General features: G+C 67.9%; 56 protein-coding genes (2 of these 56 running past the window's edge). 23 read left to right on the top strand and 33 right to left on the bottom strand.

Annotated elements, in window-relative coordinates:
- Positions 1-878: the 5' portion of a hypothetical protein gene (locus tag EGH21_RS02075; protein ID WP_220616812.1), read on the bottom strand. The gene continues 415 nt to the left of window position 1, outside the view; 878 of the gene's 1,293 nt are visible here — the first part of the coding sequence; the start codon lies at positions 876-878; its stop codon lies off the left edge, out of view.
- Entirely contained in the window at positions 878-1,588 is a 711-nt protein-coding gene (locus tag EGH21_RS02070) for a hypothetical protein (protein ID WP_220616811.1), read from the bottom strand. Before EGH21_RS02070 ends, EGH21_RS02075 begins: the two co-directional genes overlap by 1 nt.
- 122 nt (positions 1,589-1,710) lie before the next feature.
- Here EGH21_RS02070 and EGH21_RS02065 point away from each other — a divergent pair, with 122 nt between their 5' ends.
- Entirely contained in the window at positions 1,711-2,193 is a 483-nt protein-coding gene (locus EGH21_RS02065) for a DUF7984 family protein (RefSeq protein WP_220616810.1), read from the top strand.
- Here EGH21_RS02065 and EGH21_RS02060 read toward each other — a convergent pair.
- From EGH21_RS02060 to EGH21_RS02045, 4 genes are all read right to left on the bottom strand, one after another.
- Positions 2,185-3,234: a DUF7350 domain-containing protein gene (locus EGH21_RS02060; RefSeq protein ID WP_220616809.1), complete on the bottom strand. Its 1,050-nt coding sequence runs from the start codon at positions 3,232-3,234 to the stop codon at positions 2,185-2,187. The genes EGH21_RS02065 and EGH21_RS02060 overlap by 9 nt on opposite strands.
- 51 nt (positions 3,235-3,285) lie before the next feature.
- Positions 3,286-4,551, bottom strand: a complete 1,266-nt coding sequence (locus EGH21_RS02055) for a DUF7405 family protein (RefSeq protein ID WP_220616808.1) — start codon at positions 4,549-4,551, stop codon at positions 3,286-3,288.
- Between the two features lie 93 nt (positions 4,552-4,644).
- Positions 4,645-5,163, bottom strand: coding sequence for a winged helix-turn-helix transcriptional regulator (locus EGH21_RS02050; RefSeq protein WP_220616807.1), 519 nt, complete (start codon positions 5,161-5,163; stop codon positions 4,645-4,647).
- Positions 5,160-5,498, bottom strand: a complete 339-nt coding sequence (locus tag EGH21_RS02045; protein ID WP_220616806.1) for a DUF7471 family protein — start codon at positions 5,496-5,498, stop codon at positions 5,160-5,162. The genes EGH21_RS02050 and EGH21_RS02045 overlap by 4 nt, the downstream gene beginning before the upstream one ends.
- A 79-nt stretch (positions 5,499-5,577) precedes the next feature.
- Here EGH21_RS02045 and EGH21_RS02040 point away from each other — a divergent pair, with 79 nt between their 5' ends.
- From EGH21_RS02040 to gltB, 5 genes are all read left to right on the top strand, one after another.
- Positions 5,578-6,303 (top strand): ATP-grasp domain-containing protein, encoded by a 726-nt coding sequence (locus EGH21_RS02040; RefSeq protein ID WP_220616805.1) that lies wholly within the window; start codon positions 5,578-5,580, stop codon positions 6,301-6,303.
- A 49-nt stretch (positions 6,304-6,352) separates the two neighbouring features.
- Positions 6,353-7,807 (top strand): proline--tRNA ligase, encoded by a 1,455-nt coding sequence (gene proS, locus EGH21_RS02035; protein WP_220616804.1) that lies wholly within the window; start codon positions 6,353-6,355, stop codon positions 7,805-7,807.
- A gap of 133 nt (positions 7,808-7,940) precedes the next feature.
- Positions 7,941-9,602 carry a sensor histidine kinase gene (locus EGH21_RS02030; protein WP_220616803.1) on the top strand — a complete coding sequence of 554 codons (1,662 nt, stop codon included), beginning with the start codon at positions 7,941-7,943 and terminating at the stop codon, positions 9,600-9,602.
- Between the two features lie 270 nt (positions 9,603-9,872).
- A complete protein-coding gene (locus tag EGH21_RS02025) occupies positions 9,873-10,289 on the top strand; it encodes a CBS domain-containing protein (protein WP_220616802.1) in 417 nt (138 codons plus the stop codon).
- A gap of 182 nt (positions 10,290-10,471) precedes the next feature.
- Positions 10,472-15,037, top strand: a complete 4,566-nt coding sequence (gene gltB, locus EGH21_RS02020; RefSeq protein WP_425433292.1) for a glutamate synthase large subunit — start codon at positions 10,472-10,474, stop codon at positions 15,035-15,037.
- Between the two features lie 166 nt (positions 15,038-15,203).
- Here the strand turns inward: gltB and glpR are convergent, their stop codons facing one another.
- The 6 genes from glpR to EGH21_RS01990 all read right to left on the bottom strand — a co-directional run bounded on the left by glpR (position 15,204) and on the right by EGH21_RS01990 (position 20,760).
- On the bottom strand, positions 15,204-15,983 hold the full coding sequence (gene glpR / locus EGH21_RS02015) for an HTH-type transcriptional regulator GlpR (RefSeq protein WP_220616801.1): 780 nt from the start codon (positions 15,981-15,983) through the stop codon (positions 15,204-15,206).
- A 222-nt stretch (positions 15,984-16,205) separates the two neighbouring features.
- Positions 16,206-16,379 carry a hypothetical protein gene (locus EGH21_RS02010; protein WP_220616800.1) on the bottom strand — a complete coding sequence of 58 codons (174 nt, stop codon included), beginning with the start codon at positions 16,377-16,379 and terminating at the stop codon, positions 16,206-16,208.
- A 2-nt stretch (positions 16,380-16,381) separates the two neighbouring features.
- Positions 16,382-17,512, bottom strand: coding sequence for an ABC transporter ATP-binding protein (locus EGH21_RS02005; RefSeq protein WP_220616799.1), 1,131 nt, complete (start codon positions 17,510-17,512; stop codon positions 16,382-16,384).
- A 6-nt stretch (positions 17,513-17,518) separates the two neighbouring features.
- Complete coding sequence (locus tag EGH21_RS02000; protein WP_220616798.1) at positions 17,519-18,439, bottom strand: carbohydrate ABC transporter permease; 921 nt, start codon at positions 18,437-18,439, stop codon at positions 17,519-17,521.
- 2 nt (positions 18,440-18,441) lie between these two features.
- Positions 18,442-19,371: a carbohydrate ABC transporter permease gene (locus tag EGH21_RS01995; protein WP_220616797.1), complete on the bottom strand. Its 930-nt coding sequence runs from the start codon at positions 19,369-19,371 to the stop codon at positions 18,442-18,444.
- Between the two features lie 48 nt (positions 19,372-19,419).
- A complete protein-coding gene (locus EGH21_RS01990) occupies positions 19,420-20,760 on the bottom strand; it encodes a sugar ABC transporter substrate-binding protein (protein WP_220616796.1) in 1,341 nt (446 codons plus the stop codon).
- 299 nt (positions 20,761-21,059) lie between these two features.
- Here EGH21_RS01990 and EGH21_RS01985 point away from each other — a divergent pair, with 299 nt between their 5' ends.
- A complete protein-coding gene (locus EGH21_RS01985; RefSeq protein ID WP_220616795.1) occupies positions 21,060-22,046 on the top strand; it encodes an NAD-dependent epimerase/dehydratase family protein in 987 nt (328 codons plus the stop codon).
- A 29-nt stretch (positions 22,047-22,075) separates the two neighbouring features.
- Here EGH21_RS01985 and EGH21_RS01980 read toward each other — a convergent pair whose 3' ends face one another.
- On the bottom strand, positions 22,076-23,140 hold the full coding sequence (locus EGH21_RS01980) for a DUF7973 family transport facilitator (RefSeq protein ID WP_220616794.1): 1,065 nt from the start codon (positions 23,138-23,140) through the stop codon (positions 22,076-22,078).
- A gap of 457 nt (positions 23,141-23,597) precedes the next feature.
- On the opposite strand from EGH21_RS01980, the gene EGH21_RS01975 reads away from it, so the two are divergent.
- Positions 23,598-24,656, top strand: a complete 1,059-nt coding sequence (locus EGH21_RS01975) for an NAD(P)-dependent glycerol-1-phosphate dehydrogenase (protein WP_220616793.1) — start codon at positions 23,598-23,600, stop codon at positions 24,654-24,656.
- Here EGH21_RS01975 and EGH21_RS01970 read toward each other — a convergent pair.
- Together EGH21_RS01970 and EGH21_RS01965 are read right to left on the bottom strand one after the other, a co-directional pair.
- Complete coding sequence (locus EGH21_RS01970; protein WP_220616792.1) at positions 24,653-25,138, bottom strand: NUDIX domain-containing protein; 486 nt, start codon at positions 25,136-25,138, stop codon at positions 24,653-24,655. The two genes, EGH21_RS01975 and EGH21_RS01970, sit on opposite strands and share 4 nt — an antisense overlap.
- A 160-nt stretch (positions 25,139-25,298) precedes the next feature.
- Complete coding sequence (locus tag EGH21_RS01965; protein ID WP_220616791.1) at positions 25,299-27,095, bottom strand: S9 family peptidase; 1,797 nt, start codon at positions 27,093-27,095, stop codon at positions 25,299-25,301.
- Positions 27,096-27,176: 81 nt separating this feature from the next.
- Here EGH21_RS01965 and EGH21_RS01960 point away from each other — a divergent pair, with 81 nt between their 5' ends.
- Positions 27,177-28,235 (top strand): glycosyltransferase family 4 protein, encoded by a 1,059-nt coding sequence (locus EGH21_RS01960; RefSeq protein ID WP_220616790.1) that lies wholly within the window; start codon positions 27,177-27,179, stop codon positions 28,233-28,235.
- A 57-nt stretch (positions 28,236-28,292) separates the two neighbouring features.
- Complete coding sequence (locus EGH21_RS01955; RefSeq protein ID WP_220616789.1) at positions 28,293-30,152, top strand: DEAD/DEAH box helicase; 1,860 nt, start codon at positions 28,293-28,295, stop codon at positions 30,150-30,152.
- On the opposite strand, the gene EGH21_RS01950 is transcribed toward EGH21_RS01955, so the two are convergent.
- Entirely contained in the window at positions 30,149-30,757 is a 609-nt protein-coding gene (locus tag EGH21_RS01950) for a class I SAM-dependent methyltransferase (RefSeq protein ID WP_220616788.1), read from the bottom strand. The genes EGH21_RS01955 and EGH21_RS01950 overlap by 4 nt on opposite strands.
- A gap of 136 nt (positions 30,758-30,893) precedes the next feature.
- Between EGH21_RS01950 and EGH21_RS01945 the strand changes: the two genes are divergently transcribed.
- Positions 30,894-31,076 carry a hypothetical protein gene (locus EGH21_RS01945; RefSeq protein ID WP_220616787.1) on the top strand — a complete coding sequence of 61 codons (183 nt, stop codon included), beginning with the start codon at positions 30,894-30,896 and terminating at the stop codon, positions 31,074-31,076.
- Here the strand turns inward: EGH21_RS01945 and folP are convergent.
- From folP to purH, 5 genes are all read right to left on the bottom strand, one after another.
- Positions 31,069-33,510: a dihydropteroate synthase gene (gene folP, locus EGH21_RS01940; protein ID WP_220616786.1), complete on the bottom strand. Its 2,442-nt coding sequence runs from the start codon at positions 33,508-33,510 to the stop codon at positions 31,069-31,071. The genes EGH21_RS01945 and folP overlap by 8 nt on opposite strands.
- 114 nt (positions 33,511-33,624) lie before the next feature.
- Positions 33,625-34,395 (bottom strand): hypothetical protein, encoded by a 771-nt coding sequence (locus tag EGH21_RS01935; RefSeq protein ID WP_220616785.1) that lies wholly within the window; start codon positions 34,393-34,395, stop codon positions 33,625-33,627.
- 80 nt (positions 34,396-34,475) lie between these two features.
- Entirely contained in the window at positions 34,476-35,012 is a 537-nt protein-coding gene (locus EGH21_RS01930) for a hypothetical protein (protein WP_220616784.1), read from the bottom strand.
- A gap of 37 nt (positions 35,013-35,049) precedes the next feature.
- Complete coding sequence (locus EGH21_RS01925; RefSeq protein ID WP_220616783.1) at positions 35,050-36,009, bottom strand: formate/nitrite transporter family protein; 960 nt, start codon at positions 36,007-36,009, stop codon at positions 35,050-35,052.
- Between the two features lie 105 nt (positions 36,010-36,114).
- The gene (gene purH, locus EGH21_RS01920) at positions 36,115-37,695 is read right to left on the bottom strand and encodes a bifunctional phosphoribosylaminoimidazolecarboxamide formyltransferase/IMP cyclohydrolase (RefSeq protein ID WP_220616782.1); all 1,581 of its coding nucleotides are present in this window, start codon (positions 37,693-37,695) and stop codon (positions 36,115-36,117) included.
- 141 nt (positions 37,696-37,836) lie between these two features.
- Here purH and EGH21_RS01915 point away from each other — a divergent pair, with 141 nt between their 5' ends.
- The 3 genes from EGH21_RS01915 to purB all read left to right on the top strand — a co-directional run bounded on the left by EGH21_RS01915 (position 37,837) and on the right by purB (position 41,017).
- Complete coding sequence (locus EGH21_RS01915; RefSeq protein ID WP_220616781.1) at positions 37,837-38,385, top strand: hypothetical protein; 549 nt, start codon at positions 37,837-37,839, stop codon at positions 38,383-38,385.
- A gap of 256 nt (positions 38,386-38,641) precedes the next feature.
- Positions 38,642-39,589, top strand: a complete 948-nt coding sequence (locus EGH21_RS01910; protein WP_220616780.1) for a PrsW family intramembrane metalloprotease — start codon at positions 38,642-38,644, stop codon at positions 39,587-39,589.
- Between the two features lie 45 nt (positions 39,590-39,634).
- Positions 39,635-41,017 (top strand): adenylosuccinate lyase, encoded by a 1,383-nt coding sequence (gene purB, locus EGH21_RS01905; protein ID WP_220616779.1) that lies wholly within the window; start codon positions 39,635-39,637, stop codon positions 41,015-41,017.
- Between the two features lie 24 nt (positions 41,018-41,041).
- Here purB and EGH21_RS01900 read toward each other — a convergent pair whose 3' ends face one another.
- On the bottom strand, positions 41,042-41,269 hold the full coding sequence (locus EGH21_RS01900) for a HalOD1 output domain-containing protein (protein ID WP_220616778.1): 228 nt from the start codon (positions 41,267-41,269) through the stop codon (positions 41,042-41,044).
- A 171-nt stretch (positions 41,270-41,440) separates the two neighbouring features.
- Here EGH21_RS01900 and EGH21_RS01895 point away from each other — a divergent pair, with 171 nt between their 5' ends.
- Positions 41,441-42,751, top strand: coding sequence for an MFS transporter (locus tag EGH21_RS01895; RefSeq protein ID WP_220616777.1), 1,311 nt, complete (start codon positions 41,441-41,443; stop codon positions 42,749-42,751).
- Positions 42,752-42,789: 38 nt separating this feature from the next.
- Positions 42,790-43,410 carry a phosphoribosyltransferase gene (locus EGH21_RS01890; RefSeq protein ID WP_220616776.1) on the top strand — a complete coding sequence of 207 codons (621 nt, stop codon included), beginning with the start codon at positions 42,790-42,792 and terminating at the stop codon, positions 43,408-43,410.
- On the opposite strand, the gene EGH21_RS01885 is transcribed toward EGH21_RS01890, so the two are convergent.
- The 7 genes from EGH21_RS01885 to dapA all read right to left on the bottom strand — a co-directional run bounded on the left by EGH21_RS01885 (position 43,402) and on the right by dapA (position 49,442).
- Positions 43,402-44,553, bottom strand: coding sequence for a M20 family metallopeptidase (locus EGH21_RS01885; protein ID WP_220616775.1), 1,152 nt, complete (start codon positions 44,551-44,553; stop codon positions 43,402-43,404). The two genes, EGH21_RS01890 and EGH21_RS01885, sit on opposite strands and share 9 nt — an antisense overlap.
- Positions 44,550-45,785 carry a diaminopimelate decarboxylase gene (gene lysA, locus EGH21_RS01880; RefSeq protein ID WP_220616774.1) on the bottom strand — a complete coding sequence of 412 codons (1,236 nt, stop codon included), beginning with the start codon at positions 45,783-45,785 and terminating at the stop codon, positions 44,550-44,552. Before lysA ends, EGH21_RS01885 begins: the two co-directional genes overlap by 4 nt.
- A gap of 51 nt (positions 45,786-45,836) precedes the next feature.
- The gene (locus tag EGH21_RS01875; RefSeq protein WP_236035357.1) at positions 45,837-46,370 is read right to left on the bottom strand and encodes a hypothetical protein; all 534 of its coding nucleotides are present in this window, start codon (positions 46,368-46,370) and stop codon (positions 45,837-45,839) included.
- A 243-nt stretch (positions 46,371-46,613) separates the two neighbouring features.
- Complete coding sequence (locus tag EGH21_RS01870; RefSeq protein ID WP_220616773.1) at positions 46,614-47,453, bottom strand: 2,3,4,5-tetrahydropyridine-2,6-dicarboxylate N-succinyltransferase; 840 nt, start codon at positions 47,451-47,453, stop codon at positions 46,614-46,616.
- A gap of 103 nt (positions 47,454-47,556) precedes the next feature.
- Positions 47,557-47,685: a hypothetical protein gene (locus tag EGH21_RS24355; protein ID WP_268899037.1), complete on the bottom strand. Its 129-nt coding sequence runs from the start codon at positions 47,683-47,685 to the stop codon at positions 47,557-47,559.
- A gap of 75 nt (positions 47,686-47,760) precedes the next feature.
- Positions 47,761-48,519 carry a 4-hydroxy-tetrahydrodipicolinate reductase gene (gene dapB / locus EGH21_RS01865; RefSeq protein ID WP_220616772.1) on the bottom strand — a complete coding sequence of 253 codons (759 nt, stop codon included), beginning with the start codon at positions 48,517-48,519 and terminating at the stop codon, positions 47,761-47,763.
- Positions 48,516-49,442 (bottom strand): 4-hydroxy-tetrahydrodipicolinate synthase, encoded by a 927-nt coding sequence (dapA, locus tag EGH21_RS01860; protein ID WP_220616771.1) that lies wholly within the window; start codon positions 49,440-49,442, stop codon positions 48,516-48,518. The genes dapB and dapA overlap by 4 nt, the downstream gene beginning before the upstream one ends.
- 272 nt (positions 49,443-49,714) lie before the next feature.
- Here dapA and EGH21_RS01855 point away from each other — a divergent pair, with 272 nt between their 5' ends.
- On the top strand, positions 49,715-50,212 hold the full coding sequence (locus EGH21_RS01855) for a LabA-like NYN domain-containing protein (protein ID WP_220616770.1): 498 nt from the start codon (positions 49,715-49,717) through the stop codon (positions 50,210-50,212).
- Between the two features lie 47 nt (positions 50,213-50,259).
- On the opposite strand, the gene EGH21_RS01850 is transcribed toward EGH21_RS01855, so the two are convergent.
- Positions 50,260-50,442 (bottom strand): DUF8178 family membrane protein, encoded by a 183-nt coding sequence (locus EGH21_RS01850; RefSeq protein WP_220616769.1) that lies wholly within the window; start codon positions 50,440-50,442, stop codon positions 50,260-50,262.
- Between the two features lie 174 nt (positions 50,443-50,616).
- Here EGH21_RS01850 and EGH21_RS01845 point away from each other — a divergent pair, with 174 nt between their 5' ends.
- From EGH21_RS01845 to EGH21_RS01820, 6 genes are all read left to right on the top strand, one after another.
- Positions 50,617-51,087: a PUA domain-containing protein gene (locus tag EGH21_RS01845; RefSeq protein ID WP_220616768.1), complete on the top strand. Its 471-nt coding sequence runs from the start codon at positions 50,617-50,619 to the stop codon at positions 51,085-51,087.
- A 36-nt stretch (positions 51,088-51,123) separates the two neighbouring features.
- Positions 51,124-51,576 carry an Ig-like domain-containing protein gene (locus EGH21_RS01840; RefSeq protein ID WP_220616767.1) on the top strand — a complete coding sequence of 151 codons (453 nt, stop codon included), beginning with the start codon at positions 51,124-51,126 and terminating at the stop codon, positions 51,574-51,576.
- 134 nt (positions 51,577-51,710) lie between these two features.
- Positions 51,711-52,109, top strand: a complete 399-nt coding sequence (locus EGH21_RS01835) for a nascent polypeptide-associated complex protein (protein ID WP_220616766.1) — start codon at positions 51,711-51,713, stop codon at positions 52,107-52,109.
- 1 nt (position 52,110) lies between these two features.
- Complete coding sequence (locus EGH21_RS01830) at positions 52,111-52,833, top strand: methyltransferase domain-containing protein (RefSeq protein ID WP_220616765.1); 723 nt, start codon at positions 52,111-52,113, stop codon at positions 52,831-52,833.
- 78 nt (positions 52,834-52,911) lie between these two features.
- Positions 52,912-53,121: a hypothetical protein gene (locus EGH21_RS01825; protein WP_166968814.1), complete on the top strand. Its 210-nt coding sequence runs from the start codon at positions 52,912-52,914 to the stop codon at positions 53,119-53,121.
- Positions 53,118-53,525 carry a hypothetical protein gene (locus EGH21_RS01820; RefSeq protein ID WP_328765071.1) on the top strand — a complete coding sequence of 136 codons (408 nt, stop codon included), beginning with the start codon at positions 53,118-53,120 and terminating at the stop codon, positions 53,523-53,525. The genes EGH21_RS01825 and EGH21_RS01820 overlap by 4 nt, the downstream gene beginning before the upstream one ends.
- Here EGH21_RS01820 and EGH21_RS01815 read toward each other — a convergent pair.
- The 3 genes in view from EGH21_RS01815 to EGH21_RS01805 are tightly spaced (at most 49 nt apart) and all read right to left on the bottom strand, a layout consistent with a single transcriptional unit that may run on beyond the window.
- Positions 53,506-54,117: a DUF6517 family protein gene (locus EGH21_RS01815; RefSeq protein WP_220616764.1), complete on the bottom strand. Its 612-nt coding sequence runs from the start codon at positions 54,115-54,117 to the stop codon at positions 53,506-53,508. The two genes, EGH21_RS01820 and EGH21_RS01815, sit on opposite strands and share 20 nt — an antisense overlap.
- A gap of 9 nt (positions 54,118-54,126) precedes the next feature.
- Positions 54,127-54,453, bottom strand: coding sequence for a transcription factor S (locus EGH21_RS01810; protein ID WP_220616763.1), 327 nt, complete (start codon positions 54,451-54,453; stop codon positions 54,127-54,129).
- 49 nt (positions 54,454-54,502) lie between these two features.
- Positions 54,503-55,475, bottom strand: the 3' portion of a protein-coding gene (locus EGH21_RS01805) for a cell division protein CdpA domain-containing protein (protein WP_220616762.1). 62 nt of this gene lie beyond the right edge of the window; only the last 973 of its 1,035 coding nucleotides appear in the window; its start codon lies off the right edge, out of view — the gene reads right to left on this strand; it ends in the stop codon at positions 54,503-54,505.

The following is a 55,475-nucleotide window of genomic DNA, read 5'->3' as shown; positions in this document are numbered from 1 at the left end:
TCGTATCGAAGGTCGCTGACGACGCGCTCGACGGTGCCCCAGTCGTCGGCAGTCGGTTCGGGTGGGAGCGTCGACAGGCGCGACTCGGCCGTCGAGAGGAGCGTCTCGGCGGTCCGGCGGAGGCGTGGCTCGACGGTCCCGGCGTCCGACGGGAGCGAGGCCCGGAACTGCGAGTCGAGGTGCCGCGCGTCCTCGAGGAGCGCCCGGGTCGACTCTGTTTCCTCGCCCCACTCGGCGACGGTCAGGAGCGCCGACCCGTCGTCGGGCGCACGGGGCTGCTCGCCGTCGGCCGCCCGCTCGAGCGCTCGCTCGACTCGGGCGTGGACCAGTGCCGCCCGGACGGGGTCGGCCCCGAGGTGGTCGTAGGCCGACCGCATAGACCGCGCCGCCGCTGTCGCCGTCTCGTGTTCCTCGCGAAGGCTGGCGACCGACTGGCCCGCGTCGACGAACCGCCACCCAGCGGCGGCGTACCGGGCGTGCTCACGGGCCCGGCGCAGTTCCTGCATCGAGGCGAACGCCGTCTCCGCGCGCCGGGCCTCGTCGAGGGCGTCGGAGGCGTTAGTCGAGGCGTCGAGCAGTCGCTCTCGGACGTATCCGTTGGGAATCTCGTCGGGGCCCAGCGGCGTCGGGAGGGCCGCGAGCAGGTCCGTGGTCCGGTCGCGGGCCGCCCCGAGGTACGCGCCGTCGATAGCGACGGGGACGGCGGGCGCGACCCGACGGCGCGGCCCCGCTTCGTGGTCGACGTCGGGGAGTTCGTGGCTCCGGATGGTCGTCCGCTCATCGCCGCCGAAATCCTCGATGGCACCACACCCGGCGAGCGCACTCGCACCGACGACTGCGAGGAACCTGCGTCGCGTCGTCCCGTCGGTCGGTACCATCACTGCCCACCCCCGGTCGTCCGCGTCGGCGTCTCGGTCTGGCCGGTGCCGTCGCCGCCCGCGGTCGACGCACTGCTTTCGGCCGCCGGCCCCCGTCGACACCCGCCGGTGCCGACAGAGGAGCCGAACCCGGTCACCGAGTCCGCGTCGAGGGCGGCCGGAATCCTGACGAGCCGCACCGCGAACACTTTTTCGTCGGCCCGGCAGGCTTCGTCGTAGGGACGGGTGACGCGCGTGTAGTCGGTCTGGACCTCGTCCGGCCGCCACGAGACACCGCAGAGTTCGAGGCGGAAGCACTCGCCTACCTGATGCGTCTCGACGTACACCGTCTCGCTGTCGAACGCGGTGGCGTCGAGGAACGCCCCGACGCGGTCCGCACCCGAGACGTCGGCGACGGAGACCCGTTCGGCACGTTCGGCGCCGTCGACGAGGGCGTTCGTCCGGAAGTAGGAGTGTTCCGACTCGGTCGGTCGCCCGCCGTCCTCCTGTTCGGGGTCCGCGAGCCAGACCGGCGGCCGGTCGGTGTCGGCACGGAGGGCGACGCTCTCGGGGTCGGACTCGGACCCGGCGAAGTCGTTCTGGCGGGCGGTCGCGGTCGGCGACGCGCGACTCGATTCGGCGCTCCCGTCGAGCAAGCCACCGCACCCGGCGAGTGCACTCGCGAGGCCGGCGACTCCGTGGAGGACGCGACGGCGTGTTGGAGGGACCATCGTCTGGAGAGCGTCGTGTCCCGACCGGAATAAGTCTCGTGTTCGGTATCACGCTCGCAGACCGAACGCGATGGGTCTGGCCCCGTCGTCACACCGAAGGCGACGGCGGACGTGGACGACACATGCACGTCACCCCCACCGTCGTCGCCGAGGAGTACGAGTGGACGCTCGAACGGGCCGACGTGGTCGTGCCGCTGGTCAACGAGACCCGGGACCACCTCGGCGGCCTGTTCGGCGTCGACGTCGCGTCCATCGACGAGCGAGCCTACCGCGAGACCGTCGAGACGGTGTTCGAGGACGGCGACCGGGCGGTCAACGTCGCGGCGCTGATTCGGTTGCTCCGGAACCTGGACGTCGAGGGAGACTATCCGGGGTTCGTCGTCGACGAACTGCTGGGGCGAGAACTCGCGGCCATGCTGGCGGGCGAGCAACCACTCCGACTGCTCGCCGAAGCCACGTTCCACGTCGCCGACGTACGGACCCACGGGGCCGAGGGCGACGCCGCCGGGGCGGACGACCTCGACGCGGCACTGGCGGCGGGCGTCCAGACGCGAGTACCGGGGTGGCCGTGGCAGGAGGACGAGAGCCCCTTCGAGTTAGAATGAGAACGAGGGCGTCCCCACGAACGCCGTCTCGTACCCCTCGTGGCGCGAGACCTGCGGCGGGGCGACGACGTCGACGCCGACCGAGGGGTCCGTTCCCGTCGTCTCGACCACGGCGCCGTAGTGATATCCGAGGTCCGGGTGGAGCGCGGCGGTCAGCGCGTCGTCGAACACCGTCTCGCCGCCGGCCTCGACGGACCCGTCAAGCGACATCATCGGTAGCGGAACGCGGTTGTACGGCGTCCGGGCCGAGACGGCCAGATACGACTCGCCGTCGGCGAGGAAGTCGGCCTCGGAGAGCCACGTCGCGGCGTACACCCCGTCGCTCCCCTTCTTCGTCCCGAGGAGCGTCCCGGGCAACTCGCCGGCGACCGGGGTCTGCGAGGTGGGCATCATCTCCATCGACATCAGGTCGACGGCGCCGCGTTCGCCCTGGGTCTCGGGGAACTCCTCGTAGGAGAGTTGGTCGAGGGCCGACTGGGCGAAGTCGAACTCGACGCTGGCCTCGGCGGCCTCACTGAACTTCTCGGCGAACGGCCCGAGTCGGCGCTCGTCCATCGCGTTGACGCGCGCCTTCAGCGTGTACAGACCGTCCCCGTCGAGTTCGTAGTTGTCGCCGTAGTGAAAGCCCATGTTCTGGGAGATCATCGGCCACGGCGACTTCTCGTCGACCGTCTCCCCGTCTCGCTCGATGGCGATGGAGACGCCGGCGGAGATTGGCAACACCATCTCCGTCTCGGGGTCCCACACCGTCGCCATCAGGTGGACGCTGTCCGCGTCCCGTATGTCGACGCGTTCGGCGTCGGTCCCGGTGACCGTCCAGAAGCGGTGCGGGAACGAGTAGCCGAAGCCGACCATGTAATCGCCCGCTTCGGCCATCCCGGCCATCCCCATCCCCTCGACGTGCGTCGGGCGATAGGTGCCGTCGGGACGGTTCTCTACGAGCGGTGGCGCGCGCGTCGACTGACTCTGGAAGGAGCCACAACCAGCGACGAGGGACGCGCCGGCGAGGCCGGCGCTGGCGAGAAAGCGTCGTCGGTCCATACGGTCGGGTAGCCGCCGTCTCTCAAAGACGGTTCTGGTACGGTGGGCGAATCAGGCCGGGTCGGCCGGCGGGAGCGCCCGCAGGGAACGCGGGGGCAGGAGGTAGTTCCCCCGTCGCTCGACGGTCATGTACTGGAGGATGCCGTTGTTGGTCCGCTGGCCGACCGCGGAGTTCTCGGAGACGTCCGTCCCGTTCATCGCCTCCTTGGTCGCGACGAAGTCGGCGATGGACTGCTGGAGCGAGAGGAAGTGCAGGCCCGCCTCGCCGCCGTCCGTCGAGTCGAAGTCCCGGCGGAGAATGGTCGGACTGTCGTCCTCTCGGGCGCGAGAGAGTTTCTGCGAGTGGCCGACGACGCCCTCCCGTCGCCCGCTCTCGACGACGTCTTCGGGGCACTCGTCGATGGCGCTGTCCGTACCGAGGTTCTCGCCGACCCCTTCGACTTTCCCCTCGTCGGCGTGGGCCGGGCAGAACATCTTCGAGACCCGTTGCTCGCGAGAGTCCTGTTCGTACCACTGCTGGAGGTGCAGGCGGATGAACGAGAGGTGCTGTGTCGCGCCGCCGGCGAAGGGGCCGGAGTCGACCGTTACGCGGTCCTCGGTGGCCTGATTCCCCTCGAATCCGGACTTGAACCCCATGAACAGGGGTGCGTCCTCCGGGACGGGTTCGGAGTCGGGGATACCGTCGACGTCCTGATTCTCGGCCGGGAGGCCGCCCCCGACGAACCCGGTGCGACGGTCGGCCACGCCGAACACGCCCTCGAACGTCGCCGCCATCTCGTGGTCGTTGACCGATTCTTTGGTGCCCTTCAACGCCTCTTCTGCGGCCAGTACCACGCTCTCGTGGTCGCTGGCGAGGTGGAGGAGCGCGTCGGGCGTGTCGAAGGCGGGGTCCTCGAACGGCGCCAGCGCCTCCGGTTCCGGTACCTCGACGCCCGCCGGACCCGCCTCGAACCGGTCGAAGTACGCCGGACTGTAGCCGAGCGTGAACAGGAGTCCGTCGCTGCTCCACTCGTAGGCCCGTTCGAGCGACCTGAGCGCGTCCTCTACCTGTCCCCGGTCGGCGTCGGTCGGCGTCCCGTCGCCCTCGTAGTCGAGCAACAGGAGGACGTGGTGGTGTGCCATCCGGGGGTTGCCCGCGTCGTCGGTGGCCAGCGCGTCGTTCCACGCGTGCTGGCGGGCCGGCAGACTGGCGGGGTCGTCGGCCCCCTCGGGAACGTCGGGTGCGCCACGGTCGAGACAGGCGGCGAGCGCGGCCGTCCCACCGATGGCGACGGCGCTCTTCGCGAACTCGCGTCGTGAGATACCGCGGTCTGTCATCGTCACGGGCTAGGGGACCGACCCATTACTCGATTCTGGTACACCAGCCGAACGCGGGGGCGACGCCGCGCACACACCCGTCCAGCGACCGTGTCAGTCCCGGCCGTCCGGGCTCTCGAGCAGGTTGTCGACCAACCGCTCGAACCGGTCGGTGAGCCGTGCCGGGAGACTCGGCTCCAGTTCCCGGACCAGTCTGGCCGTCTCCGCGGGGTCGACGAGTTCGAGGGTGACGCGGCCGCCGTCGCGGCGCTTCTCGACGACGCCGTGTTCGACCAGTCCGTCGAGGTGGTGTTCGAGCGTGCTCCGGGCGATGCCGAGGTGGTCGGCCACGGCGTCGGGTCGGGCGCCGTCCGCCTTGAACAGCGTCGCGACGACGTCGCGGGCCGTCTCGCGCCGGAGCAGGGCGAGGGCGCGTCGCTCCCACCCGTCGTACTCCGGCGGGTAGTAGTGCGTGCGGCCGTTCACCGTCTCCGTCGTGACGTCGTCGAGTCGCCGGATGTGGTACTGGACCTGTCCCGTCGCGAGGTCCAGCACCCGCGTCAACTCACGGAAGTGGACGCCCGGGTCGCGGTCGATGTGGTCCCGAATCGACTGTCGCGTCTCGTTCGTCATGTGTCTCTGTTATCGAGTCGTTTCTCGACCTGTCTGGAATAATAGACGGCACCTAAGACCAGTGCGACGACCAGCGCGTCGGCGGCGTGTTCGAGGGTGTGGTGGCTGGTCGGGCTGATGGCCCCGACCATCGACAACCCCGCCAGCAGTGGCCGGGCGACGAGTGCACCGAGTGCCAGCGCGACGAGCAGGTACGCCCGCGACCCGCGCCGACGGTAGGCGGCCAGTCCGAGCGCACAGAGGGCCGCCGTCGCCACCCCGGAGACGAGGAGGACGGCGCCGAAGTCCACGTGGAACTCGCCCAGATGGAACCCCATGTGACCCGGCCATGTCATGCCTGCACCTAGACGGCGAAGCCACCTGACTCTCTCGGTTCTGGCTGACTTTTTTACGCCGTCCGCGAGAGCCGACGGTATGGACAGCATCGGGTTCGTCTGCGAACCGGATCACTCCGCCTTCTGGCCGGTCGCGGAACGACTGGCCGCACGCGGGTTCGAGGTCGAGTTCCTCCGGCCGGTCGACCCGATTTGCCGGGCCGACGTCGACGGCCTCGACGCCCTCGTCAACGGCGCCTTACACCCCGAGTCGTTCGGCGCCCTGCGCTACGCGGACCGGCGAGACGTCCCGACGTGGAACGGGTTCCTCGCGACGACGGCCTTCGCCTCCCGCGTCGTCGCGCTCGACGCGCTGGAGGCACTCGGGTGTCGCGTCCCCGATGTCCGGTTCGACGGCCCGACGGCCGGGTTCGAGATGGCCAACCCGTTCGCGTGGCGTGGTCGGTCCGAACGGGGGCACCAGCCGTCGTTCTACGTCGAGTCGGTCCGGACCGAACCGGTCGACCACCGGTACTACGCCGTCGACGACGGGCGCGAGACGCACGTCCGCGCACTGGAGGTGCGGATCTCACTGTCCGAGGGCGACGCGCTGGTCTCGCGGACCGACGTCGACGTGGCGCTGGCCACGCGGGTCCGTGAGTTGCTGGAGCGGTTCGGTGCCCGGGCCGTCGCCGTCGACTTCACGCAGGGCGAGGACGGCGAGTTCTACGCCCTCAGAACGACGCCGGTGCCGACGTTCGCCGGGACGGACATGGACCGACGCATCGCCGACTCCGTGGCGTCGCTGACGACCATCGGCGCGTAGTGGCACACCTTCGGGGAGTTTATTAGCGGCGTGGGCCACGATTCCGGTAATGAGCGGCGAGCAGGACCTCGGCATCACGGAGAGCAAGGAGCATTCACCCGGCGAGTGGTACGCCGAAGTCGTCCAGAAGGCCGGCCTCGCGGACTACGCCCCCATGGGCGGGTTCATCGTCACGCGCCCGCGAGGGTACGCCATCTGGGAGCGCATCCAGAGCCACCTCGACGGCTGGTTCAAGGACACCGGCGCCCAGAACGCCTACTTCCCCCTGTTCATCCCGGAGAGCTACCTCGAACGGGAGAAAGACGTCGTCGAGGGGTTCGACCCGGAAGTGGCGTGGGTCACCCACGGCGGCCACGACGAACTGGAGGAGCGACTGGCGGTCCGGCCCACGAGCGAGTCTATCATCGCGCCGTTCATGGCCGACTGGACCCGCTCGCACCGTGACCTCCCCCTGCGACTGAACCAGTGGTGTTCCGTCGTCCGATGGGAGGCCACCGAGACGAAGCCGTTCTTCCGCACCAAGGAGTTCCTCTGGCAGGAGGGCCACACGGCTCACGCCGACGAGGACGGCGCGTGGGACGAGACGATGACCCGGCTGGACCAGTACGAGCGCCTCTACGAGGAAGTCATGGCGATGCCGCCGCTGAAAGGGCGCAAGCCCCCACACGACAAGTTCCCCGGCGCGCACACGACGACGACCGTCGAGGCGCTGATGCCCGACGGGAAGAGCGTGCAGGCCGCTACCTCGCACTATCTGGGGACGTCGTTCGCCGAGGCGTTCGACATCACCTACGCCGACGAGGACGAGGAGGAGAACGTGGCCCACACCACCTCGTGGGGCCTCTCTTGGCGCGCGATGGGCGCGCTCATCATGACTCACTCCGACGACCAGGGTCTCGTACTCCCGCCCGCACTCGCGCCCACGCAGGTCGTCGTCGTCCCCATCTGGCAGGAAGACACCAAAGACGACGTGCTGGAGTACGCTGCCGACCTCGCCGCCGAACTCGAGGAAGCGGATGTCCGCGTCGAACTCGACGACCGCGACCACCGCAATCCCGGCTTCAAGTACAACGAACACGAACTCAACGGCGTCCCCCTGCGAATCGAGGTCGGACCCCACGAGGTCGAGGACGAGGAGGCGACGCTGGTCCACCGCCCCGACGGCGAGAGCGAGACGGTCGACCGCGACGACATCGACGACACCGTCGAGGACCACCTCGACACCATCCACGCCAAACTGTACGCCAGCGCCGAGGAGACGCTGGAGGGCGAGATTCGCGAGGCCGAGTCCCGCGAGGAGATTCTGGGCACCATCGGTCAGCACGGCGGCTACGTCAAGTGTGGCTGGTGTGGCGACGAGGACTGCGAGGACCCCATCAAAGAGGCCATCGCCGCCGAAATCGTGATGGTCCCGCTGGACCGCGACGAGGAACCGATTCACGACGACTGTGCCATCTGCGGCGAGGACGCCGAGGAGACGGCGTACTTCGCGAAGAGCTACTGAGTCAGAACTGGCGGCCGTTTTCCTCGACCATCGGGTCAGGACCGACCCGTCGACGTCGGAGTATCACGCACCGATAATTGACGGATAAACGATAAGAAGGTGGCCGCGGTACAGGTCCACAGGGGTTCGTGGGATGAGTGTAACGGGAGCCGTTCTCCTCGTCGTGGTCGTGGTGGTGCTCGGGTTGGCGGTCGTCGGCTGGCGACACCGACAGACGCCCGGGAGCAGGCTGTTCGCCGGCCTGCAGGCGGTCACGGCTGTCTGGGTATCCACGGCGGCCGTCGGCCTCGTGCTGGACACCGGGCCGCTCCGACTCAGACTGTGGGGCGTGACGACGGGACTGAGTCTGCTCGCGGGCGTCGTCTGGCTCGCGTTCGTCCTCCGGTACACCGGGCGGGAGTGGTGGCTCCGGCCGGGCCCGTTCGGCGTCGTGACGGCGCCGCTCCTCGCGGGCGCGGTGAGCTACGCCCTCGCACCCTCGTGGCCCCTCCTCGTCGAGGAGACGACCCAGCAGACGGTGGCCGCCGGGACCGTGGTGACGGCCAGTATCGGGCCCCTCGGCGGCGCGCTCGGCGTCTACCTCTACGCGGTGTTCCTCGGTGGCTTCGCCGTGGTACTGAAGACCGTCGCGGACGGCGAGACGCTGTTCCTCGGCCAGTCGATGGCACTCGTGCTCGGGTCGCTCGTGAGCGTCCTCGCCGGCGCGGCACAGATTCTCGGCGTCGCTCCGGTCGAGGGGTATCCGCTCATCGAAGTCGCGGTGGGTGGCCAGTCGCTGTTCTTCGCGTACGCCGTGTTCCGGCAGGAGGTGCTGGCGATGGTCCCGGCCATCGCCCGCATCGGCGAGCGCACCGTCTTCGACGAACTGGACGACGGCATCCTCGTCGTGGCCGACGACGACACCATCCTCCGGGCGAACGCACGGGCACGGTCGTACCTCGACGCCGACGAGTTGGTCGGCCGGTCGGTACGTCCGGTACTCGACGGGTTCGGCGTCGAGACGGTCGGCGACCTGCCGACGCGCGACAGGCGAGAGGGCCAGACGTTTCAGGTGACTGCGTCGGCGGTGACCGGTCCCGGCGCGCGTCCGGTCGGGCACGCCCTCGTCCTCCGCGACGTGACCCGTCTGGACCGCCGTCAACAGCGGTTACAGGTCCTCAACCGAATCCTCAGACACAACGTTCGAAACAGCATGACCGTCGCCTTCGGGGCGGCAGACGAGATTGCAGAACGGACGAACGGAGAGGTCGCGAGTCTCGCGGCGACGGTCGCGACGCAGGCCGAACGACTCACCGACATCAGCGAGAAGGCGATACAGATAGAACGGGTGTTCGACCAGTCGTCGTACCGGGACTCGGTCGTCGTCGCCGACGTCGTCGACGCCGTCGTCGCTCGGTTCGAGTCGCCCGACCCGACCGTCGTCGCCCTCGGCGACGGCCGTACCGAACTGACGACCAACCGGGACCTCCTCGACTTGGTCCTCGGCGAGGTCGTCGAGAACGCACTGCAACACGCCGGGCCAGACCCGGGCGTCCGTATCACCGGCGAGCGCTCGGGGGACCGCTACCGCCTCTCGGTCCACGACGACGGCCCGGGAATCCACCCCGACGAACTCGAACCCATCCGTGACGGGGAGGAGACGGCACTGAAACACGCGAGCGGCCTCGGCCTCTGGCTCACCTACTGGGGCGTCTGGACGCTGGGCGGCGACGTCGACGTCGACACGTCGCCCGACGGTACGACCGTCGCCCTGACGCTGCCGGTCGACGACGCCGCTGGCGGTGGGGTTCGATAGCGCGGCCGCTGGCTACGAGTCAGGGTCCGAAGGAAAGGATGGGGCTCAGGGAGCGTGTGACTTTCTCCGTGCCCCCACAGAGGAGTGTTACACGGGGATATATAAATCGGCGTCAGACTCGGGTCATACAAACGGCAGACAGCGGCCGGATTGTCTCGAAACGTAACAGGTTCGATCGGCGGTGAACGGTCGGCCGGCGGTGCCGCCGTATACACGGCTTACCCTGCAGGTAACAACAACCTTATTCGCGTGTGAGTGTGACTCACGGACATGGACGACATCTTTGTCGGACGGTTGATGTCCTCACCCGTAACGACCGTATCGGCCGACACGCCGGCAGAACGGGCCGCAGAGCTGATGCTGGACGCTGGCATCAGTTCCGTGGTCGTGACGGACGACGAGGGAGGTCTCGTGGGCATCCTCACGTCGACGGACTTCGTGGCTATCGCCGCGGCCGACGAGTCGACGGAGACGCTCTCGGTCGCCGACTACATGACGACCGACGTGGTGACGACGACGGCCAACGAACCCATCGAGGGCGTCGCGGACCTGTTGATAGAACACGGCATCCATCACGTCCCCGTCGTCGACGACACCGAAGGGGTCGTCGGGATGCTGACCACCACCGACCTCACGGCGTACCTCTCGGGTATCGAGGACCCGACCCCGGCCCGCGCGTCGAAATAGAACTGGCCGAAGACGGCGCAAATATTGCCGTCTGTGCGCCGTCGGTTCCGGCCCGGTGACGCTGCAACAATCGTGTCAACCGCAATACAGCGCCAACTATCGTGACAAATATATATGTCCTAATGTGGGGGTAAAGAACACTAATACCTTCATGAACATCCTCTTATGGGGGCCCCAACTAGATGCGCGCACACATGGTTGAGCGACACGACAGTGACCAGTCTGCGAGCGAGGCCGGGCTCGTAGACCCGACAGACGCACGGTCGAACTGCGGTGTCGGGGTCGTGATGGACCTCGACGGCGGCAGCGACCACGGCACAGTATCTGACGGACTGGACCTCCTCGAGAACCTCGAACACCGGGGGACGACTGGGGCCGAGCAGAACACCGGTGACGGTGCCGGTATCATGCTCCAGATTCCACACGAGTTCTTCGCCGAGGAACTGGACGCGGACCTGCCCGCTCCGGGCGAGTACGCCGTCGGGACGCTCTTTCTACCGAAGGACGACGACGAGGCCGCCGAGAGTCTGCAAGACCTCGTCGAGACGGAACTCGCGGGGGAAGGACTGGACGTCCTCGACTGGCGGACCGTTCCGACCGACAACGGCGACCTCGGCGCCACCGCGCTCGAGTCCGAGCCGGAAATCGTCCAGTTCGTCGCCACGTCCGCCGAGGGGAAGACGGGCGAGGAACTCGACAACCAACTCTACGTCGCTCGACGCTCGCTGGAGAACACCGTCGAGTCCGAACAGCCGCCGGGCCACGAACGCTTCTACGTCGTCTCGCTGGCTACCGACGTCGTCGTCTACAAGGGCCTGCTGACGGCCGAACAGCTTCCGGCGTACTACCCGGACCTCTCCGACGAGCGTCTGGAGTCGACGTTCGCGATGGTCCACGCGCGCTTCTCGACGAACACGCTCGGCGCGTGGCACCTCGCACACCCGTACCGCCGCATCATCCACAACGGCGAGTTCAACACGATTCAGGGCAACATCAACTGGATGCGCGCTCGCGAGACGGACATCCAGAGCGACCGGTTCGGCGACGACGTCGAGACCATCAAGCCCATCATCGACGACCCGACCCAGTCCGACACCGCGAGCGTCGACAACGCGCTCGAACTCCTCCTGCAGGGCGGTCGTGACCTCCCGCACGCGCTCCGGATGCTCATCCCCGAGGCGTGGCGCGGCGAGATGAACAACGTCTCTGGCGACCGACGCGACTTCTACGACTACCACGCGTCGCTCGTCGAACCGTGGGACGGACCGGCGCTGGTCGCGGCGACGGACGGGGACCGCATCGGTGCGGTGCTCGACCGCAACGGTCTGCGCCCGTGTCGCTACGACGTCTTGCAGGACAACACGCTCGTGATGTCCTCCGAGGCCGGCGCGCTCGACCACGACGCCAGCGAAATCGCCGAACGTGGCCGCCTCCAGCCCGGACAGTGTTTCCTCGCCGACCCCGAGGAAGGCCGTGTCATCCCCGACGAGGAGGTCTTCGAGAACATCGCCGACGACAAGTACGGCGAGTGGGTCGCCGAGGAACAGGTCGACATCGACGACGTCGCAGACCGCTCGGACAACACGCCGCGCCACGAGGTGAGTGGCCTGCGGAGCCATCAGGCCATGTACGGCTACACGTACGACGAGGTCGACCACCTCATCGAACCGATGGCCGAGAAGGGGAAAGACCCCGTCGGTTCCATGGGCGACGACACGCCGCTGTCGGTGCTCTCGCAGTTCAACCGGCCGCTGTTCACCTACTTCAAGCAACTGTTCGCGCAGGTCACGAACCCGCCGCTGGACTACATCCGCGAGGAACTGGTCACCTCGCTGGAGTCTCGACTGGGCTTCCAGCGCAACCTGCTCGACGAGACGCAGGCCCACGCGCGCCAACTCGTTCTCGACTCGCCGATTCTCACCGACGCCGAGACGGCGGCCATCAAGGACATCGACGAGAACGACATGTCGACGAAAGTCGTCGACATCACCTACGAGAAGGGAACTGACCTCCGTGAGGCCATCGAAGACGTGCGGGCCGAGGCCGACGCCGCGGCCAAGGAACACGACATCATCGTGCTCTCGGACAAGGCGGCCGGCGAGGACCGCGTCCCCATCCCCTCGCTACTGGCGGTCGGTGGCATCCACCACCACCTCGTCCGCAACGGCCTGCGCAACCACGTCGGCCTCGTTCTCGAATCGGGCGACCCGCGTGCTGTCCACCACTTCGCGACGCTCATCGGCTACGGTGCGGGCGCGGTCAACCCCTACCTCGCCTACGAGACTATCGAGGACCTCGTCGCCGGGCCGGACGGCGCCGACCTCTCGGACGCCATCGACGCCTACATCACGGCCGTCGAGGACGGCCTGCTGAAGACGATGGCGAAGATGGGCATCTCCACCGTGGAGTCCTATCAGGGCGCCCAAATCTTCGAGGCCGTCGGCCTCTCCTCCGACTTCATCGCCGAGTACTTCGAGGGCACGACCTGCCGCACGGAGGGTATCGGTATCGAGGAGATAGAGGACGACCTGCTCCAGCGTCACGACGTGGCGTGGAGCGAAGAGGAACCGGAGATGCCCCGGCAGGGCGAGTACGAGTTCCGCTCGAACGGCATCCACCACCAGTGGAACCCCAACACGGTCGGCAAGATTCAGCAGGCCGTCCGCATGGGCGACTACGACACCTACAAGGAGTTCGCCGAACTCGTCAACGACCAGAACGAGCAACTCCAGACGCTCCGGGGCCTCCTCGAACTCGATTCGGACCGTGAGTCCATCCCCGTCGAGGACGTCGAACCCGTAGAGGACATCGTCCAGCGCTTCGAGACGGCGGCGATGTCGCTCGGGTCGCTCTCCCCGGAGATGCACGAGAACAACGCCATCGCGATGAACCGTCTCGGTGCCAACGCCAACACCGGCGAGGGCGGCGAACCGCCCGAGCGGTTCCACACCGAGAAGGAGTGTACGACCAAGCAGGTCGCCTCCGGTCGCTTCGGCGTCACCTCGGAGTACCTTGCCGCGGCGGACGAACTCCAGATCAAGATGGCACAGGGCTCGAAGCCCGGTGAAGGGGGTCACCTCCCCGGCAAGAAGGTCAACGAGATGATCGCCCACGTCCGGTACGCGACGCCGGGCGTCGGCCTCATCTCGCCGCCGCCGCTGCACGACATCTACTCCATCGAGGACCTGAAGCAACTCATCCACGACCTGAAGGCCTCGAACCCGGAGGCCGACATCAACGTCAAACTGGTCGCCGAGGACGGCATCGGCACCATCGCGGCCGGCGTCGCGAAGGCCAACGCCGACGTGGTCCACATCTCGGGGCACGACGGCGGCACCGGCGCGTCGCCGAAGACGTCCATCAAGAACGCGGGCCTCCCGTGGGAACTGGGCGTCGCCGAGGCCAACCAGATGCTCCGCGCGACGGGACTGCGCTCGCGCATCAAGATTACCACCGACGGCGGGATGAAGACCGGTCGCGACGTGGCCGTCGCCGCCCTGCTGGGTGCCGAGGGGTACACCTTCGGGACCGCCTCGATGGTCACCTCGGGCTGTGTGATGGCCCGACAGTGCCACGAGAACACCTGTCCGGTCGGCATCGCCACGCAGAACGAGAACCTGCGGAGCCGGTTCCCCGGCGAACCACAGCACGTCATCAACTACATGACGTTCGTCGCGCAGGAACTGCGCGAGATAATGGCCGAACTCGGCTTCGAGACGGTCGACGAGATGATCGGCCGCGCGGGCGTCCTCGAACAGCGCGACGACGTCACGCAACCGAAGGCGAAGAAACTCGACCTCTCCTCGGTCATCGCCGAACCGGCCGACAACGACGGCCGGTACAAACAGCGCGAACAGGACCACGAGGTCGACGAGCAGCTCGACTGGGACCTGCTGGACGCGGCCGAACCCGCCATCGAGAACGGCGAACCGGTGGCCATCGACACGAGCATCGACAACGTTAACCGCGCGGTCGGTGCGACCCTGTCGAACCGCATCTGCCGGGCCCACGGCGGCGACGGCCTGCCCGACGACACCATCCGCGTCGACTTCGACGGCACCGCCGGCCAGTCCTTCGGCGCGTTCCTCGCACAGGGCGTGACGATGGAACTGACCGGCACGGCCAACGACTACGTCGGCAAGGGTCTCTCCGGCGGGAAACTCGTCGTCAACACGCCGGAAGACGCACCCTACGAGGCCAGCGACAACATCGTCATCGGCAACGTCGCCCTCTACGGTGCGACGCAGGGCGAGGTGTACATCAACGGCATGGCCGGCGAGCGCTTCGGCGTCCGCAACTCCGGTATCAAGGGCGTCGTCGAGGGCGTCGGCGACCACGGCTGTGAGTACATGACCGGTGGCGCTATCGTCGTCCTCGGGGACACGGGCAAGAACTTCGCGGCCGGGATGTCCGGCGGCGTCGCCTACGTCTACGACCCCGACGGGTCCTTCGCCGAACAGGCCAACACCGGCATGGTCTCCATCCGGGAGACGCTCGAAGCGAAGGATCGTCAGATGATCACCCGCCTCGTCGAGAACCACGCGGCCTACACCGACTCGGACCGCGCGAACGAACTCCTAGAGGACTGGGACGCCGAACTCGAGAACTTCACGATGGTGATGCCCGACGCCTACGCCGAGGTCATCTCCGACCGCGAACGCGACGACGTGCGCAACGAACCACCGGCCGCCGCGTCGGCCGTCGCGGAGGCCAGCGAGGCCGACTTCGCCGCCTCCTCGGACGACTGAGGCGGGTCCCTTCTCCTTCGGTCTCGACGCCTGAGCGACGGCGTCTGCCGTGTCGTCCGAGTCCGACGGCGGCAGGGGTCGCGTCGCTCCCGAGTGTCCCGGACACAGTCGCGACGAGGTCGCCGGGCGAAGACCGGCCGGCGTCGCACAGCCTCGCGGTCCGCCGTTAGCTCACGACCAGTAAGTTGTCGACGACTTCGACGCCGGCCCGGTCGAACACCGCACGCATGTCCTCGTCGAGCGCGACGTCGGTGATGAACACGTCGATGTCGTCGACGGTGGCGAACTCGCGGAAGCTCTGCTGGTCCAGTTTGCTCCCGTCGGCGACGAGGACGACGCGGTGACCGCCGTCGACGAGCAGGGATTTGATGCGGGCCTCGTCCTCGTTCGACACCGAGAGACTCCCGTCCTGCTGGATGGCGTCGGTCTCGAGGAAGACGACGTCGAAGTTCGTCTTACGCAGATACGACTCGCCGCTCGGACCGACGAGAGCGTCGGAGGTCCGGCGGAGCGAGTCGCCGACGACTTTCACCTCCCCGCAGGCCTTCCGGAGTTCGAAGGCGTTCTCCGGGGAGTTCGTCGCGACGAGGAGCGACACCGACTCCGGGAGCTCTCTGGCCACCTCCATGGTGGTCTGGCCGGTGTCGAAGAAGACGGCGTCGCCGTCGCCCAGTTCCTCGACCGCCCGTTCCGCGATGGCGCGTTTCCCGTTCGGGTTCTCGACGCTGCGCTCCACCCGCGTGCCGGTGTCGTCCGTCCGGCCGTTCGAGGCCGGCAGCGCACCGCCGTGAAACCGCTCGATGAGGCCGTCCTCGGCCAGCGATGCCAGGTCGCGCCGAATCGTCGCTCCCGAGACACCGAACGCCTCCGTGAGTTCCTCGACTGTGACCCTGTCACTGCTGTTTACTTTTCGAACTATCTCCTGTCGTCGTTCCTCGGGCAACATAGTCACGAGTTGTTTCGTATCACACGCGCCGGTGGTCGGTCCGTAGCTACGGCAGCGACGCGTATAGCCTTGTTTGTCATCGACATGCTCGACACCTAGAGGAACCCCACCGACGGAATCGGGGACGTACGGTCCTGCATACGTCTACGACAGACACCCTCGTCTGCCACACGTCGTTGCATTCGCGGTCCGTGTCGAACTCATAAATATGCATCCTTCATATTACTCGGTGAGGACCCCGAACAGCGTCGCGACGACGGTACCGACACTGCTGACGACGGCGCCGCCGTGGACACCGGTCGCGTAGTTGTACACGGCGATGGCTGCCAGTATCCCGGCGATGCCGAACGCGGTCACGGCGACGCGTGACGGGCGACGGGTGGTGTCGAGTCGCATCGTCAGGCGGTCAGTTTCTGCTCGGATTTCGACTCGTAGGTCAGTGATTCCCCGGTCTGGGGGTCGAAGTACTGGAGCGAGTCGCGGTCGAAGCGGAGGTTGACGCTGTCACCCATCTGGACCGTCGTGTCGGGGTCGACGGCGGCCTTGATGGTCTGACCGGTGTCGAGGCCGACTTCGAGGACCGTCTTCTCGCCCTGCGGTTCGACCACTTGCACGGTCGCGGGGTGGACGTTCGCGGCGATGCCGTCCTGATTGAGCGAGATGTTCTCCGGCCGGATGCCGAGGACGACCTCGTCGCCGAGATACGACTCGAGTTCGTCGTCGAACTCGTCGGGGACGTCGTGGGTCTCCGTCCCGATGTCTAGCTGGAGTTTCCCCGCGGAGTCGCGTTCGAGCGTCCCCTCGATGAAGTTCATGCTGGGCGAGCCGAGGAAGCCCGCGACGAACATGTTGCGCGGGTTCGAGTAGACGTGTGTCGGCGCGCCGACCTGCTGAATCTGGCCGTCGTCCATGACGGCGATCTGGTCGGCCAGCGTCATCGCCTCCACCTGGTCGTGCGTGACGTACACCGTCGTCGTCGACAGTTCCTCGTGGAGTTTGTTGAGTTCCGCGCGCATCTGCACGCGGAGCTTCGCGTCCAGATTACTGAGCGGTTCGTCCATCAGGAACACCGCGGGGTCGCGGACGATGGCCCGCCCCAGCGCGACGCGCTGTTGCTGGCCGCCCGAGAGCTCCGAGGGCTTGCGTTCGAGCAGGTCCTGTATCTGCAGGAGCTCCGCGGCTTCGGTGACCCGCTCCGTGATGACGTCCTCGGGCGTGTCGTGTTGTTCCAGCCCGAAGCGCATGTTCTCGCGGACGGTCTTGTGTGGGTACAGCGCGTAGTTCTGGAACACCATCGCGATGTCCCGTTCGTAGGCGCGCCGGTCGTTGACCACTTCGTCGCCGATGCGAATCTCCCCGTCCGTGGCGCGTTCGAGGCCGGCGATGAGGCGGAGCGTCGTCGTCTTGCCGCATCCGGAGGGGCCGACGAAGACGGTGAAGCTCTCGTCGGGGATGTCCAGCGAGATGCCGTCGACTGCCGTGACGTCGTCGAATTCCTTTACGAGGTCGTTGAGTTCTACGTGTGCCATTGTTGGTTACTCCTTGACAGCTCCTTGGGTCAGTCCGCTCACGATGTACTGCTGGAAGAACAGGCCGAACAGGATGCCCGGCAGGGCCGCTATCATGCCACCGGCGGCGAGGTGTGCCCAGTCGACGAAGTCGTCGGCGACGAACAGCGAGACGGCGATGGGCAACGTCTGTGCCTGCTCCGAGGACGTGAGAACGAGCGCGAAGACGAACTCGTTCCACGAGAAGATGAACGCCAGAATCGCCGTCGCGGCGATGCCGGGTTTCGCCATCGGCAGGATAATCTTGACGAACCCTTCCCAGCGCGAACAGCCATCGATGCGGGCCTGTTCGTCCAGCGACTCGGGGACGCCGTCGAAGTAGTTCTTCATTATCCAGACGGCGAACGGGAGGTTGAAGAACGTGTACGTCAGGATGAGCGCGATGCGCGTGTCGTACAGACTCCCGGTCAACCCGCCGATGAGCGGCGGGTTCGACATGATGCTGAAGAACGGCACGATGAGCGCGATGGGCGGAATCATCCGCGCGCCGACGATAGAGAGCAACAGCGTCTTGTTGCCCACGAAGTCGTACCGGGAGAACGAGTACCCCGTGACCGTCCCGAGCGTGACACAGATGACGGTGGTGGTGCTCGCGACGATGAGGCTGTTCAGCGTGTACAGTTCGAACGGCCGGTTCTGGAAGATTTCGACGTAGTTGCTGACCGTCGGCTGGGTCGGGAGGAACGAGATGGGGATGTCCAGCACAGCCGACGTCGGTTTGATGCTCGTGATGAAGATGAAGTAGATGGGGAACCAGATGACGAAGACGTACAGCCCCAGCAGTGCGTACGCGACGAGGCGTTCACGGACGACGTGGGACCACTCGTTCTCGGTGTCCAGTCCCAGTGCGGCTATCAGTTGGCCGAGAGTGGATTGTTTCGTGCTCATTGTCAGTAGGGGGACTCACCGAAGACTCTGTACAGCACTGCCACGATGAGGAACGTGACGGCGAGTAGGACGACGCCGAGTGCTGCACCCTCTCCGGGGCGGTTGAAGACCTGTGCGGTGCGGTAGAGCCAGGAGGCCCAGACTTCCGTCGATTTCCCCGGCCCACCCTGAGTCATGACCCAGACGAGGTCGAGCGCGCGGATGTCGAAGATGATTCGGATAGTCAGCGCGACCAGAATGGACGGTTTCAGGAACGGGTACGTGACGTTCACGAACCGCGAAACCTTCCCGGCGCCGTCGACTTCGGCGGCGTCGTACAACTGCTCGGGGACGTTCTGGAGCCCCGCGAGCAGGATGATGATGATGAACGGCGTGAACACCCAGATGTCTGCGATGACGAGCGCCATCATCGCGAGAGTCCCGTCCGAGAAGAACGCTATCTTGCTGGACAGGAGTCCGGACTGGGTGAGTATCCCGTTGATGGCGCCGTACTCGGAGTTGAACATCCAGCGCCACATCAGGCCGCTCATCACGTAGGGGAGAATCCACGGTACGATGACGGCGGTCCTGAACCACCCGCGTCCCTTGAGGTCCTTGTCGAGGAGGAGCGCGATGCCCAGTCCCAGCGCGAACGAGATGCTCACGCTCAGCCCGACGTAGACGAACGTGTGCCAGGTAATCGAAACGAAGTCCGGTGCGAGGCCGAAGACCGTCCCGCTGCCCCCCTCGGCGAAGATGAGGCGTTCGAAGTTCCGGAGACCGACGAACTCCTTCTGGCCGTCGATGGGGTTCGTCCAGAAGACGCTGCTCCAGAGCAACTTCAGGGTCGGGTAGACGATGATGCCGGCTATCCAGAGCATCGTCGGCCCGACCGTCAGGGGGACGAACAGCCGGTCGAGTTTTCGTCGCAGTGATTGTTTTTCTGTCGACATGTAGTGACGTGCGTGTGTATTCAGATGGCGGTGCCGTGGTGCGACCGGTTAGAGCAACCCGATGTCCTGGTACAGGCTCTCGATGTTGTTCTGTGCCGTCTGGAGCGCCTGCTGCGGGTCCTTGTCACCCAGCAGCGCCGGCGTAATCTGCTCGGAGAGGTAGTCGTCGACCTGCGGTTGCGCGAGGTACGTCTCGCTCTTGGCGTGTTCGAGGTTGAACTTCATGTCTTCGAGCAGCCACGACGGGTACTGGCTCTGGATGGCCTCGGAGTCGTAGACCGAGGGGATGACGGCGGGGTTGCCCTCCACCTTCATGTTGGTCTTCGAGGACTCCGGCGTGGTCATGAACTTCGCGAACTTCTTGGCCGCGCGTTTCTTCTCCGAGAACGCCGAGACGCTGATACCGTTCGTGTCCTGGAACGTCGCGCGAGAGTCGGGGCCCTTCGGCGGTTTCGCGCTGGCGAGCCGGTCTTTCCCCCAACTGTCGGCGTCGAGGGCACGAGCGCCGAGCGGCGTCCACGACTCCACGCTGGCTAGCTGGCCGGCGATGAACGTGTCACCCGTGCCGCCCTCGCCCATGCTGGAGATGCCGTCGGGGATGAGGTCCTGCTCGCGCAGTTCCGTGAAGAAGTCCATCACGTCCATCCCGGCGTCGACGAAGACCGGTTCGTTGCTGTCGTTGAACAGCTGGCCGCCGGCCTGATACAGGAACTGCTTGAACGTGAACACGTCCTTGTTGGCCCACGTGAACGCGAACGGCGACGTGTCCTCGGTCTTCAACTGCTGGCCCTTCGAGACGACTTCGTCCCACGTGCTCGGCGGCTCGCTGACGCCCTGCGCCTCGAAGTGGGTCTGGTCGTAGAGGAACGTCCCCCACTTGCCGAACTCGGGGGCCATGTACGTCTTGCCGTCCAACGTGACGAGGTCCTGGAGGTTCGTCGGGAAGTTGGACATGTGGCTGTCGCCCAGTTCGAGCGGTTCGAGCCAGTCCGAGGCGACGAAGTCGGCCAGCCACCACGTCGGGCCGTTGAACGCGTCGACTGTCGCGTCCTCGTTCCGCCAGATGGTGGTGAGGCTGGTCTTGAGGTTGTTCCACGGAACCTCGTTCACTTCGACGGAGATGCCGGTCTCCTCTTCGAACCGTTCGATGTTCGCCTCCGTCCCGGGGTCGTACTTGAGGCTCCCGGCGTTGTAGAAGACGATGCTGTCGGCCATGGACTCCGTACCGGTCCCCGTGGTCTCGCCGGACCCGTCGGACCCATCGGACCCGTCGGACCCGCTTCCGCCGTCCGAACTCCCGTTGCCGCCGCACCCCGCGAGTGCGACCGTACCGATAGCGCCTGCACCTTTGATGAATCGTCGTCGAGTTCGCTTGGGTTGTCGCTGCATGCAAATGAACATCATTTAGGCATAGTTAATAAATTATGTGGGTTAACGTTCGCGTATAATCACGACGAAGTATTACGTAACACGCGAGTTTGTGACCACTGAAGTGGGCTAAAATGGACCGAGATGGCGTTTTGACCGCTCTGTACGATATCTGCTCCCACTGGCGACCGCTGAGCGCTGTGAACGATAGTGTGCATACTTCGTGCGTAGGTGAGCGAAGTGTGCACGTCTCGCCGAGTCGGCAGGAACCGTCCGGCGCTCACCCGACCCGTTTTGACGCCGCCGCTCCATACGCCGGTATGGACGACGTACTCGTCATCGGCGGGACGCGCTTCATCGGGCGCTACACCGTCTCCGAGTTCCGTGACGCCGGCTACGACGTGACGATGTTCAACCGGGGGACCCGAGCGAACCCCTTCGTCGACGACGAGGCCGTGGCTCACTTCGAGGGCAACCGGCGGGACCGGGACGCGCTCGAAGACGTGCACACCGCCGTCGACCCCGACGTCGTCGTCGACTGCGTCGCGTACTTCCCGGAGGACGTGCGGGTCGCGACGGACGTCTTCGCCGACGTCGACGCCTACGTCTACGTCTCCAGCGGGGCGGCCTACGGGGAGGAGCGCGTCCCGAAACGCGAGGACGACACGGCGCTCGAACCGTGTTCCGACGAGCAGGCGACGACCGACAGCGCCGAGACGTACGGCCCCCGGAAGGCCGAGGGCGACAGAGAGGTGTTCTCGGCCGCCGAGGCGGGCGTGCGGGCGATGAGCGTCCGACCGACCGTCGTCTACGGCCCCCACGACTACACCGAGCGGTTCGCCTACTGGGTCGACCGCGTCGACGTCGAGGACCGCGTCGTCGTCCCCGGGGACGGTCTGAGCCTCTGGCAGATGGCCTACGTCGAGGACGTGGCGAGCGCGCTCCGCCTCGTCGCCGAGGCGGGCACGGCCGGCGAGGCCTACAACGTCGGCGACGAACACGCCCCGATGCTCGGCCAGTGGCTAGACCTGCTGGCCGAGACCTGTGAGACGGGCGTCGAGACGGTCGGGGCCACCGCGCGCGACCTCGCGCGCCACGGCCTCGAACCACAGGACTTCCCCATGTATCGCGCCTCGCCCCACCTGCTGGAGACGGCGAAACTGCGTGCGCTGGGCTGGTCGTCGACGCCCCACCGGGTCGCGCTCCAGCGGACGGTCGCCGAACACCGGGAGAACGAACGGACCGGGCGCCAGTTCGGCCCGGACCGGGAGACGGAGGGCGAGATACTCGACGCCCTCACGGAGTGAGACGGCGAGAGCGGGCGGGGCCCGCCGGTTCAGACGCCTAGCGCCGGCACCCACGCCGACCCCGGGAACACGCCGACGATGTACAGCACTGCGATGGTGAACGTCGCGAGGGTGATGGCCGCGGCGGGCGGGTCCCAGTGCGTGTCTCCGTGGGCGTAGAATATCCGTTGCCACACTTCGCCGAGCAGTGCGCCGTAGACGCCGAACACCGCGGCGACGACCACGACGAGGATGCCGCTGGCGGACGGGTCGCTGGCGACGACGGCGGCGCCGGCCGTCGACGCCGGCAAGGTCATGTGGTGTGTGACCGGAATCTTCTCGACGCCGAGGTTGAGGAACGTCAACGAGGCGGCGCTGATGCCGAAGCCGAGGAAGTAACTCCCGGTCTGCAACCAGATGTAGCCGCCGAGGATGCCTGTAACCAGTCCGATGAGGGCGACCCCGCTCCACTCGTACTGGTGGGGGAGCCACGGTTCGACGGCGAACCGCTCTTCGCCGGCCTTGTCCGCGTCGCCGTCGACCTCGCCTGCCCGCCGCTTCTCGCCGCGCTCGAACGGCGTCATGTCGAAGAGGCCGTCGCCGGCGACGACGCCGATGACGGAGTATCCCAGCACCACGCGGTGGAGCAAGGCGCTGAGCGTGACGGCGACGGCGATGGGGTCCCACGGCAGTGCGAACGCCGCCGAGAACTGCGTGATGAGCATGCCCGCGATACCGAACAGCCCGCCGGCGACGAGGTGGCTCGGTTCGGTACCCAGCGCGAACGTAATCGCCTTCGCGTTGTGGTAGTCGAACCCGGCACCCATCTCGTTATCTCTGGCGGCGTAGGCCGCCGCGGCCGCCCCGCCGGCGAAGGAGATGTGGGGGCCGAACACCGGGCCGAAGGCGACCAGACCGGTGACGTTCGCGGCCAACTCGGCCTGCGCGAACCCCGCTGCCTCCCCCGCGATGACCATGAATCCCGTGAAACAGAACGCCGGGAGCGCCCCGAGTGCCGCGCCGAATGCACCCCCGCCGAACGCCGCGATGAACAGGATGACGAGCGTCGAGAACTCGATGCCCAGCACCGGGACCTGTAACACCGTCGTCAGCATGGGTAGCTCCGTCCGTGTTCTCTCGGGGACAGCCATATCGTCAGCGGAACGGCACGTCTCGTCGGACCCGTCGTCGGTACCTGACCGCTCGATTCGACGTGTGTCGCTATCATTGCTGAGGTGTGTCGGCGGCGCTGGTGACCCAGATATCCGCCTCGACTGGAAAAATATCGCTATTTGACAGTATAGTTTGCCACCGGTTACCGACCCTGCGACGGGCGTCCGGGCGGCACGGTCGGCGAGAGCCACCGTGGTCAGAGTATCGGAGTAATCGGGGATTACGTCGGTCTGACGGTCGTCTGTTCACACCCGTTGCCTTCGAGGCGGACACGCACCTCACCGACCCCGGCTCACTCGGCCCAGTATCGGCTCTCGGCGCGGTCTCGGAAGCGTCGTCGCTCCCGAGACAACCTGAGAAGAGCGAACCATTTTCCCGTCACGGGGTAGAGTTGCGGGTATGTTCGACAAATCCACGTGGATACGCCTGCCACGGAACGTCGTCATCGGGCACGGGGTGCTCGGCCAGACGCTCGACGCCGTGGAGGAACTCCACCTCTCCGGCCGGCCGCTGGTGGTCTCCAGTCCGACACCGCACGCCGTCGCTGGCGAGAAGGTCGTCGACCAGTTCGCGGCGGCGGGGTACGACCCGGCCGAAATCGTCATCGAGGAGGCGAGTTTCGACGCCGTCCAGCGCGTCATCGCCCACGCCGAGGATGCCGACGCGGGGTTCGCCATCGGCGTCGGCGGCGGGAAGGCCATCGACATCACGAAGATGGCGGCCGACGACCTCGGTCTCGGGTTCGTCTCCGTCCCGACGGCGGCCAGCCACGACGGTATCGTCTCGGGGCGCGGGTCGGTCCCGGAAGGGGACACCCGCCACAGCGTCGCGGCCGAACCGCCACTGGCCGTCGTCGCCGACACCGAAATCCTCGCCGAGGCCCCGTGGCGCCTGACGACGGCGGGGTGTGCCGACATCATCTCGAACTACACGGCGGTGCGGGACTGGGAACTCGCCCACCGACTGAAGAACGTCCCGTACTCGGAGTACGCGGGCGCCCTCTCCCAGATGACCGCCGAGATGCTCGTCGAGAACGCTGACTCGATAAAACGGAACCTCGAAGAGTCCTCGTGGATCGTCGTCAAAGCCCTCGTCTCCTCCGGCGTCGCGATGTCCATCGCGGGGTCGTCCCGGCCCGCCAGCGGCGCCGAACACCTCTTCTCGCACCAACTCGACCGCATCGCCCCCGGCGCGGCGCTCCACGGCCATCAGGTCGGCGTCGGCGCCATCATGACCGAGTACCTCCACAGCGGCCCGAATGGGCGCTGGCGTGACGTCCGTGACGCCCTCGGCGCGCTCGGCGCGCCGACGACCGCGGAGGACCTCGGCATCGACCGCGAGACGGTCATCGAGGCGCTGACGACGGCCCACGAGATTCGCGACCGCTACACGATTCTGGGCGACGGGATGAGCGAAGAAGCCGCCATCGAGGCCGCGACGGTCACCGGCGTCGTCTAGACGAGCTCGCCGACTGCGTCCGGGTCCGAGTCCCAGCGGACCGCCTCGCCGGCCGACTCGTCGTCTTCGACCAGTTCCGCCGTGAAGACGACGCTCAATCGATACACCGTCTCGTCGTCCTCGTCGTCGGCGTTTCGCACGCCGGAGATGTTCGCTCGCACGGCGTCGGTGACGGTACAGTCGACGCCGGCGGCGTCGCGGACGATGCGTTTCGCCGCCGTCTCGACGTTCTCGCCGGGTCTCGTCTGGCCGCGGGGGAGCATCCACTCCCCGTCGCCCTCCCGGAGCATCACGGCCCCGTCCTCGTCGCGGACGATGGCGTGGACGTCGAGTTGGCCGTCCCGTGACTGCTCGACCGCTCGCTGGTAGCTCTCTTCGCCCACCTCGAACGTCGTCTGCGTGACCGACGGCGAGCCGAACTCCTCGTCGAGCCGTGTCAGCCGCTCTTCGACACGGGCCCGCGAGCGGTCGGATACGTCCATGCACCGTGGCTGGGGCGGACCGTGTATAAACCCAATCAATCGTTCTCAGCGCGGATACTCGGACGAACCGGCAGACGGCGGCGGAATCGTCGACACCGTGCCACCGCCCTCCGGCGGTCGACGACGGCGCTTTCGAGGCCGATTTATATACGACCCTCGCTCAGACGTGTTCGTCGAGGAACTCGACGACGCGAGTGTACGCCTCGATGCGGTTCTCCCGCTTGCTGATGCCGTGGCCCTCGTCGTCGAAGACGAGTTTCTCGACGGGGACGCCGTGGTCGGCCACCTCGTCGGCTATCTGCTCGGCCTCCCCGACGGGCACGCGCGGGTCGTTCGCGCCGTGGAGGACGAACAGCGGTGCGGTGATGCGCTCCACCTTGTTGATGGGCGAGACGGATTCGAGGAACTCGCGGTCCTCGGCCAGCGACCCGTACTCGGCCTCGCGCAGTTCACGCCGCCACTCGCCGGTGTTCTCCAAGAACGTCACGAAGTTGGCGATACCCACCACGTCGACGCCCGCGGCCCACAGGTCGGGGTACTCCGTCAGCGACGCCAGCACCATGAACCCGCCGTAGGACCCGCCCATGGCGACGATGCGGTTCGGGTCGACCGCCGGGTGGTCGTGGAGCCAATCGACGCCCGCGCGGATGTCTTTCACCGAGTCCATCCGCTTCTCGACGTCGTCTAAGTGCGTGTAGGCCTTCCCGTAGCCCGTCGACCCGCGGACGTTCGGTTCGAGGACGGCGTAGCCCCGCGAGAGGAAGTACTGGGTGAGGCCGGCGAAGGAGGGCCGGCGCTGGCTCTCGGGACCGCCGTGGATGTCCACGATGACCGGCGTCTCCCCCTCGGGAGCGTCCGGCGGGAGCGAGAACAGCGCCGGAATCTGCCGCCCGTCGAAGCTCTCGAAACGGACTACCTCGGGTTCGACGAACGTCTCCTGCGGGATGCCGGCGGTGGAGGCGTACGTCCAGCGCTCGCTCTCGCCGCTCTCGGCGTCGACGACGAAGACGTTCGTGTTGACGGTGCGGCCGGTGACGCTGACGGCGAACTGCTCGGCCTCCGGTCCCCACGCGACGCCGCCGGCGAGGCCCCCCGGTAGGTCCGGGGCCGGGAACTCCTCGACGGCTGTCGGTCCGTCGAACTCGCCGACCGTGAGTTCGTTGTACCCCTCGACGTTCCGGGAGTACGCGAGGCGGCCGCTGTCCTGGTCGATGGCGACGCCGTCGATGTTCCACCCGTCTCCGTCACGAACGGGGTCGAGGTCCCCCTCCAGCGAGAGACGAGCGAGCGAGAGCGTGTCGCTTCGCTCGTCCGTGACCAGATACAGCGCGTCGCCGTCGGGACTCCACGAGACGCTGACGTACCGGACGTTCCCCTCGTGTGGCGTCAGGTGCGTCCGCTCGCCCGTCGCCACGTCGAGGACGTACACGTCTTGGTCGAAACTGGAATGGGCCTCGCTGATGGCGAGGTGCTGGCCGTCGGGCGACCACCCGTTGACGGTGAACCAGCCGTCGCCCTCGTAGACGAGTTCGGCCTCGTCCCCGGTGGCGTCGCGGTCCTGCACGTACACGTCGAAGACGGCCTCGTCACGGCGGTTCGAGGCGAACGCGAAGGCCTCGCCGTCGGGTCGCCAGCCACCCCAGCGGTGTTTGGCCTCGGGCATCGCCGTCAGGTCGGTGACTCGGCCGTCCTCGTCCAGCCGGTACAGCTGGGCGCGCTCGTTGCCGCCCTCGTCCATCCCGAAGACGAGTTCCTCGCGGGTCGGCGAGTAGTCGACGAAACTCACGGGTTCGTCGTAGAAGGTCCGCTGGTCCGGCCACGCGCCGGGTTCGGACAGCGTCCAGACCTGCCCGACGCCGGTCGTGTCCATCAGGAACGCCAGCGTCCCCTCGGGAGAGACCGAGGCCCCGTAGGCGCTACGGACGTTGAGATAGCGTTCGAGGTCGTAGTCGTACACGCCTCTCCCGACGGGTGGCGCGCCCAAAACCCTTGCTGGCGAACGGGTGGCTTTTTGAGAACCCCCGGTGAGGGGTTGTATATGCGTGTCGCGGTCGTCGCCATGGAGACGAGTCACTACCGGGACACCGAAGGGCGTCGCCGAGTCGAACGCGTCGCCGCCAATCTGGCCGAGGCCGGGCACGAGGTGTCGGTGTTCTGCTCGCAGTGGTGGGGCGGGTTGGACAAGCGGTTCGCTCCCGAGGACGTCACCTACCGCGCCGTCACCGTCTCGCCGACCGTCCCCTCGTTCTGTACGCGCCTGCCCGCACTGCTCGCGAACTACCGCCCCGACGTGATTCACGCGGTTCCCTCGCCGCCGTCGGTCCTGCTCGCGGCCTCGCTGGGCGGGACGCTCGCCCGGGCACCGCTGGTCGTCGAGTGGTTCGGCGACGAGGCCCTGCCCGAGGCCCGCCGGACCGACTGGTCGCTCCGCGCACCCGACCAGTTCGTCACGCCCTCGGAACTCGTCCAGACGTCGCTCTGGGAGGCCGGCGCGCCGGACGACCGGACCACCATCGTCCCCGAGAGCATCGACATGGACCTCGTCCGCGAGGCAGACCCGGCCGAGGAAGTCGACGTGGTGTACGCCCACCCGCTTGACGAGAGCGCCAACGTGGAGTCGCTGTTCCTCGCGCTGGCGGAACTCCGACAGAAAGACTGGTCGGCGACTATCGTCGGCGACGGCCCCGAGCGTGCGACCTACGAACAGGAGGCCGCCGACCTGCGCATCGACGACCGGGTGGAGTTCGTCGGGTCGTGTGACGTCGAACGGCGCGTCTCCATCTACAAGGGCGCGCACGTGTTCGTCCAGACGGCCTTTCGCGAGTACTTCGCGACGGACCTGCTGTGGGCGCTCGCGGCTGGCTGTATCGGTATCGTGGAGTATCAGGCGGGGTCCAGCGCGCACGAACTCGTCGAACAGCGCGACCGGGCCTTCCGCGTGACCAACCCGCAGGAGATAGCCGACAAGATAGTCGAATCCGCGGACATGGAGCGCCGGACCGCCGACGAATCCCTCTCGGAGTTCGACCACGAGGCGGTGCGAGCGGAGTACGAGTCGCTGTACGACCGACTGGTCGAGGACCACGGCTTCTTCTGAGTCGTCCCGCCCGGCCAGACGAAACCCGTTTGCCCCTCTGGCCCCTGTCACGGAGTAGTGACAGCAGAGGAGTCAGCCGACGAGGACGAGGCCGCCGGCCCGGCGATAGAACTCGACGCGGTGTACGACGCCATCGACGCCGTCGGGCGGCCACACCTGACTGCGACGGAGTTGTCGAGAAAGACCGACCTGACCCCCGACGAGGCCCGCGAGGCGCTGGAAACGCTCGCGGCCGACGGAGAGATCCGTCGGCAGGACGTGACCGAGGTCGAGTCCATCTGGTACCCCACGGATGTCGCGGAGGTGACCGACCGCGAGCGGGTCGTCCTCTTCCCGGACCGCCGCGAGGTCGTCGTCGAGCACCCCGACCAGTTCACGCGGGCGCAACTCTCGCAGTTCGCCCGCCTGCAGGACTCGAACCGCTCGGGGGGCTACGTCTACGAGATTCGCGAAGCGGACGTCTGGGCCGCACCCCACGAGTCGCTGGAGGGACTGCTCGCGACGATGCGGGACGTCCTCGGCGAGCGGTCGCCCCACCTCGAAGAGTGGGTGACGAGTCAGTGGGAGCGCGCGCGGAAGTTCCGCCTCTACACCCACGAGGACGGCTACGTCGTCCTCGAAGCCGAGAGCGACGACCTGATGGGCAACGTCGCCCGGCAGAAACTCGACGAGGAGACCCTGCGCGCCCCCATCTCGGATTCGGAGGCGTGGGTCAACGAGGACGCCACCGCCGAGGTCAAGCGCACGCTGTACGAGGCCGGCTACCCCGTCCGCGACGACCGCGAACTCGAGGAGGGCGACGCGCTGGAGATGGACCTCCTGCTCCGCCTGCGGGACTATCAGGCCGACTGGGTCGAGCGGTTCACCGAGCAGGGGTCGGGCGTGTTCGTCGGGCCACCGGGGTCCGGAAAGACGGTGGCGGCGATGGGGACGATGGCCGCTATCGGCGGCGAGACGCTCATCCTCGTCCCCTCGCGGGAACTCGCCACGCAGTGGCACGACGAATTGGTCCGCCACACCTCGCTCTCTGACGACGATATCGGCGAGTACCACGGCGGCGAGAAGTCGATTCGGCCGGTCACCATCGCCACCTACCGCACGGCCGGGATGGACCGCCACCGGAAACTGTTCGACCAGCGCAAGTGGGGCCTCATCGTCTACGACGAGGTCCACCACGTCCCGAGTCCCATCCACCGCCGGAGTGCCGACCTCCAGACCAAACACCGCCTCGGTCTGACGGCGACGCCGACGCGCGAGAGCGACGACGAGGAGGAGATATTCACGCTCGTCGGCCCGCCCATCGGCACCGACTGGGGGAAACTGTTCGACGAGGGGTACGTCGCCGAACCCGAAGTCGAGATTCGTCTCGTCCCGTGGGGCGAGGACGGCGAGCGCTCGGAGTACGCCGCCACGTCGGGTCACGACCGGCGGCAGGCCGCGGCGAACAACACCGGCAAAGTCGACGAGATACGCTACACGCTCGCCGAACACCCCGCCGCGAAGGCGCTGGTGTTCGTCGAGTACCTCGAACAGGGCGAGGCCATCAGCGAGGCCATCGACGCCCCCTTCATCAGCGGCGAGACGCCCCACGCCCAGCGCGAGAAACTGTTCGACGAGTTCCGCCGGAGCGAACGCGAGACGCTGGTCGTCTCCCGCGTCGGCGACGAGGGCATCGACCTGCCCGACGCCGAACTCGCCGTCGTCGCATCGGGGCTCGGCGGGTCGCGTCGACAGGGCGCGCAGCGCGCCGGACGGACGATGCGACCCGCGGGCGACGCGCGCATGGTCGTCCTCGCGACCCGCGGCACGACCGAGGAGGACTTCGTCCGCCGCCAGATGCGCCACCTCGCCTCGAAGGGGATTCGGGTGAACGAGACGGAGGCCGAAGCCGTCGACCCGCCGGCGGCAGAGGACTAGGCACGGCCCCGCACTATCGTCCACGTCCCGCCGAGTTCGTCGGGGACCGTCTCGACGCTCGTCACCTCGAACCCCGCGTCCGCCAGTAGCTCTCGGTTCCGCTCCCGGCCGTAGAAACTCCAGACCATCCGGGTGTCGGTGTCCAACCAGTCGTCGTTCTCGCCGGCCCACGCCTCGCTCCCGACGGCGACGAGCAGGTGTCCGCCCGGCTGGAGGACGCGTTCGAACTCGGCGAAGACGGCCGCGTGTTCTTCGCGCGGGACGTGGATGACCGCGTGGAAGGAGACGACGGCGTCGAACGCGCCGTCGCGGAACGGGAGGTGGGCGAGGTCGCCCTGCACGAGTCTGGCGCCCGGCAGTCGCTCCCGGGCCTTCCTCAACTGCTCGCGCGAGATGTCGAGGCCGGTCACGTCGTGGCGCGCCGCGAGGGCGTCGGTCGCCGGCGTGCCCGCCCCACACCCGGCGTCGAGGACTCGACTGCCGTCGCCGAGCGTCGACGCCAGTCCCTCGACGTGGTCGCGGTCGCACCCCTCCTCGTCTCGCTCGGCGGCGTACGCCGAGGCTATCTCGTCGTACCCCGACCGAACGACGGCTCGCTGGTCCATAGCCCGGCTCCAGCGGCGGGCGGCAAGTGTCTTCTGTCGGCCAGTCGACCGATGGCTAGCTGTGTAGTCTGTGGCCGGGCGCGACGTTTCAATGAGTTGTGGATGCGCCTATGGTACTCCGACACGTACCGGTGGTATGGCCCCCGCTATGACCTGCCCCGACTGCGGTGCGCAGATCGAGGACGCGGACGACCTCGGGGCCGGCCGCCGCGTCCACCGACTGACCCTCGACGACACCGGGTCCGTGACCGTCGTGAACGACGAGACTGTGACGCTCTGGCACTGCGAGAACTGCGATTTGGTCGTCGGGTTCAGTTAGCGTCGAACTGCTCCGGGTCGCGCGTCGCCTCGGCGACGCCGACAGCCGCGGCGTTCTCGGCCACGTCGTGGACCCGCACCACGTCGGCGCCGCGTTCGGCCGCCAGCGCCGTCCCCGCGACAGTCGCCTCCAGACAGTCGCCGGGGTCCGCGCCGACGAGGCCGAACAGCGACTTGTGGGAGTGGCCCACGAGGACGGGACAACCCAGCGCCCGGAACTCCGGGAGCCGGTCGAGTAGTTCGAAGCTCTCGACGGCGGACTTCCCGAAGCCGATGCCGGGGTCGACGAGAATCTGCTCGCGGTCCAGTCCGGCTTTCTCCGCCAGCAGGACCCGTTCGGTCAACTGGTCGATGCAGTCCTCGACCACGTCGTCGTAGTGGATGTCGCTGTCCGGGTCGACGGGCGTCTCGATGGAGTGCATCACGACGACGGGCACGTCGTACTCGGCGGCGACCAGTCGCATCTCCGGGTCTTCGAGGCCCGAGACGTCGTTGAGGATGTCCGCGCCCGCGTCCAGCGCCGCCCGTGCCACGGCCGCTTTCCGCGTGTCGACGGAGACGTCGACGTCCACGTCGGCGAGCGCTTCGACGACGGGGACGACGCGGTCTATCTCCTCCTCGACCGGGACGGGGTCGGCACCCGGGCGGGTGGACTCGCCGCCGACGTCGAGGATGTCCGCGCCGTCGGCGACCATCTGCTCGGCGCGAGCGACGGCGTCCTCGACGGCGTTGTACTCGCCGCCGTCGTGGAACGAGTCCGGCGTGATGTTGAGGATGCCCATGACGGCCGTGCCGTCGTCCCACGGGTACCCGCGCGAGTCGTCGGGTTGCTGGATGTCCAGCGCCTCGCGCAGTTCGTCGGCGAACGTCGAGAGGCCGTAGGGCTGGCCGTCGAGTTTGTCGGCCAGTCGGCGGTAGTGGGCCATCGTCGCCATCGTCACGACGTCGACGCGCTCCTCGTCCTGGTCGTTCAGCCCGGAGATAGCACACTCGCCACCGAGCGACAGCAGTTCCTCCTTGAGGTACTGGGCCTGTCGTGGTTGCACGCGGGTCCGGAGGACGCGGTGGACGCCCTTCCCGCGCATCCGCCACGCGCCGGCGTCGGTGACGTGCGCGGCCTTGATGGTCTCCCGGGACTCCTCGACGGAGTCGACGCGCTTCGGGACCATCGTGCGCGACCAGCGCGTGCGGGCCTCCCGAACGGCGTACAGCGACCCGGTGACGAGGACGGCGTCCCCGTCGTCTGCGGCGTCCAGTGCCATCCCGAGGGCACCGGCCACGTCGTGGCGCGTCTCCACGTCGGCGTCGGTGGCGGTCCGGAACGCCTCGGCGACGACCGCCGGACTCTCGGCCCGGTCGACGTCCGGTTCACAGGCGATAGCGTGGTCGGCCACCGACAGCGCCTCGGCGGCGCCGGCGTGGTCCTTGTCGACCATCGCGCCGACGACGACGTGCAGGTCGTCGTAGTCGAACGAGTCGAGCGTCTCGACGGTCCGTTCGAGGCCGCCGGGGTTGTGCGCGCCGTCGAGGACGACCAGCGGGGCCTCGCCCATCACCTCGAAGCGGCCCGGCCAGTGGGCGTTTCGCAGACCGCGTTCGAGGTCCGCCTGCGCTACGTCGGCGACCTGTCGGACGAGCGTCGCCGCGATACCAGCGTTGTGGGCCTGGTGCTCGCCCAGTAGCGGGAGGTGCGTGTCGACGTGCCAGTCTGGGCCGTCGACGGTGACCGCGCCTTCGAGGCCGTCTCGGCCGCCGTAGGTGACGGTCACGTCGGCGTCGTCGCCGTCGCCGACGGTCACCACGTCGCCGGCCTGTTCGCGGACCGCGTCGAGGGCGTCGCCCGTCGTCCCGGTGACCAACGGCGCGTCGTCCGGTGCGACGTGGGCCTTGTCGCGGGCGATCTCCTCGACGGTGTCCCCGAGGATGTCCGTGTGTTCGAGTGTCACGGAGGTCACCGCGCTCGCGACGGGGTCGACGACGCTGGTAGCGTCGTACCGCCCGCCGATGCCGACTTCGAGGACGGCGACGTCGACGTCCTGCCGGTCGAACTCCCAGAGGGCGAAGGCGGTCAGCGTCTCGAAGAACGTGGGCGATTCGCCGTCTGCGCCGCGCTCGGTGACGTACAGTGCGACCGTCTCGACGAACTCGACAAGTGCGGTCTCGGGCACTTTCCGGCCGTTGACCCGGATGCGCTCGCGCACGTCGTCGAGGTGCGGCGAGGTGTAGAGGCCGACGTCAAGTCCTGACTCCCGGAGGGACCGCTCGACCATCCGGGCGGTCGACCCCTTCCCGTTGGAGCCGGCTATCTGGACACAGCGGAGGCCCTCGTGTGGGTCGTCGACGGCGGACAACAGGCCCCGTGTGGCGTCGGTACCGGCTCCCGACGGGAACCGGCGCAACTCGAAGAGGAAGTTCGCGGCCTCGTGGAACTCCATGCCCGGAGTATCGGAGCCGCGCGCTTTAGCCTGTCGGACCGACAGGAAACCGTGCCACAGGACCTACTCGACACGACGCCGTCGGAGCGCCGATAGACACAGCCCGGCCGGACGCTACTGCTCCTCGCGTTCGCGCCCCTCTATCCACCGGACGACGGCCCCGCTCACTGCGAGGAACGCAACCCCGAGCAACGGCGCGACGTCGACCTCGCCGGCAGTACCGGGCCGCGGGGACGGTTCGTCGGCCGTCTCCGCCTCGCTGCTGTCGGCCTCCGTCCCGCCGGCCGGGGCGTCCTTCGGCGCCCACTCGACGTCCGAACGGTCCTCGGTCCGCCCCCTCGGTTCGGGTTCCTCGGGCGCCGGGTCCTCGTCGAGGACGGTGCTCGCGACGGACTCGTCGCGCGTCGTCGCCGAGTCGTCCGGTGCCGGTGTCTCCTCGGCCTCGTCAGTCGCCGTCGTGGCCGAACTCGGCCCGGCGGCCGTCGTCGCTCCGCCGGTCGGCCCCGCAGTCGGTCCGGCGACGCTCGTGGCCGGAGGTGGTGTCTCTCCGCTCGGGAGCGTCTCGTCGTCGCCACCGTCACGCCGGCGGTACCACCAGATACCGACCGTCGCTATCCCGAGGAGGACCAGCGAGACGCCGACGCCGAGCAGCCCCCACTCTCGGAGTGCCGACGGCGCTTCCTCCTCGGCCCCTGTGTCGGCGTCCGGGCCGCACTCTGTCGTCGCCGTGGCGTCCCGACTGCCTGCGGGCGCAGTCTCTGTGACCGCCTCGTCGGCCACCGTCGACGCCTCGGACTCGGCGACGGCGACGCCGGGAACCGCGTCCAGTACCCGCGCGACGACGCCGGCGTCCACGTCGACACGGAGAATCGTGTAGTCGGCCATACCACGACCGACGGCCGGACGTGATTTAAATCCGCGTGACCACGGGTCGGGGACCATCCACTGGCCGACGCCCGTCGCCGCTACGTCTCCGTCTCGACCTCTCGGTCGTCGTCGCGGGCACGCCGCTCGGCCGCCTGCACGGCGTCCTCTCGCGATATCTCGTCGGGACCGACCGCCGTCCCGTCCGCCTCGTTCAACAGCGCCTGCAGTTCCGCTTCGAGTTCCGCCTCCGAGAGGTCGCCGTCGACGTAGCGCTCGGTGAGTTCGGCCCGGCGCGCTTCGACGGACGGTTCGAATCGGTCCCCCAGTTCTAGAGAGGCGAGTGGCGGCACGGCAGACTCGACCCGGTGGAAGAAGTCGGCCGCGCGCTGACTCTCGGGCAGTGACGCTCGGCTGGCGAGTTCGGAGAGGAGCGCGGCGAGACAGAGCACGTCGAGACCCGCGAGGACGAGCGTTCCGAGGACCCACGCGGCGACGACGCCCAGAATCGGGCCCCCGGTCACGAGCGTCGACAGCGTCGCGACGAGGCCCACGATGGCGACGCCGGCGGTCCCAAGCGTCGTCAGGACGACGCCGGCGAACAACAGCAAGTGGCGGTTTTCGGCGACCCAGTTCACACACGCACCTAGTCACAGTCGGGTCAAATGGCTTTGGTCATCGGTCCTCGCCGTGCCCGTTGACGGGGACGTAGGAGCGACCCGACTCGGAGAAGGGGCCCAGCACCCACTCTCGCAGCGTCAGCTGACGCTTCTGTCCACCCTCCCGGGCCGTCTCCAGACGGCGTTCGGTGGTCTGGAAGTAGTTGACGACGGTGACCAGCACCACACCGCCGATGGAGTTGCCCAGCAACACGGGGACGACGAACTGCGTGACGCCGACGGCGAGGGCGAGTTCGCCGACGAAGACGAGGTACAGCATCTCCGTGGCGGAGACGACGACGTGGTAGAGGTTCCCGAACGGGATGGCGAGGAACGAGACGTAGACGAGCGCCAGCCGTGAGATGCTGTCGCGGAGCGAGTAGTCGACCCAGACGACGCCGGCGACGATGAGGCCGGCGAACACCGCCTTCGCGAACAGCGTCCACCACGGCGTCTCGATGGCCTTGTGTGCGAACCCCTCGGCCGCCATGGCCGCCGCCGGCGAGAGCACACCGGTCGAGGCCAGTGCGAGTGCGCCGAGCAAGCCGCCCGCGAGGTTGGCGAGCAGGACGACCCCCCAGATGCGCATCAACGCCGGCAGACTGGCGAGCCGTTCCAGCGTCAGCGCCACGGGCGGGAGCGTGTTCTCCGTGTACAGTTGGTAGTCGCCGAGGATGATGAAGACGAATCCGAGCGGGTACAGGAGCGCACTCAGTATCGGGTCGCCGTCGGTCGAGGCGTACAGCGACGCGTACAGCAGGAAGGTGACGGTGATGGCGAACCCGGCTGCCAGCCCACTGAACACCAGTTCGCGCGTGCTCGAAGATATCTCCTCGTCCGCGGCGACGACGATGCGCTGGAAGATTTCGTCCGCTGAGAACCTGTCTCGGATCGTGTGTCCACCCGCCGGCGCGCCGCTCTGTGAGACGTCGACGGCGTCGCGGACGGCAGTCTCTCTGTCTGAGTCGTTCGGCATCGTGGGTCGATTCGCCGCCGGTCGTGAAGCCCTTTTTGAACCCGTACGGACGCCGCCGGACCACGGCGCGAACGTCGACGCCGCGCAGACCGCACTCGTCGGCGCTCAGTCGTGTCGGAAGGAGCGCTGACCGGTCATGACCATCGCCATGTCGTGTTCGTCGGCGGCCGCGACGACGCTCTCGTCGTTCTTCGACCCGCCGGGCTGGATGACCGCCTCGATGCCGGCCTCGGCGGCGTACTCGATGCCGTCGGGGAACGGGAAGAAGGCGTCCGAGGCCATGACCGCGCCGTCGGCGTCTTTCCCCTCGGCGTGTTCCTCGGCTTTCATCGCCGCGAGTCGGACGGCGTCGACGCGGGACACCTGTCCCATGCCGATGCCGACCGTCTCGGTCCCCTTCGCGAACAGGATGCCGTTCGACTTCACGTGTTTCAGCGTGTGCCACGCGAACAGCATCGACTCTATCTGTTCGTCGGTCGGTTCCCGCTCGGTGACGACCTCGAGGTCGTCGGCCGTGAGGTGCTGGGTGTCCCGTTCCTGGACCAGTCGGCCGCCCACGAGGGGCTTCTCGGTCAGCGCGTCGGTGACCTCGAAGTCGCCGTCGACGTCCAACACGCGGAGGTTCTCCTTCTGGAAGAGGACGTCCAGCGCGGCGTCGGTGTAGCCCGGCGCGACGACTATCTCCTTGAACGAGTCGATAATCTGCTCGGCCGTGGCGGCGTCACACTCGCGGTTGAGCGCGACGATGCCACCGAAGGCGCTCTGTGGGTCCGTCGAGAGCGCGTCGGCGTAGGCGTCGGCCAGCGAGTCGGCGGTCGCACAGCCGGCGGGGTTGGTGTGCTTGATGACCGCGGCCGCCGGTTCCTCGAACTCCTTGATGAGGTTGAGCGCGCCGTCGGCGTCGTTGTAGTTGTTGTACGACAGCGCCTTCGCGCCCTCGTTCAACTGGTCGGCGTGGACGACGCTGGCCTCGGAGACGGTGGTGTCGGCGTACAGCGCGGCGTCCTGATGTGGGTTCTCCCCGTAGCGGAGGTCGGCCGCCCGGTCGTCGGAGACCAACCGGCGCGCGGGGAAGGCCCCGCCCTCGTCGCCCTCGACGTCGACGGTCCCGCGCTCCCAGTCGATATCGACGCGGTCCTCGGCGAACCACTTGACGACGCGGGGATAGGCGGTGAACTCGCCCTCGTAGAGGACGCGTCGCTTCAGGTCGTCCTCGTCGTCGCCCTCGAAGACGGGGATGGGTTCCTGCGTGACGATGGGGCCGCCGTCGACCGTCTCGTCGACGACGTGGACGGTACAGCCCGTCACCTTCACGCCCGACTCCAGCACCTGCTCGTGGGTGTCGTCCCCGGGGAAGTTCGGCAGGAGCGACGGGTGGACGTTCAGCGTCGTCGGCGTGCCTTCGAGGAACGTCTCGCTGAGGATTCGCATGTAGCCGTCCAGCGCCACGAGGTCGAAGTCGTACTCCGAGAGGGCGTCGAGGACGCGCTCCTCGTGGGCCGCGCGGGCCTCGTCGGCCTCGCGCTCGACGACTTCCGTCGGGATGCCGCGTTCGGCGGCGGCCTCCAGCACGGGCGCGTCGGCGTCGTTCGTCAGCACGACGGCGAACTCCGCCCCACCCGGGGCGCGGTCGGCGATGTTCGTGAGGTTCCGGCCACGGTTGCTGGCCATACCGGCGAGTTTCATACCTGAGTGGGTGGTGGGGCCGTGCAAAGTAGTTGCGAAACGAACGCTGCGTGTGTGTGTACACGTCGAACACGGTCGAGACTGTCACGCGAGTCACCGCGTGTCGACGTGCCTTTGTAGCCGGCCCGTTCAGTCGCCGGTATGGCGAAGCTTCGGTGTCAGCGGGCAGGGGCCGTCACGGCGCTCGGTGGACTCCTGTGGGTCGCCTGGGCCGTGGCGCTGGGGGCCACCGGTCGCGAGAGCGACGGGGTTCTGGCGCTCGTCGCCCTCTCGTCGCTCGGCGTCGTCGCCGGTCACTACGCCGTCGAGAGCTTCCACGGCGCACGCATGAAACGACCCGGCACTGGCGGGGCGTGGCTGGGCGCGGTCGGCGGCGTCGTCTTCGCGGTCGGCCAACTGCTCCGGATTCTCACCGGGAACGGCGAGGTCGTCGTCGGACTGGGCGTCCTCGCGCTCGTGGGCGGGTCGCTACTGACCAGCGTCGGCCTCGTCAGGACCCGCATCGAACCGCCGTGGCTCGGCGTCCTGCTGGCCGTCGGGACCGTCGCGTTCCTCGGGTTCGAAGTCTCGGCGTGGGCGGCGCTCCCGTACGGACTGGCGTGGGTCGCGCTCGGACAAGACATCTATCGGTACGACCCGCCGGACGGTCGGTTCGGGGAGGCGAACGCCGATTACGGGTGGCTGCGATAGCGAGAGCCCGAACGGAGTGAGGGGTCTCGAAACGCGAACGGGGAACGGTGTGATCTGTGAGCGATAGCAAGCGCCCGAACGGGGTGGGAAGTCTCGAAACGCGAACGGGGAACGGTGTGACCCGTGAGCGATAGCGAGCGCCCTCGACGAGCGCAGGGGCGACAATCGAAGGCGTGGAGCGACGGGAGCCGCGACCGGCGAGTCAGACAGTCTCGTCGTCGAAAGTCTGAGGTGCCTCCCTCGTGACGTGGCGCACGTGCCCGACCAAGACAGCGACCCGGTCGCGTCAGCACTCTCCGGGTCGACAGATCTCTACGATATCGCCGAGTGGGAGCCACGGTCTGCGCTCGACGACTTCTCGGTCAGACTCTACGGCGCGTTACACGCCTCGCGGCGCTGGCTCCTCATCGCACTCGGCGTCGTCCTGTTCGTCGCCCAGCTAGCCGGCACGGTACTGCTGGCGATTCAACGGCCGGCACTCGGTGTGCTGGGGGCGTTGTCGGTCGTCCCTGCACTGGGTATCGTCGGCTATCTCTGGTACGGCGACCCGACGATGCGCGAGCCGCTCGAACCGCTCGCGGTCACGTTCGTCCTCGCCATCCTCTTCGCCAGCATCGCCGCGCTGGTCAACACGCTGCTCCAGCCACTCTTCACCTGGGTTCCCGTCGTCGGGATGGCACTGTTCTTCTTCGTCGTCGTCGGCCCCATCGAGGAGACGGTGAAGTGGCTCGCGATTCGCGTCGGCGGTTACGGCACCATCGACGCCGTCGTCGACGGCGTGGTGTACGGCGCCGTCGCCGGCCTCGGCTTCGCGACCATCGAGAACGCGCTGTACATCTCACAGGGGTACACGCGGGCGGCCAGCCAGAGCGCCGAGCCCATCGCGGCGGCGCTCCAGACGGCCACCAGTCGCGCCTTCGTCGGCCCCGGCCACGTGCTGTACTCCTCGTTCGCGGGCTACTACCTCGGGCTGGCGAAGTTCAACCCCGACGACGCCGGCCCAATCGTCGTCAAGGGCATCGTCGTCGCGGCGCTCATCCACGCCGTCTACAACACCTCCGTGACCTACCTCCCGCGGCTGGTGCCGTGGAACGCGGTCGTCTTCGTCGGCTTCGTCGTCGCCTTCGACGCCGCCGTCGGCTACCTGCTGTACCGAAAGCTCCGGCGGTACCACGACCACTACGAGCGCGCGACGAGCGCGTAACCCGAGAGCGACACGCTTTTTCGCGCCTCCCTCGGAGGGTCGAACATGACCGAGAGAGGGCCACTATCCGCCGTGTCGCCGCTCGACGGGCGGTACGCCCGCTACACCGAACCGCTCGTCCCGTACGCCAGCGAGCGGGCGCTGATGCGCGCTCGCGTGCGAGTCGAAGTGGAGTATCTGCTGGCGCTCGCCGACCTCGACGCGACGCCGCTCTCCGTCGACGCCGACCAGCGAGCGACGCTCCGGGGCCTCTACGAGGAGTTCGACGACGAGGACGCCGACGTCGTCAAGCGACTGGAGACGGAGGGGTACGGCGAGTACACCGCGACCAACCACGACGTGAAGGCCATCGAGTACTTCCTGCGGCTGGGCATGCCAGAGGGACTGGACGCCGACAACTGGATTCACTTCGGCCTCACGAGCGAGGACGTGAACAACCTCGCGCACCGACTGCTCGTCAAGCCGGCCGCCGAGGACGTTCTCGTCCCGGAACTGCGCGAGATTCGGGACGCGCTGGTCGAGATGGCCCACGAGTACGGCGACGTGCCGATGCTGGCCCGCACGCACGGCCAGCCGGCGACCCCGACGACGTTCGGCAAGGAGATGGCCGTCTACGCCTCCCGTCTCGGGCGGGCCATCGCGCGGGTCGAACGCGCCGCCGACGACCTCTCGGGGAAACTCGCCGGCGCCTCGGGGACGTACGCGGCCCACCACGCGGCCTACCCGGACGTCGACTGGCCGGCGTTCGCCGAGTCGTTCGTCGCGTCGCTCGGACTGGAGCACGAACCGTTGACCACGCAGGTCAATCCCTGTGACGACCTCGAAGTACTGTTCGACGCCCTGCGCGGCGCGAACAACGTCCTGCTGGACATGGACCTCGACATGTGGCTGTACGTCTCGGACCGCTACCTCGGACAGGAGACCGTCGCGGGCGAGACGGGGTCCTCGACGATGCCCCACAAGGTCAACCCCATCGACTTCGAGAACAGCGAGGGGAACCTCTCGAAGGCCAACTCCGACCTCGTCTTCCTCGGGGACTACGTCACGAACTCCCGCCTCCAGCGTGACCTCTCGGACTCGACGGTCAAGCGCAACATCGGCGCGGCGTTCGCCCACTGTCTCGTCGGCTACGGTAAGTGTCAGAACGGCCTCGCGAAGGTCGTTCCGAACGAGCAGGTGATGCGCGAGGACCTCGACGCCACGCCCGAAATCATCGGCGAGGCCGTCCAGACCATCCTCCGTCGCGAGGGCCACGACGACGCCTACGAACAGGTCAAGAAGGCCACGCGGGGCCGGGACGTGACTATCGCGGACTTCCGCGAGATGTTCGCCGACCTCGACGTCGAGGAGTCGGTGCGCGCCGAACTGGAGGCGCTGACGCCGGCAGGCTATACGGGTCTCGCGGCCGAACTGGCCGAGGACGCGTAGGGTGCCGTCGACGGCGTGGCCGTCTCACGCTCGTTCGAGCGGCACGACCGAGACGTCGCCGTCGCTGTCGGCGGTCACCTCGTAGCCGCTGTACTCGAAGGTGACGCTGCCGGGGGCCTCACAGAAGAGCGCGTCCAGTGCGTCGCCGTCGATGGTGGGATAGAGCGTCTCCGGGAGCTCCGTCGGCTCGACGCCCTCCGCCTCTGCGACGGCCATCACCACTCTGTTGCTCAACTGGTCGTCTGAACCCATACCGCCCGGTATCGACTGGTCCTTTGAATCTCTGGTGGCCGTAAGTGTGCCTTACGGGGACAGTTCGACGCACACACCACCTGAGAGAGCGCGTGGACCGCGCGTGTACTGCGCCCGGTCGGCGACGGGAGAACGGAACGCTGAGGTGGCGTCCGACCGTCCGTTCGGCCGATGGTTCTCGGCACCGACTCCCGCATCCTGACGCTGGCGTTCGCCCGGATGGCCGACGCGCTGGGCAACTCCTTTCTCATCATCGTCCTCCCCCTCTACATCGCCAGCGGACAGGTGACGCTGGCGGGCATCGCCGGGACCGAACTGTTCGGGTTCGTCCTCCGACAGGAGACGCTCATCGGACTGGTGCTCTCGCTGTTCGGTCTGTTGAACTCCTTCGGCCAACCGCTCACCGGACGGCTCTCGGACCGGACCGGCCGCCGCCGCGCGTTCGTCCTCACGGGACTGGTCCTCTTCGCTATCGGGAGCGCCGCCTACCCCTTCCTCACCTCGTACTGGTCAGTGCTGGCGGCCCGGGCCTTTCAGGGCGTCGGCGCGGCCTTTACCATCCCCGCGACCATCGCCCTCGTCAACGACTACGCCGAGAGCGACAGCGAACGCGGCGGCAACTTCGGCGTCTTCAACACGTTCAGACTCATCGGGTTCGGCTTCGGCCCCATCGTCGCGGGCGTCGTCATCACCGGCGGCCTCGGCGCGGAGGGCGTCGTCTCCTACGTCCTCGGGGGCGTCACGTTCTCCGGGTTCACCGCCGCGTTCGCCGTCGCCGTCCTCGGGGCTGTCGTCAGTTTCGCGCTCGTGGCACTCCTCATCGAGGACCCGCCCGTCGCCGAGGACGCCGCGAGCAAGGACCTCTCTATCGCCGTCCTGGACCCGGACGGGAACGGACTGGACTCGGTGTTCGTCCTCGGCGTCGGCACGTTCATGATGGCGACGACCATCGCCCTGTTCGCGACGCTGGAGGGTCCGATTCGGATGCGACTCGACGAGTCGACGTTCATGTTCAGCGTCCAGTTCGCGGCCGTCGTCATCGCGAACGTCCTCCTGCAGGTCCCCATCGGCCGGGCGAGCGACCGGTTCGGTCGCCGACCGTTCGTCGTCGCCGGGTTCGTCGTCCTCGTCCCGGCCGTCTACGTACAGGGGGTCGTCACCGACCCGTGGCTGATGCTCGGCGCGCGGTTCGTGCAGGGTATCGCCGTCGCCCTCGTGTTCGCGCCGTCGCTGGCGCTGGCGGGTGACCTCGCGGGGGCGCGCGGGTCGGGGACGACGCTGTCGGTGCTGACGATGGCCTTCGGCCTCGGCGTCGCCGTCGGCCCCCTCGCGTCCGGGGTGCTGTTCAACCTCGGAAGCTTCAGCACCCCCTTCACCGTCGGTGCAGCGATGGCGCTGTTCGCGCTCGGCCTGACCTACTGGCAGGTCGAGGAGACGCTGGCCGTCGGCGAGGAGTCCCCGCGACCCTCCCCGCAGGACTGACCGCGAGCGTTAAGCCCCAGACCGTCGTAGCTTCTGACATGTTCGCAGACCGCACGGACGCCGGTGAGCGACTCGCCGACGAACTCCGGCGGCAGGGCGTCGACGCCGACATCGTGTTGGGCGTCCCGCGAGGCGGCCTCCCCGTCGCACGCCCCGTCGCGGACGCACTGGAGGTGCCTTTGGACGTCGTCGTCGCGCGGAAAGTCGGTGCGCCGGGGAATCCCGAACTGGCCGTCGCCGCCGTCGCCGACGACGGAACTGCGTGGCGCAACGACTCGCTCGTCGGCTCGCTGGACCTCACGACGGAGTACCTCCAAGAACAGACCGAACACGAACAACGAGCGGCACAGGAGAAGTTCGACCGCTACCGGGGCGACCGACCGCCCCTCGACGTGGCCGGCAAACGGGTGCTGGTCGTCGACGACGGCCTCGCGACGGGTGCGACGATGCGGGCCTGCGTCGAACGGGTCCGGGAGGCCGGGGCGGCGAGCGTCGTCGTCGCCGTCCCCGTCTCCTCGCCGGAGACCGCCCGGTCGCTGGAACGGACGGCCCAGCGAGTCGTGACGATAGAGGAACCGGCGAACTTCAGCGCCGTCGGGCAGTTCTACCGTGACTTCTCGCAGGTCACCGACGAGGCAGCGATGGCGCTGTTAGACTAGCCGCTCGACCGTCTCGCGCACCGCGCGAGCGGCGGTTCGCACGTCCGAGAGCCTGACGTACTCGCGCTTCGAGTGCGCGACGGCGCCCACGTCGTCGGTGAGGACGCCCGGCCCGAACACGACGGTGGGGCCGTGCTGAGCGAAGTAGGAGGCCTCCGTGGCCGCCTCGAACGGCCTGACAGCGCCGCCACTGGCCGCCTGCAGGGTCCGGACCAGTTCCGCGTCGGGGTCAGTCGCGAACGCCTCGGGGAAGGGCGTGTCGGGGCGGATGAGGGACACGTCCAGCCCCATCGACGCGGGAAGCCACTCGCGCAGGTGGTCCTCCAGATCGGCGCAGAACTCGGCGCTCGTCTCCGGCGGGACGCTCCGCCGGTCGAACGTGATGGTACACTCGGCGGGGACCTGGTTGGTCGCTTCGCCGCCCTCGACCATCGACGGCGTCAGGATGGGGCGGCCCAGCGTCTCGTGGTCGTCCGGTCCCTCGCGCTCGTCGTAACTCTCCATCGCTTGCAGAATCGGTGCGGCGGCACGAATCGCGTTCATGCCGCTCCCCGGGTCGGCGGCGTGGGCGCTCTCGCCGCGGATGGTCACCGTTCCCTCGAACTGCCCCTTCGCGGCGGTACACACGTCCAGTCCCGTCGGTTCGCCGACGATGACGCCATCGGCGTCGATGGTCTCTGCGAGGTGTGCGCCGCCAGTCTGGGTGGTCTCCTCGTCGATAGAGACCGCGAGCGTCACCGCGCCGTCGTGGGGGTCGACGGTGAGGAAGGCGTCCAGCAACGCCGCGAGCGGTCCCTTCGCGTCGCACGACCCGCGGCCACAGACCACGTCGCCCTCGCCCGCGTCCTCGCTCCCGTCGACTGCCTCGTCACCGGGCCGTTCGGTCCGGCGCTCGTAGGGGACGTGTGGCGGCACGGTGTCGATGTGCGTGTTGAGGACCAGATGCGTGTCGGCGCTCGCGGCGGCCTCGTGGTCGGCCGCGCCGACGGTGGCGACGACGTTGCCGACGTCGTCGAGCGTCGGGTCGACGCCGGCCGATTCGAGTGTCTCCACGAGGACGTCACGCATCTCGACGACGGACTCGGTGGAGTCTGTCTCGACGGCCCGGCGGTGGAACGCGGCGATGTCGTAGGTCGAACTCATCGCTCCAGACTGGTCACGTCGTCGAGCGTCTCTCGCTCGCGGACCACCCGCGTCTCGCCGCCCTCGATAGCCACCTCGGCCGGTCGGGGTTGCGAGTGGAACTGGTTGGCCAGTTCGTAGCCGTACGCGCCGGCGTTGCCGATGGCCAGCAGGTCCTCGCGCTCCGGGCGGGCGATTGGCCGGTCTGTACAGAACACGTCGGCGCTCGTACAGCAGGGGCCGCCGACCGAGACTGGTTCTGCCTCGCGGTCGGGGGCGGTGACGTTCCGAATCGGGTGGTACGACCCGAACATCGCCGGGCGGATGAGCGTCGCCAGCGAGGCGTCGACGCCGACGACGGTGGCCGCGGGCGTCTCCTTGACGGTGTTGACCTCGGTGAGGATGCATTCCGCGTCGGCGACGACGTAGCGGCCCGGTTCCAGTTTTATCTGGGCGTCCAGTTCGCCCACGGCGTCGCGGACCTTCTCACCGACGACCTGCATGTCGAGTGGCTCCTCGTCCTCGCGGTACGGGACGCCGAACCCGCCGCCGAAGTCCACGAACTCCAGCGGCGTGACTTCGGTCTCGACTTTTCGGCCCATGTCCGCGACTTTCCCGATAGCGCGGCAGTGGTCGTCGAGGTCGTCGTGGAGGACGCCGCTCCCGGCGTGGGCGTGGATGCCGACGAGGTCGAACCCCTCGGCCACGTCTTCGGCCACCTCGGGCACTTGGTCGTAGGGGATGCCGAACTTCGCGTCCTTCCCGGTGGCGACCTTCTCGTGGTGGCCCGTGCCGATGCCCGGGTTGACGCGGATGGCGACACGACCGTCGTAGCCGCGTGCTTCGAGGCGGTCGAAGGTGTCTCGTGCGCCGCCGGTGACGGTGAGTCCGGGATTGTCCTCTGCGAGGTCGACGGCGTAGTCGAGGTCGTGGTCCGGCGGGTTGACGGCGGTGTACTGGAGCGTGTCGGGGTCCGCGCCGGCGTCGATGGCCCGCTGGAGTTCCCCCCACGCGGCGCACTCGATGTCGGCGCCGGTGTCGAGGAGTTTCGAGAGGACGGCGCGGCCAGTGTGGGCCTTCGCGGCGTACATCACGTGGGCGTCGGGGAACGCCGACGCGAACCGTTCGTAGTTCTCGGCGACGCGGTCCACGTCGAGGACGTACAGCGGCGTCCCGTGTTCGGCCGCGAGTCGACCGAGTCGGTCGTGGTCCCAGTCCGCGAGACGGCGGACCGGCGGCGAGTCGTGACTCATTGGCGCAACGTCGGCGACGGCGGCTAACAAGGGTTCCGCTTCGATAGCTCCTCACGGCATGCTCTCTGCCGTCTCGACACCCGCCCGCAGTCTCCCCTGAACGGTGGCGTAGGTCGCCCCGAGGAGGACGCCGTAGACGACGTGGGCGACGCCCACCGAGACGACGACGAGGAAGGTCCCGAGTAGCCCCGGGAGCGGCACCAGTGGCTCCGGGAACGTCTGGACGCCCAGCGCTTGCATCGAGACGGGCAACAACACCCCCGTCGAGAGCAGACCGATAGCGGCGGCGTAGACGACCCCCGCCGCGACGCACTCGCGGACGTTCGCCGTCTGCTCGCTTACCCACGGGTGCGAGACGATGATACTGAACACGATACCGGCGAGGACGCTGTTCAGCAGGTGGACGACCCAGCCACCGACGACCGTCGGCCACCCGTACAGTGCGCCCACGAACGGCATGAGGTTCGCGCCGGCGTGGAACACGACACCCATCCCGACACCCGCGACGGCCCCACCGGCGACGCCCGCACTCCACTCGTACCGGAGCGAGTGGACGAGCCGTGACGTGACGAGTCGCTCGCTCATACCGACGACTATGTGGGTTGGTAACAAATATGCAACAGATAGTGCACGCCGGCGTCCGTGCGGGTAACGCGCGCTTACGCTCGTCCACTCGCTGGAGACGGTGGCCTGTCAGCGCTCCCTACTCACGCCGTCCGTCTGTCGCCGTTTTCGAGACGTAGCCTTCCGTCCAAGTCTCGCTACTGCGACGCGGTTCGCTGGGGTCGCCGCGTCGTTTCTCGGGGGTTTCGCTCCGTTCGCCCCTCGTTAGTCCCGAAGCGCGTCCTCTCGCTCCGTCGCCTCCAGCGTCTCCTCTTCGACGTCGGTGGCGACGACGGCGGGCTTGTACGCGCCGCCGGGGATGAGGTCGTTCTCGCCGACCGAGGAGTCGACGAAGCGCTGGAAGGCCCGGCGCTCGGGCGGCAGTTCGCCGTAGAGAACCTCGTCCTCGACGAGGTCGTAGACGGGGATGCGCGGGGTCAGGAGCGTGTTCTCGCCGACGACGCTCCCCTCGCCGACGACGAACCCGCTGGTCACGCGACAGCCAGCACCCAGCGAGACGTCGTCCTCGACGATGACCGGAGCGCTCTCGACCGGTTCGAGGACGCCACCGATGAGCGTGTTCGCGCCGAGTTTGACGTTCTCGCCGATCTGGGCGCAGGAGCCGACGGTGTCACAGGAGTCGACGAGCGTGCCGTCGCCGACGTGGGCCCCGATGTTGACGAAGGAGGGCGACATCATGATGCAGTCCTCGCCGAGGTAGGCGCCGCGGCGGATGGTCGTCCCGTCCGGGGTGTTCCGAGTGCCGCGCTCGCCGAGGTCACCGGTGTCCCGGAGGGGGAGCACGTCGTGGTACTCGACGTCGCCGTACTCTCGGCTGTGGGTCTCCCGGAAGGCGAAGTTGAGCAGGATGCCCTGCTTGACCCACTCGTTGGCCTCCCACTCGCCGTCGACCTTCTCAGCGGCGCGCACGTCGCCGTTCTCCAGTGCGGTGAGGAACTCGTCGAGCGTGTCCAGTTGCGGCGGTTCGACGTCGTCGATTGTCGCGCCCTGTTCGTACGCTGTCCAGAGGTCCCCGATGTTCTGTTCGAGGTCTTGTCCGAGCATCTTGGGCGTCGGTACCGCCTCCGAACGTATAGCGACCGGGGATTTCGACCGGTCGCGGCGACGACACCTGCTGGGGAAATCGGGTCCGCAAACTGTGAGCGTCTCAGTCCGCGCCCTGTCCCGGCACGTAGCCGCAGTCGGGACAGAGACCGACGCTGGTCGCGATTTCGAACTCGCCGGAACAGTGCGGGCACTTCGACGCTGGCAGTCGACTGCTGTGGTTCGTAGCCATACCTGCTGGTCCGGCGTAGCGTCGTATAAGGCTATGCTATATATTGGCGAAACTGTATAAGGTCGTGAAAGGGGCCTACGAGGCGTCGACGACCGAACCGAACTCGTACCGGCCGGGGTCACGGCCGACGAGCCACGTCGCCGCGTCCAGCGCGCCCGCCGCGAAGACGCCGCGGTCCTCCGCGCGGTGGGCGAGGGTCACCACCTCGTCGTTGCCGGCGAGGACGAGTTCGTGTTCGCCGCGGATGTCACCGGCCCGGCGGGCGAAGACGCCGATTTCGTCCTCGTCGCGGGGCGCGTGGCCCTCGCGGCCGTAGACGGGTTCGACGTCCCGTTCCTCCTGAATCGTCGCGAGGAGGCTGTTGGCCGTGCCCGACGGCGCGTCGACCTTGCCGTTGTGGTGGCTCTCCAGCAGTTCGAGGTCGTAGTCGTCCAGCGCGCGGACGGCCTCGCCGACGAGTCGCTGGAGCACCTGAATCCCTTGCGAGAAGTTGCTCGCCTTCAGGAGCGGAACCTCGGCACTGACGGCGTCGAGTCGGTCGAGGCCGTCGTCGTCGAACCCGGTGGTCCCGACGACCATCGCGACGCCCGTCTCGGCGCAGGCGTCGGCGACGGTCAGCGCGCCCTCGGGGGCGGCGAAGTCCACGACGACGTCCACGTCGTACTCCCGGAGCGCCTCCGTGGCCCCTTCGGGGTGGACGACCGGGACGCCGTGGGCCCGTTCGACGTCGCTCGTAGCGAACCCGACGACGACCTCGACGTCTCGGTCGGCGGCCGTCTCCACGACGGCGCCGCCCATCCGGCCCGTGACGCCGTTGACGGCGACCCGCGTCATCGCTCTATCTCCGCGTACTCGTCTTCGAGGTCTTCGTCCTCGAGCACCGCGAGTACGTCACGCAGGTCGTCGAGGTGTTCCTCGGAGAGGCGCGTCAGCGGCGACCGGACGTGTGCGGGCCCGTAGCCGCGGATGCGCATGGCCTCCTTGACCGGGATGGGGTTCGTCTCGACGAACAGCGCACGGAACAGCGGCCCCAGTTCGTGGTGGATGGCCCGGGCGCGCTCGTAGTCCTCGGCCAGCGCCGCGCCGACCATCGCACAGGTCCGCTCGGGTTCGATGTTCGCCGAGACGGAGATACAGCCGTGGCCGCCCACCGAGAGGACGGGCAGGGTCATGCCGTCGTCGCCCGAGAGCACCGCGAACTCCTCGTCACGCGTACGCTCGATGATCTCCGAAATCTGGTTCATGTCGCCGCTGGCGGCCTTGAACGCCCGGATGTTGTCGTGGCTCGCCAGTTCGACGGCGGTGTCCGGTTCGATGTTGCGCCCGGTGCGCGAGGGGACGTTGTAGACGATTTGCGGGCAGTCCACCTCGTCGGCGATGGTGGTGTAGTGGTCGACGAGGCCCTGCTGTTCGGGCTTGTTGTAGTACGGCGAGATGAGGAGCAGGGCGTCGGCGCCGGCGTCGGCCGCACGCCGGGAGAGCGAGAGCGCCTCCCGGGTGTTGTTCGACCCGGTGCCGGCGATGACCGGCACGTCGTCGACGGCGTCGATGACCGCCTCGACCACTTCGACGTGTTCGTCGTGGGTCATCGTCGCGGACTCGCCCGTAGAGCCGACCGGAACGAGGCCGTCGACGCCTGCTTCTTCGAGGCGCTGGGCGTCGTCTCGGAGTGTCTCGAAGTCGATACTGCGGTCGTCGTCGTCGTGGAACGGCGTACACATCGCGGGATAGACGCCGTGGAAGTCGATTGCTGTCATTGCTGAGGTGTGTCGTGTCGCTATGGGATATGTGGTCCGGTTGCAGGCGATGCGGGAGAAATCGACCCGGGACGGGGGCGCTACGCCCGCCGCGAGTCAGTAGTCGTCCGTACGCTTCGGTTTGGAGACGACACAGACGCCGCTCGCGACCGGTCGGGCCGCCGCGTCGAGGCGCCGTGACATACACGAGTGACAGACCGTGAGGGACTTAGCTGTTGTGTTCTGTCCGCTGCATCCGAAAACCTATCCGAGAGCGGACGCCAACACGGAGTATGACCGTATCACACCCGGGCCAGCGCGTGGCCGTTCTCGCGGACGCGCAGAATCTCTACCACACCGCCCGGAGTCTCTACACGCGGAACATCGACTACTCGGCCCTACTCGAGGAGGCCGTCGACGGCCGAGAACTCACCCGTGCCATCGCCTACGTCATCCGTGCGGACTCCCCCGAGGAGGAGACGTTCTTCGAAGCGCTCGTCGACATCGGCTTCGAGACGCGCATCAAGGACATCAAGACGTTCGAGGACGGGTCGAAGAAGGCCGACTGGGACGTCGGGATGAGCCTAGACGCCGTCACGCTGGCGAAACACAACGATGCCGTCGTCCTCTGTACCGGCGACGGCGACTTCGCGCGGGTCTGTCGCTACGTCCGTCACGAGGGCTGTCGCATCGAGGCGATGGGCTTCGAGGAGTCCTCGTCCGAGGACCTGAAAGACGCCGTCGACGGGTTCGTCGACCTGAGCGAGGACCCGGACCGATTCCTGTTGTAGTCGTCACTCACGAGCGCGGTGTCCGGGCGAGAACGTCGTAGCGAGCGTTAGACCGGGCGGCCGTCTTCGGAAGTGCCCACGAGGAGCGCACCCGCCGCCAGCCCCAGCGCCGCGACGCCGGCGGCGACGGCCGGGATGGCGACGTCTATCGGTCCTGTCCCGAGGATGAGCGCCGTGCTGACGAACAGCAACAGCGCGCCCAGCATCACTTTTCGATTGTCGGTAGCCATTGTACCTCTCGCTTAGCGTTCATCCGGTATAAATTTCCCCAAAATCGACGGAGGGGAGTGCGTTAGACAGTCACAAACACCACAGTATAACGGTGTATTGTCAACACCGTATCACGAACGTGCGCGTGCCACTGGACCGAAAAGCGGTTGACGCCCCGGCGGTGAACACCGCTCATGAGCGACAGCGAGTTCCGTGGCCTCCGCCGCGGTGCCGACTACCAGTTCGGCCCCGGCGCGGGACGGGCCCTGTTCCCGTCGGTCGATACCGTCGAGGTAACGCACACGAGTTCCGGCCGGCCGCGGCAGGTCATCGCCGACGACGGCCGTCTGGTCACCTACGGCACCGACGGCCGCTACACGCTGGGGCTGACCGGCGGCCGCCGCCTGCAGGCCCACTTCGAGGCCCCGCGCCATCGCGTCGTCGTCGGCGACGAGAGCGAACCGTTCGTCCGCGAGGGGCGCAACGCCTTCGCGAAGTTCGTCCAGCAGGCCGACCCCGGCCTGCGGCCCGGCGACGAAGCGCTGGTCGTCCACGAGGACGGCGACTTGCTGGCCGTCGGCCGTGCGGAACTGCCGGGCCACGGCATGGCCGACTTCGAGACGGGGATGGCGGTGAAGGTCCGCCGCGGGGCCGACGGCGACTGAGACAAAGCACTTATCCGCCCACTCTGAACTGCAGATATGCGCCGCCGGCAGGTCCTCACGGCCGCTGCCCTCTCCGCCGCATCGCTCGCCGGGTGTTCCGGTTCCGAACCGCCAGAGGAGTCGCCGACCGACGAGCCGACGGACACGTCGTCACCGACCGACACCGACACGGACGCGGTGACCCCCGACCCGGACGACCCGATTCTGTTCGTCGTCAGCAACGGCACCGACACCGAGCGGACAGTGTCGCTGACGCTCACGCGGACCGACCAGACGTTCGTCGACGAGTCGCTGACGCTCGCTCCCGGCGACTCACGGGAGCTCGACAGCCGCATCCGGTCGCCCGGCGACTACGAACTCGCGGTGACCGTCGAGAACGGACCGCAGCGAACGATGACGCTCGCCATCGGCTCCTACGACGTCCGGATGGGGTCGAACCACTTCGTCGACGTCGGTGCGGACGGAATCAACGTCTACTGGGAGGAGTGACTCTCGGGAGGCGTCGGCGAACGGGCGCTGTTCGCCCACGCCTTTGGCCGGCGGTTGGGGCCGCGACGCGCCCGATGCCCCGTCGAAAAAGGTGGGTCGCTAGCCTTTTTTATCCAGAACGCGCAGTCCAGAGTATGTTTGGAGGCGGCGGCGGGGGCATGAACCCGCGCAAGATGAAGCAGATGATGGAACAGATGGGCATCGACATGGACGACATCGATGCCGAAGAGGTAATCATCCGGACACCGGACGAGGAACTCGTCTTCACCGACGCGGAGGTCCAGTTGATGGAAGCGCAGGGCCAGAAGACGTATCAGGTCGTCGGCGACCCCGAGTCCCGAGAGCGTGGCGCCGGGAGCGACAGCGAGAGCGCCGACGAGGGCGACGAGGCCAGCGGCGACGACGGGAACGTCGTCGACGCCGACGACGTGGAACTCGTCTCGATGCGGACCGGCGTGGACGAGGAGACGGCCCGCGAGGCCCTCGAAGACAACGACGGCGACCTCGCGGACGCCGTCGACCAACTGGAGTAACGTGTCCTACCTGTTCGTCCACGAGGACCGCGAGTACCTGCTGGACCCGGGAGAACGCTTCGAGTCGGACCTCGGCATTCTGGAGGTCCCGGAAGACGTCGCGCCCGGCGACGTCGTGGAGACGCATCTGGGCACCGGCTTCACCGTCCGACGCCTCCGCGGCCCGGACCTGTTCAACCACCTCGAGCGGACCGGCGCGCCGATGATGCCCCGAGACGTGGGACTGGTCGTCGGCAAGACCGGCGTCGCTGCGGGCGACCGGGTCCTCGACGCGGGGACCGGGACCGGCATCCTCAGTGCGTACGTGGGTCGACTGGGTGCGGACGTCGTGACCTACGAGATCGACCCCGAGTTCGCCGAGGTAGCCCGCCAGAACATGGTGGTGGCCGGCGTCGAGGACGCCGTCGAGGTCCGAACCGGCGACGTGACCGACGACCTCGACGAGCTCTCGGGGTTCGACGTCGTGACGCTCGACACCGAGGACGCACCGACCGTCGTCGAGCGAACACCGACTCTGCTCGACCGGGGCGGCTCGCTCGCGGTGTACTCGCCGTTCGTCGAGAACACGCGCGATGCGGTCGCCGCCGCCGAGGAAGTGGGACTGGACCAGATAGAGACGCTGGACACCATCCAGCGAGAGATGGACTTCGACGACAGAGGGTCGCGCCCGTCCACCGGCGGGGTCGGACACACGGGCTACCTCACGTTCGCCAGACGGCCCTGAGAAGTCAGGCCGCATCTCGGTGTCCCCCGACTAGTTGGGCCGTGGTTTCAAGCCCCACTGACACGTATCGGTGGCTGCATGAGCGAAGCCGAAGCTCCAGACGAGACGACGACGTGGCCCGAACTCGCAATCGGACTGTACGACCGGCTCACCGGCCGTAACGCCGAGATTACCTACGAGTTCGAGGACATGGAGGTCGACGTACCGAGCAAGACCGGCGACGACGCCGACTACGCACACTGGCGAGTCGACGGCACGCTGACTATTACTACCCGCGAGAACGAGTGACCACCACCACCGAGCGACGACACCGCGAGCCCATCGAGACAGTCGCGGAGCTACTGGACGCCCTCGACGACCGGCCGTCACTCGCCGTCGAGGCCGACCTCGACGTCGAGGTGGACGGCCACGGCGTCACCGTCGTCGGCTACGACGACGTCGTCACCGTCGACGTGCCGTCGCTCCCCGCCGCGCTCTCGCTGTGGCGGCGGCTCCCGGTCGAGACGATGGACGCGGCGGCAGCGCTCGCCTCCGTCGGCCTGACAGTCGAACTGGCGGTCCGCGGCGTCCCGGTCGCACGCGTCGGTGACGCCGCCGACCCGAGCGCCGTCGCTCGCCGTCTCGGGTTCGGTCCCGTCGAACTCGTCCCGGAGGGGCCGCTCCTCGCCGCTCTCACTCGACGGCGCGGATGAGCGAGAGCAGTTCGTCGCGGTACTCCCGTGGCTGTCGTCTGAGTCGGTCCGGCGGGTCCGACAGGCCCAGCGTCTCGCCGACCGCCTCGTTCGGGTAGGCGCCTGCGGCGATGCGGAACCCGTCGCCGTGCCACACCCCGACCCAGCCGGTTATCGAGAGCGTCGCGTCGGCCTCCGGGAGCGGCATCGACGCCGTGTACTCCCGCAGTCTGGCCCGGTCCCCGCTGTCGGTCCGGACCCGTTCCCGACGGCCGCGGTCGACGTCCTCGAAGCCACGGCCACGCAACTCGTCGGCGAACGTCGAGTTGGCCTCCGAGCGAACCGTCGGGAGAATCATGGCCGGGCCGATGCCCGGTGCCAGCGGAGGCCGGAAGGTCAGCGCCGTCGCGAAGAAGAAGCGCCACTGGTTGTCGATACCGGTAGCGGCCGCGGCGGCCTCGCGCGTCCGCACGTCGTCGTACAGTTCGGTCGCGCCGACGACGCTGGCCGTCGGCAGTTTGAACACCGTCTCGACGCTCTCGTCTGTCAGTTCCCATCCCTCGTCGCGCAGGCGGTCCGCGGGAACGTCCGGAAACGAGGCGTCGTCCGACACGCTACCGCCTCAGTGGTCGTCCTCGCGCCACTTGTGCTCGCACTCGGTGCAGGTGAAGAAGCGCGTCTCGGACTCGTCGGCGGCCCGAATCTGTTTCATCTCGTAGAAGGCGCGTTCGTTGCCACACTCGGGACAGCGGGCACCGGTCGTCGGCCCCATGTCCTCGGCCTCGACCTCGGAGGTGTCGACGACCTCGGACTCCTCTTGGCCCTGTGTGGTGACGGCCATCTCCTGTTCGGCCTCGGCGTTACGGGCCTTCTCGTAGCCACAGCTCTCGCAGAGCCACATATCGCCCTCGGTCTTCATCATCGAACCGCAGTCGTCGCAGAACTCCATCGTTGTCCACCCGTAAGCAACGCGCCCGTGTTAAACACCCGGGTTCGGGTCAGTCGTTGTCGACCCACGCCGGACACGGGTCCATGTCGTCCAGCATCTCCTCGTGGAACGTACAGTACGGTTCGACGTCGTCGCCGTCCATGACGTACTGGAAGTGGCGGCAGTTGCCACAGTAGTTGTCGGGTTCGCCGCGGTGGACGGCCGTCTCCGTGATGGGGTCCTGTCCGGTGTGGCTCGTAGTGCCCCCGTCCGTGCTGGGTGACGACTCCGGACCGGCACTGGCCACGCTCGGGTCGAGGTCACGCTCCGACGGACCGGTTCTCGCCGACCGCTGGCCGGTGTCGTCTGCCGACTGCCCGGTCGCCGACTGCCGACCGCCGTGCTGTGGGCCGGCCGGGGAGGCCGTCTCGCTCTCTCCGCCGGACCCGGCCGGCGACCGGAGCACCTCGCTCCCGTCGCCGCCGTCGCTGACGGTGCCCCGGCCCTCGTCACGTCGGTTCGTCTGCGTCTCGACGCCGCCGTCGGGGTCGTCGCCGAAGAACCCGATACCGCCCATCCCCGGGATGGAGCGGGCCTCCTCGACGAGTTCGATGGTGCCCTCCTCGGTTATCTCCATCCGAGCGCTGCCGCCCGGCGACTTCCGGGTGTTGAACGTCGCGAGCGCCGCGAACAGACACCAGAAGGTCGTCAGGACGCCGGCGACGTAGACGATGCTGGTCCCCAGCGCCTGCAACGGCGCGTTCGTCATCCAGTCGTACGGATAGATGTGCTGGAAGACGGCGACGCCGAGCAGTGAGACGCTCGCCCCGAGGACCGCCGTCGCCCGGACCCGTCTGCTGGCCGGGAGGACCGCGAAGACGCCGAGGACGACGGCCGGGAGGCCGACGCCTGCGAGGATGCCGGCGGCCCGCCGGCCGGCGTATTCTCCCGTACCGACCGTCACCCCCACGTCCGTCGTCGCCAGCGCGATGGCGGCGACGAGTCCGGCGACCCCCGCGAGGAACAGCCCCGACCCGACGAGC

The sequence above is a fragment of the Haloarcula rubra genome (assembly GCF_019599465.1).
GTDB lineage: Archaea > Halobacteriota > Halobacteria > Halobacteriales > Haloarculaceae > Haloarcula > Haloarcula rubra.
Note: the sequence above shows the minus strand (reverse complement) of the source record. Positions and strands in the feature narration are given on the sequence as shown.

Bases quoted from the DNA above. Each gene is read 5' to 3' on its own strand.
- EGH21_RS02070 (WP_220616811.1), bottom strand. From the start codon at position 1,588: ATGGTCCCTCCAACACGCCGTCGCGTCCTCCACGGAGTCGCCGGCCTC.
- EGH21_RS02065 (WP_220616810.1), top strand. From the start codon at position 1,711: ATGCACGTCACCCCCACCGTCGTCGCCGAGGAGTACGAGTGGACGCTC.
- EGH21_RS02060 (WP_220616809.1), bottom strand. From the start codon at position 3,234: ATGGACCGACGACGCTTTCTCGCCAGCGCCGGCCTCGCCGGCGCGTCC.
- EGH21_RS02055 (WP_220616808.1), bottom strand. From the start codon at position 4,551: ATGACAGACCGCGGTATCTCACGACGCGAGTTCGCGAAGAGCGCCGTC.
- EGH21_RS02050 (WP_220616807.1), bottom strand. From the start codon at position 5,163: ATGACGAACGAGACGCGACAGTCGATTCGGGACCACATCGACCGCGAC.
- EGH21_RS02045 (WP_220616806.1), bottom strand. From the start codon at position 5,498: ATGACATGGCCGGGTCACATGGGGTTCCATCTGGGCGAGTTCCACGTG.
- EGH21_RS02040 (WP_220616805.1), top strand. From the start codon at position 5,578: ATGGACAGCATCGGGTTCGTCTGCGAACCGGATCACTCCGCCTTCTGG.
- proS (WP_220616804.1), top strand. From the start codon at position 6,353: ATGAGCGGCGAGCAGGACCTCGGCATCACGGAGAGCAAGGAGCATTCA.
- EGH21_RS02030 (WP_220616803.1), top strand. From the start codon at position 7,941: ATGAGTGTAACGGGAGCCGTTCTCCTCGTCGTGGTCGTGGTGGTGCTC.
- EGH21_RS02025 (WP_220616802.1), top strand. From the start codon at position 9,873: ATGGACGACATCTTTGTCGGACGGTTGATGTCCTCACCCGTAACGACC.
- gltB (WP_425433292.1), top strand. From the start codon at position 10,472: ATGCGCGCACACATGGTTGAGCGACACGACAGTGACCAGTCTGCGAGC.
- glpR (WP_220616801.1), bottom strand. From the start codon at position 15,983: ATGTTGCCCGAGGAACGACGACAGGAGATAGTTCGAAAAGTAAACAGC.
- EGH21_RS02010 (WP_220616800.1), bottom strand. From the start codon at position 16,379: ATGCGACTCGACACCACCCGTCGCCCGTCACGCGTCGCCGTGACCGCG.
- EGH21_RS02005 (WP_220616799.1), bottom strand. From the start codon at position 17,512: ATGGCACACGTAGAACTCAACGACCTCGTAAAGGAATTCGACGACGTC.
- EGH21_RS02000 (WP_220616798.1), bottom strand. From the start codon at position 18,439: ATGAGCACGAAACAATCCACTCTCGGCCAACTGATAGCCGCACTGGGA.
- EGH21_RS01995 (WP_220616797.1), bottom strand. From the start codon at position 19,371: ATGTCGACAGAAAAACAATCACTGCGACGAAAACTCGACCGGCTGTTC.
- EGH21_RS01990 (WP_220616796.1), bottom strand. From the start codon at position 20,760: ATGCAGCGACAACCCAAGCGAACTCGACGACGATTCATCAAAGGTGCA.
- EGH21_RS01985 (WP_220616795.1), top strand. From the start codon at position 21,060: ATGGACGACGTACTCGTCATCGGCGGGACGCGCTTCATCGGGCGCTAC.
- EGH21_RS01980 (WP_220616794.1), bottom strand. From the start codon at position 23,140: ATGCTGACGACGGTGTTACAGGTCCCGGTGCTGGGCATCGAGTTCTCG.
- EGH21_RS01975 (WP_220616793.1), top strand. From the start codon at position 23,598: ATGTTCGACAAATCCACGTGGATACGCCTGCCACGGAACGTCGTCATC.
- EGH21_RS01970 (WP_220616792.1), bottom strand. From the start codon at position 25,138: ATGGACGTATCCGACCGCTCGCGGGCCCGTGTCGAAGAGCGGCTGACA.
- EGH21_RS01960 (WP_220616790.1), top strand. From the start codon at position 27,177: ATGCGTGTCGCGGTCGTCGCCATGGAGACGAGTCACTACCGGGACACC.
- EGH21_RS01950 (WP_220616788.1), bottom strand. From the start codon at position 30,757: ATGGACCAGCGAGCCGTCGTTCGGTCGGGGTACGACGAGATAGCCTCG.
- EGH21_RS01945 (WP_220616787.1), top strand. From the start codon at position 30,894: ATGGCCCCCGCTATGACCTGCCCCGACTGCGGTGCGCAGATCGAGGAC.
- folP (WP_220616786.1), bottom strand. From the start codon at position 33,510: ATGGAGTTCCACGAGGCCGCGAACTTCCTCTTCGAGTTGCGCCGGTTC.
- EGH21_RS01935 (WP_220616785.1), bottom strand. From the start codon at position 34,395: ATGGCCGACTACACGATTCTCCGTGTCGACGTGGACGCCGGCGTCGTC.
- EGH21_RS01925 (WP_220616783.1), bottom strand. From the start codon at position 36,009: ATGCCGAACGACTCAGACAGAGAGACTGCCGTCCGCGACGCCGTCGAC.
- purH (WP_220616782.1), bottom strand. From the start codon at position 37,695: ATGAAACTCGCCGGTATGGCCAGCAACCGTGGCCGGAACCTCACGAAC.
- EGH21_RS01915 (WP_220616781.1), top strand. From the start codon at position 37,837: ATGGCGAAGCTTCGGTGTCAGCGGGCAGGGGCCGTCACGGCGCTCGGT.
- purB (WP_220616779.1), top strand. From the start codon at position 39,635: ATGACCGAGAGAGGGCCACTATCCGCCGTGTCGCCGCTCGACGGGCGG.
- EGH21_RS01900 (WP_220616778.1), bottom strand. From the start codon at position 41,269: ATGGGTTCAGACGACCAGTTGAGCAACAGAGTGGTGATGGCCGTCGCA.
- EGH21_RS01895 (WP_220616777.1), top strand. From the start codon at position 41,441: ATGGTTCTCGGCACCGACTCCCGCATCCTGACGCTGGCGTTCGCCCGG.
- EGH21_RS01890 (WP_220616776.1), top strand. From the start codon at position 42,790: ATGTTCGCAGACCGCACGGACGCCGGTGAGCGACTCGCCGACGAACTC.
- EGH21_RS01885 (WP_220616775.1), bottom strand. From the start codon at position 44,553: ATGAGTTCGACCTACGACATCGCCGCGTTCCACCGCCGGGCCGTCGAG.
- lysA (WP_220616774.1), bottom strand. From the start codon at position 45,785: ATGAGTCACGACTCGCCGCCGGTCCGCCGTCTCGCGGACTGGGACCAC.
- EGH21_RS01875 (WP_236035357.1), bottom strand. From the start codon at position 46,370: ATGAGCGAGCGACTCGTCACGTCACGGCTCGTCCACTCGCTCCGGTAC.
- EGH21_RS01870 (WP_220616773.1), bottom strand. From the start codon at position 47,453: ATGCTCGGACAAGACCTCGAACAGAACATCGGGGACCTCTGGACAGCG.
- EGH21_RS24355 (WP_268899037.1), bottom strand. From the start codon at position 47,685: ATGGCTACGAACCACAGCAGTCGACTGCCAGCGTCGAAGTGCCCGCAC.
- dapB (WP_220616772.1), bottom strand. From the start codon at position 48,519: ATGACGCGGGTCGCCGTCAACGGCGTCACGGGCCGGATGGGCGGCGCC.
- dapA (WP_220616771.1), bottom strand. From the start codon at position 49,442: ATGACAGCAATCGACTTCCACGGCGTCTATCCCGCGATGTGTACGCCG.
- EGH21_RS01855 (WP_220616770.1), top strand. From the start codon at position 49,715: ATGACCGTATCACACCCGGGCCAGCGCGTGGCCGTTCTCGCGGACGCG.
- EGH21_RS01850 (WP_220616769.1), bottom strand. From the start codon at position 50,442: ATGGCTACCGACAATCGAAAAGTGATGCTGGGCGCGCTGTTGCTGTTC.
- EGH21_RS01845 (WP_220616768.1), top strand. From the start codon at position 50,617: ATGAGCGACAGCGAGTTCCGTGGCCTCCGCCGCGGTGCCGACTACCAG.
- EGH21_RS01840 (WP_220616767.1), top strand. From the start codon at position 51,124: ATGCGCCGCCGGCAGGTCCTCACGGCCGCTGCCCTCTCCGCCGCATCG.
- EGH21_RS01835 (WP_220616766.1), top strand. From the start codon at position 51,711: ATGTTTGGAGGCGGCGGCGGGGGCATGAACCCGCGCAAGATGAAGCAG.
- EGH21_RS01825 (WP_166968814.1), top strand. From the start codon at position 52,912: ATGAGCGAAGCCGAAGCTCCAGACGAGACGACGACGTGGCCCGAACTC.
- EGH21_RS01810 (WP_220616763.1), bottom strand. From the start codon at position 54,453: ATGGAGTTCTGCGACGACTGCGGTTCGATGATGAAGACCGAGGGCGAT.